The organism is Phenylobacterium ferrooxidans (assembly GCF_042714595.1).
Lineage (GTDB): Bacteria > Pseudomonadota > Alphaproteobacteria > Caulobacterales > Caulobacteraceae > Phenylobacterium > Phenylobacterium ferrooxidans.
The window spans coordinates 1-55,856 of record NZ_JAOTJD010000015.1; the positions used below are offsets into that span (position 1 = coordinate 1).

Annotated in this window: 54 protein-coding genes and 3 tRNA genes (1 of these 57 running past the window's edge); 33 read left to right on the forward strand and 24 right to left on the reverse strand. The window is 68.2% G+C overall.

What is annotated here, in order from left to right; genetic code table 11:
* Window positions 1-201: 201 nt before the first annotated feature.
* From OCL97_RS09340 to OCL97_RS09350, 3 genes are all read right to left on the reverse strand, one after another.
* On the reverse strand, window positions 202-987 hold the full coding sequence (locus OCL97_RS09340; protein ID WP_377369603.1) for an SDR family oxidoreductase: 786 nt from the start codon (window positions 985-987) through the stop codon (window positions 202-204).
* Window positions 988-1,246: 259 nt separating this feature from the next.
* Window positions 1,247-1,594 (reverse strand): DUF2239 family protein, encoded by a 348-nt coding sequence (locus OCL97_RS09345; RefSeq protein WP_377369605.1) that lies wholly within the window; start codon window positions 1,592-1,594, stop codon window positions 1,247-1,249.
* A gap of 184 nt (window positions 1,595-1,778) precedes the next feature.
* Window positions 1,779-1,853: transfer RNA gene (locus OCL97_RS09350), tRNA-Thr, on the reverse strand.
* A gap of 68 nt (window positions 1,854-1,921) precedes the next feature.
* Between OCL97_RS09350 and OCL97_RS09355 the strand changes: the two genes are divergently transcribed.
* The 6 genes from OCL97_RS09355 (at window position 1,922) to OCL97_RS09380 (ending at window position 5,804) form a co-directional block, all read left to right on the forward strand.
* Window positions 1,922-2,089, forward strand: coding sequence for a hypothetical protein (locus tag OCL97_RS09355; protein WP_304775750.1), 168 nt, complete (start codon window positions 1,922-1,924; stop codon window positions 2,087-2,089).
* Between the two features lie 86 nt (window positions 2,090-2,175).
* Window positions 2,176-2,595 (forward strand): DUF2948 family protein, encoded by a 420-nt coding sequence (locus tag OCL97_RS09360; RefSeq protein WP_304775748.1) that lies wholly within the window; start codon window positions 2,176-2,178, stop codon window positions 2,593-2,595.
* A gap of 42 nt (window positions 2,596-2,637) precedes the next feature.
* On the forward strand, window positions 2,638-3,921 hold the full coding sequence (gene hisD / locus OCL97_RS09365) for a histidinol dehydrogenase (RefSeq protein WP_377369607.1): 1,284 nt from the start codon (window positions 2,638-2,640) through the stop codon (window positions 3,919-3,921).
* A 140-nt stretch (window positions 3,922-4,061) separates the two neighbouring features.
* Window positions 4,062-4,724, forward strand: a complete 663-nt coding sequence (locus OCL97_RS09370) for an SH3 domain-containing protein (protein WP_377369609.1) — start codon at window positions 4,062-4,064, stop codon at window positions 4,722-4,724.
* A 141-nt stretch (window positions 4,725-4,865) separates the two neighbouring features.
* Window positions 4,866-5,345 (forward strand): UPF0262 family protein, encoded by a 480-nt coding sequence (locus OCL97_RS09375; RefSeq protein WP_305337080.1) that lies wholly within the window; start codon window positions 4,866-4,868, stop codon window positions 5,343-5,345.
* A 6-nt stretch (window positions 5,346-5,351) separates the two neighbouring features.
* Window positions 5,352-5,804 carry an arsenate-mycothiol transferase ArsC gene (locus OCL97_RS09380; RefSeq protein ID WP_304775740.1) on the forward strand — a complete coding sequence of 151 codons (453 nt, stop codon included), beginning with the start codon at window positions 5,352-5,354 and terminating at the stop codon, window positions 5,802-5,804.
* Here OCL97_RS09380 and OCL97_RS09385 read toward each other — a convergent pair.
* Entirely contained in the window at window positions 5,801-6,547 is a 747-nt protein-coding gene (locus OCL97_RS09385) for a hypothetical protein (protein WP_377369611.1), read from the reverse strand. The genes OCL97_RS09380 and OCL97_RS09385 overlap by 4 nt on opposite strands.
* Window positions 6,548-6,681: 134 nt before the next feature.
* Between OCL97_RS09385 and infA the strand changes: the two genes are divergently transcribed.
* From infA to OCL97_RS09455, 14 genes are all read left to right on the forward strand, one after another.
* Window positions 6,682-6,900, forward strand: a complete 219-nt coding sequence (infA, locus tag OCL97_RS09390) for a translation initiation factor IF-1 (RefSeq protein WP_215341158.1) — start codon at window positions 6,682-6,684, stop codon at window positions 6,898-6,900.
* Window positions 6,901-6,916: 16 nt separating this feature from the next.
* Window positions 6,917-7,498: a Maf family protein gene (locus OCL97_RS09395; RefSeq protein WP_304775734.1), complete on the forward strand. Its 582-nt coding sequence runs from the start codon at window positions 6,917-6,919 to the stop codon at window positions 7,496-7,498.
* Window positions 7,495-8,526, forward strand: a complete 1,032-nt coding sequence (locus OCL97_RS09400) for a ribonuclease E/G (RefSeq protein WP_377369613.1) — start codon at window positions 7,495-7,497, stop codon at window positions 8,524-8,526. The genes OCL97_RS09395 and OCL97_RS09400 overlap by 4 nt, the downstream gene beginning before the upstream one ends.
* The gene (gene yacG / locus OCL97_RS09405) at window positions 8,523-8,696 is read left to right on the forward strand and encodes a DNA gyrase inhibitor YacG (RefSeq protein WP_304699703.1); all 174 of its coding nucleotides are present in this window, start codon (window positions 8,523-8,525) and stop codon (window positions 8,694-8,696) included. The genes OCL97_RS09400 and yacG overlap by 4 nt, the downstream gene beginning before the upstream one ends.
* Window positions 8,697-8,850: 154 nt before the next feature.
* A tRNA-Phe gene (locus tag OCL97_RS09410) sits at window positions 8,851-8,926 on the forward strand.
* A 92-nt stretch (window positions 8,927-9,018) separates the two neighbouring features.
* Entirely contained in the window at window positions 9,019-11,298 is a 2,280-nt protein-coding gene (locus tag OCL97_RS09415) for an NADP-dependent malic enzyme (protein ID WP_377369616.1), read from the forward strand.
* Between the two features lie 135 nt (window positions 11,299-11,433).
* Window positions 11,434-13,368 carry a GTP-binding protein gene (locus OCL97_RS09420; RefSeq protein ID WP_377369618.1) on the forward strand — a complete coding sequence of 645 codons (1,935 nt, stop codon included), beginning with the start codon at window positions 11,434-11,436 and terminating at the stop codon, window positions 13,366-13,368.
* A gap of 169 nt (window positions 13,369-13,537) precedes the next feature.
* Window positions 13,538-15,640, forward strand: coding sequence for a TonB-dependent receptor (locus OCL97_RS09425; protein WP_377369620.1), 2,103 nt, complete (start codon window positions 13,538-13,540; stop codon window positions 15,638-15,640).
* 661 nt (window positions 15,641-16,301) lie between these two features.
* Window positions 16,302-17,213 carry a MotA/TolQ/ExbB proton channel family protein gene (locus tag OCL97_RS09430; protein ID WP_377369622.1) on the forward strand — a complete coding sequence of 304 codons (912 nt, stop codon included), beginning with the start codon at window positions 16,302-16,304 and terminating at the stop codon, window positions 17,211-17,213.
* Window positions 17,214-17,218: 5 nt separating this feature from the next.
* Window positions 17,219-17,650, forward strand: coding sequence for a biopolymer transporter ExbD (locus OCL97_RS09435; protein WP_304775719.1), 432 nt, complete (start codon window positions 17,219-17,221; stop codon window positions 17,648-17,650).
* A gap of 9 nt (window positions 17,651-17,659) precedes the next feature.
* The gene (locus OCL97_RS09440) at window positions 17,660-18,358 is read left to right on the forward strand and encodes an energy transducer TonB (protein ID WP_377369624.1); all 699 of its coding nucleotides are present in this window, start codon (window positions 17,660-17,662) and stop codon (window positions 18,356-18,358) included.
* 79 nt (window positions 18,359-18,437) lie between these two features.
* Window positions 18,438-19,259, forward strand: coding sequence for a LytTR family DNA-binding domain-containing protein (locus OCL97_RS09445; RefSeq protein WP_377369626.1), 822 nt, complete (start codon window positions 18,438-18,440; stop codon window positions 19,257-19,259).
* Between the two features lie 40 nt (window positions 19,260-19,299).
* Window positions 19,300-19,376, forward strand: a tRNA-His gene (locus OCL97_RS09450).
* 103 nt (window positions 19,377-19,479) lie between these two features.
* On the forward strand, window positions 19,480-20,160 hold the full coding sequence (locus tag OCL97_RS09455) for an isochorismatase family protein (RefSeq protein ID WP_377369628.1): 681 nt from the start codon (window positions 19,480-19,482) through the stop codon (window positions 20,158-20,160).
* Between the two features lie 136 nt (window positions 20,161-20,296).
* On the opposite strand, the gene OCL97_RS09460 is transcribed toward OCL97_RS09455, so the two are convergent.
* Entirely contained in the window at window positions 20,297-21,115 is an 819-nt protein-coding gene (locus OCL97_RS09460; protein WP_305338974.1) for a flagellin, read from the reverse strand.
* 448 nt (window positions 21,116-21,563) lie between these two features.
* Here OCL97_RS09460 and OCL97_RS09465 point away from each other — a divergent pair, with 448 nt between their 5' ends.
* Window positions 21,564-23,021: a carotenoid oxygenase family protein gene (locus OCL97_RS09465; protein ID WP_377369630.1), complete on the forward strand. Its 1,458-nt coding sequence runs from the start codon at window positions 21,564-21,566 to the stop codon at window positions 23,019-23,021.
* Window positions 23,022-23,131: 110 nt separating this feature from the next.
* Here OCL97_RS09465 and OCL97_RS09470 read toward each other — a convergent pair whose 3' ends face one another.
* From OCL97_RS09470 to OCL97_RS09515, 10 genes are all read right to left on the reverse strand, one after another.
* Window positions 23,132-23,935: a DUF1295 domain-containing protein gene (locus tag OCL97_RS09470; RefSeq protein WP_377369632.1), complete on the reverse strand. Its 804-nt coding sequence runs from the start codon at window positions 23,933-23,935 to the stop codon at window positions 23,132-23,134.
* 14 nt (window positions 23,936-23,949) lie between these two features.
* Window positions 23,950-24,357 (reverse strand): nuclear transport factor 2 family protein, encoded by a 408-nt coding sequence (locus OCL97_RS09475; RefSeq protein ID WP_304783251.1) that lies wholly within the window; start codon window positions 24,355-24,357, stop codon window positions 23,950-23,952.
* Window positions 24,358-24,374: 17 nt separating this feature from the next.
* A complete protein-coding gene (locus tag OCL97_RS09480; RefSeq protein ID WP_377369634.1) occupies window positions 24,375-25,595 on the reverse strand; it encodes an acetyl-CoA acetyltransferase in 1,221 nt (406 codons plus the stop codon).
* Window positions 25,596-25,665: 70 nt separating this feature from the next.
* Window positions 25,666-26,724 carry an SO2930 family diheme c-type cytochrome gene (locus tag OCL97_RS09485; RefSeq protein ID WP_377369636.1) on the reverse strand — a complete coding sequence of 353 codons (1,059 nt, stop codon included), beginning with the start codon at window positions 26,722-26,724 and terminating at the stop codon, window positions 25,666-25,668.
* The gene (locus tag OCL97_RS09490; protein ID WP_377369638.1) at window positions 26,721-27,947 is read right to left on the reverse strand and encodes a parallel beta-helix domain-containing protein; all 1,227 of its coding nucleotides are present in this window, start codon (window positions 27,945-27,947) and stop codon (window positions 26,721-26,723) included. The genes OCL97_RS09485 and OCL97_RS09490 overlap by 4 nt, the downstream gene beginning before the upstream one ends.
* Before the next feature lie 146 nt (window positions 27,948-28,093).
* Complete coding sequence (locus tag OCL97_RS09495; RefSeq protein WP_377369640.1) at window positions 28,094-28,837, reverse strand: aminoacyl--tRNA ligase-related protein; 744 nt, start codon at window positions 28,835-28,837, stop codon at window positions 28,094-28,096.
* 238 nt (window positions 28,838-29,075) lie between these two features.
* Window positions 29,076-30,287, reverse strand: a complete 1,212-nt coding sequence (locus OCL97_RS09500) for an acyl-CoA dehydrogenase family protein (protein WP_304783238.1) — start codon at window positions 30,285-30,287, stop codon at window positions 29,076-29,078.
* A 94-nt stretch (window positions 30,288-30,381) separates the two neighbouring features.
* Window positions 30,382-31,599 carry a glycolate oxidase subunit GlcF gene (gene glcF, locus OCL97_RS09505; protein ID WP_377369642.1) on the reverse strand — a complete coding sequence of 406 codons (1,218 nt, stop codon included), beginning with the start codon at window positions 31,597-31,599 and terminating at the stop codon, window positions 30,382-30,384.
* Window positions 31,600-32,649, reverse strand: a complete 1,050-nt coding sequence (gene glcE, locus OCL97_RS09510) for a glycolate oxidase subunit GlcE (RefSeq protein WP_377369644.1) — start codon at window positions 32,647-32,649, stop codon at window positions 31,600-31,602.
* Window positions 32,627-34,126: an FAD-linked oxidase C-terminal domain-containing protein gene (locus OCL97_RS09515; RefSeq protein ID WP_377369646.1), complete on the reverse strand. Its 1,500-nt coding sequence runs from the start codon at window positions 34,124-34,126 to the stop codon at window positions 32,627-32,629. The genes glcE and OCL97_RS09515 overlap by 23 nt, the downstream gene beginning before the upstream one ends.
* Window positions 34,127-34,248: 122 nt before the next feature.
* Between OCL97_RS09515 and OCL97_RS09520 the strand changes: the two genes are divergently transcribed.
* The 3 genes from OCL97_RS09520 to OCL97_RS09530 are packed head-to-tail and all read left to right on the forward strand — an operon-like array spanning window position 34,249 to window position 36,338.
* Complete coding sequence (locus tag OCL97_RS09520) at window positions 34,249-35,019, forward strand: SDR family NAD(P)-dependent oxidoreductase (RefSeq protein ID WP_377369648.1); 771 nt, start codon at window positions 34,249-34,251, stop codon at window positions 35,017-35,019.
* Window positions 35,020-35,029: 10 nt separating this feature from the next.
* On the forward strand, window positions 35,030-35,605 hold the full coding sequence (locus OCL97_RS09525; protein ID WP_377369650.1) for a hypothetical protein: 576 nt from the start codon (window positions 35,030-35,032) through the stop codon (window positions 35,603-35,605).
* Window positions 35,606-35,612: 7 nt separating this feature from the next.
* A complete protein-coding gene (locus tag OCL97_RS09530) occupies window positions 35,613-36,338 on the forward strand; it encodes a dienelactone hydrolase family protein (protein WP_377369651.1) in 726 nt (241 codons plus the stop codon).
* Window positions 36,339-36,398: 60 nt separating this feature from the next.
* Here the strand turns inward: OCL97_RS09530 and OCL97_RS09535 are convergent, their stop codons facing one another.
* From OCL97_RS09535 to OCL97_RS09550, 4 genes are all read right to left on the reverse strand, one after another.
* Window positions 36,399-38,948 (reverse strand): TonB-dependent receptor, encoded by a 2,550-nt coding sequence (locus OCL97_RS09535; protein ID WP_377369653.1) that lies wholly within the window; start codon window positions 38,946-38,948, stop codon window positions 36,399-36,401.
* 376 nt (window positions 38,949-39,324) lie between these two features.
* Window positions 39,325-40,581 (reverse strand): cytochrome P450, encoded by a 1,257-nt coding sequence (locus tag OCL97_RS09540; RefSeq protein WP_304783215.1) that lies wholly within the window; start codon window positions 40,579-40,581, stop codon window positions 39,325-39,327.
* Between the two features lie 111 nt (window positions 40,582-40,692).
* Window positions 40,693-41,979, reverse strand: coding sequence for an MFS transporter (locus OCL97_RS09545; RefSeq protein WP_305762834.1), 1,287 nt, complete (start codon window positions 41,977-41,979; stop codon window positions 40,693-40,695).
* Between the two features lie 82 nt (window positions 41,980-42,061).
* Entirely contained in the window at window positions 42,062-42,892 is an 831-nt protein-coding gene (locus OCL97_RS09550; protein ID WP_377369655.1) for a 2-keto-4-pentenoate hydratase, read from the reverse strand.
* A gap of 118 nt (window positions 42,893-43,010) precedes the next feature.
* Here OCL97_RS09550 and OCL97_RS09555 point away from each other — a divergent pair, with 118 nt between their 5' ends.
* On the forward strand, window positions 43,011-44,342 hold the full coding sequence (locus OCL97_RS09555) for a pectate lyase family protein (protein ID WP_377369657.1): 1,332 nt from the start codon (window positions 43,011-43,013) through the stop codon (window positions 44,340-44,342).
* A 136-nt stretch (window positions 44,343-44,478) separates the two neighbouring features.
* The gene (locus tag OCL97_RS09560; protein WP_304783206.1) at window positions 44,479-45,519 is read left to right on the forward strand and encodes a LacI family DNA-binding transcriptional regulator; all 1,041 of its coding nucleotides are present in this window, start codon (window positions 44,479-44,481) and stop codon (window positions 45,517-45,519) included.
* A 3-nt stretch (window positions 45,520-45,522) separates the two neighbouring features.
* Here the strand turns inward: OCL97_RS09560 and OCL97_RS09565 are convergent, their stop codons facing one another.
* Together OCL97_RS09565 and OCL97_RS09570 are read right to left on the reverse strand one after the other, a co-directional pair.
* Window positions 45,523-45,870: a HepT-like ribonuclease domain-containing protein gene (locus OCL97_RS09565; protein WP_377369659.1), complete on the reverse strand. Its 348-nt coding sequence runs from the start codon at window positions 45,868-45,870 to the stop codon at window positions 45,523-45,525.
* Window positions 45,863-46,165 (reverse strand): nucleotidyltransferase family protein, encoded by a 303-nt coding sequence (locus OCL97_RS09570; RefSeq protein WP_377369661.1) that lies wholly within the window; start codon window positions 46,163-46,165, stop codon window positions 45,863-45,865. Before OCL97_RS09570 ends, OCL97_RS09565 begins: the two co-directional genes overlap by 8 nt.
* A 314-nt stretch (window positions 46,166-46,479) precedes the next feature.
* Here OCL97_RS09570 and OCL97_RS09575 point away from each other — a divergent pair, with 314 nt between their 5' ends.
* The 5 genes from OCL97_RS09575 (at window position 46,480) to OCL97_RS09595 (ending at window position 50,820) form a co-directional block, all read left to right on the forward strand.
* On the forward strand, window positions 46,480-48,018 hold the full coding sequence (locus tag OCL97_RS09575) for a cryptochrome/photolyase family protein (protein WP_377369663.1): 1,539 nt from the start codon (window positions 46,480-46,482) through the stop codon (window positions 48,016-48,018).
* A 5-nt stretch (window positions 48,019-48,023) separates the two neighbouring features.
* Window positions 48,024-48,164 carry a DUF2256 domain-containing protein gene (locus OCL97_RS09580; protein ID WP_457852594.1) on the forward strand — a complete coding sequence of 47 codons (141 nt, stop codon included), beginning with the start codon at window positions 48,024-48,026 and terminating at the stop codon, window positions 48,162-48,164.
* Window positions 48,165-48,195: 31 nt separating this feature from the next.
* Complete coding sequence (locus OCL97_RS09585) at window positions 48,196-48,807, forward strand: CDP-alcohol phosphatidyltransferase family protein (protein WP_377369665.1); 612 nt, start codon at window positions 48,196-48,198, stop codon at window positions 48,805-48,807.
* An 80-nt stretch (window positions 48,808-48,887) separates the two neighbouring features.
* A complete protein-coding gene (locus OCL97_RS09590) occupies window positions 48,888-49,700 on the forward strand; it encodes a DUF1499 domain-containing protein (RefSeq protein WP_377369737.1) in 813 nt (270 codons plus the stop codon).
* A 13-nt stretch (window positions 49,701-49,713) separates the two neighbouring features.
* Window positions 49,714-50,820, forward strand: coding sequence for an NAD(P)/FAD-dependent oxidoreductase (locus tag OCL97_RS09595; protein ID WP_377369667.1), 1,107 nt, complete (start codon window positions 49,714-49,716; stop codon window positions 50,818-50,820).
* On the opposite strand, the gene OCL97_RS09600 is transcribed toward OCL97_RS09595, so the two are convergent.
* Window positions 50,804-52,228, reverse strand: a complete 1,425-nt coding sequence (locus OCL97_RS09600) for a dihydrolipoyl dehydrogenase family protein (protein ID WP_377369669.1) — start codon at window positions 52,226-52,228, stop codon at window positions 50,804-50,806. The two genes, OCL97_RS09595 and OCL97_RS09600, sit on opposite strands and share 17 nt — an antisense overlap.
* Window positions 52,225-52,941: a TVP38/TMEM64 family protein gene (locus OCL97_RS09605; RefSeq protein ID WP_304783179.1), complete on the reverse strand. Its 717-nt coding sequence runs from the start codon at window positions 52,939-52,941 to the stop codon at window positions 52,225-52,227. The genes OCL97_RS09600 and OCL97_RS09605 overlap by 4 nt, the downstream gene beginning before the upstream one ends.
* A gap of 220 nt (window positions 52,942-53,161) precedes the next feature.
* Between OCL97_RS09605 and OCL97_RS09610 the strand changes: the two genes are divergently transcribed.
* On the forward strand, window positions 53,162-54,826 hold the full coding sequence (locus OCL97_RS09610; protein ID WP_377369671.1) for a class I adenylate-forming enzyme family protein: 1,665 nt from the start codon (window positions 53,162-53,164) through the stop codon (window positions 54,824-54,826).
* 25 nt (window positions 54,827-54,851) lie between these two features.
* Window positions 54,852-55,295: a GFA family protein gene (locus tag OCL97_RS09615; protein WP_377369673.1), complete on the forward strand. Its 444-nt coding sequence runs from the start codon at window positions 54,852-54,854 to the stop codon at window positions 55,293-55,295.
* A gap of 102 nt (window positions 55,296-55,397) precedes the next feature.
* On the opposite strand, the gene OCL97_RS09620 is transcribed toward OCL97_RS09615, so the two are convergent.
* On the reverse strand, window positions 55,398-55,856 hold the 3' portion of the coding sequence (locus OCL97_RS09620) for a hypothetical protein (protein ID WP_377369675.1). The gene runs 222 nt beyond the window's last position; the window shows 459 of its 681 coding nt (coding positions 223-681); its start codon lies beyond the right edge, outside the window — the gene reads right to left on this strand; it ends in the stop codon at window positions 55,398-55,400.

A 55,856-nucleotide genomic window follows, 5' to 3' on the forward strand; every position in this document is an offset into this window, starting at 1 on the left:
TCAACAGCGGAACTCGATCAATCAACTCCGCCGGGCCAACCAAGCCGAGACCGGAACTCACGTTTTTCCACGGCCTCTGTCGAGAGCGGCCATTGAGCGGTTGACCGGAAGCGGACGGCGCCGCCCGGCTCTCATCACTTCTGATCGTCATGGCCGGGACAAGCCCGGGGATGACGGTTGGTGGGTGGATAGGGCTGCTCCCTACTTCCCCATCACCTTGGCCCGCAGGCGGCGCATGCCGCCGAGCCAGCGGTCGTAGTCGGCGGTCTTGCGCTGCATGTAGGTGAGCACCTCGGCGTGCGGCAGGATCAGGAAGCGTTCGGCGGCCAGGCCCTCGACCACGTGGCCGGCGACCTTCTCCGGGGTGAGCACGCCGTCCAGGCTCTGGGGCGAGCCGGAGCCGCCGGCGCGCAGCATGGCGGTGTCGACGCCCTGGGGACAGAGGATGGAGACCTTGATGCCCTGGTCGCCGTGGGTGATGGCGAGGCTTTCGGCCAGACCGACGGCGGCGTGCTTGGTGGTGGAATAGACCGCCCCGCCGATCTGCGACAGCAGGCCCGCCGCCGAGACGGTGTTGAGCAGGTAGCCCTCGCCGCGGGCGATCATGCCGGGCAGGACCGCGCGGGCGGCGTGGACGTGGGCCATGACATTGACCCCCCAGGCGCGGGCCCAGACGGCGTCGGGGGAGGAGACCGCGTTCTCGCGATCCGGGTCGCCGTCGCCGACGCCCGCATTGGCGCAGAAGAGGTCGATGCGGCCGTGGGCGGCCTCGACGCTGGCCACCATGGCGGCCACGGCGGCGCCGTCGGAGACATCGACGGTGTAGGCGGTTCCGCCGATCTCGGCGGCCACGGCCTGGGCGCCCTCTGCGTTGCGGTCGACGACGGCGACGTGGGCGGCGCCCTCGGCGGCGAAGCGGCGGGCCAGCGCCGCGCCGATCCCCTCGGCGGCGCCGGTCACGACAACGATCTTATCCTTCACGTCCATGTCTTGGTCTCCGTCCCGCGTGTCTTGTTGGAGGCAGGGGTAGGGCGGGGTGGGGGGCAAGGCAATGGGCGGGCGCTGGAGGCGCCGGATCTGTTGGCGTGGTTCGTGGGGTTCGTGGACAATCCTGTTCCGCCTCGCGGCGTCACGGCCGCAAGACTTGGAACCACGAACCACACGAACCCCACGAACGGGGGCCGCCTTCGAAGCTCCGGTTGGATACAGGCTCGGCGTGCGCCGGGATGACAGGCGGCGAATGTTCCTATTTTGTTCTTGACGACCTCGCGCAGTTTCGTGCGCCGCCTGGCTGACTGGCCAGCCATTCCCAATGCCGGGGCAGGAGGGTCACCTCACGCGCCGTGACTCCGAGCCTGGGCCGGCCCCGCCCGGGCTTTGGCGGCGGGTCGCTGGCCGGCAGGCGCGCCAGGACATCGTCAGGCGTACCCCGGAAGTCCAGTTCGACTGTCCGGCCCGTGGCGTCGTCGAAGACCAGGACCCGTTCGCGCCCGCTGTCGTGGGCGGCCTTGGCGGCGAGGGCGACGTCCCGGAGGGAGCCCGCAGCCAACCCCTCTTGCGCAGCGAAGGCGGTGTAGGTGGCGGCTTCGTCCATCAGCGCCTCGTCGAGGTCAGAGCGCCCTTGGCGCGAATATTGCCCGGGTATATATGCGGAGGATGATGGGCGGCAAGCAGGTTTGCGGTGCGCGCCAGGGATCCCGCCTGCGCAAAATGACAAAGGGACGGAGCGCTGGTGCGTTCCGTCCCCCTGAAATCCCTTGCACCGCAAGGGTTTGTAGTGGTGCCGTTGCAGGGATTCGAACCCTGGACCTCAGCCTTACCAAGGATGCGCTCTACCTCTGAGCTACAACGGCGAAAAGGCGAGGGCGGGCTATAGCCAACGTCGGGGGCCGCGTGAAGCCTAAAAGCGCCGGAAGACAACTTGACCTCCCGGACCGGTCGCCGCACCCCTGGGAATATGGACAAATCCGGCAAACCGAAGTCGGCCGAGCGCGAGGCCCAGCTCGCCCAGGCGCTGCGCGCCAATCTGCGTCGCCGCAAGGCGCCCGAGCCCAGGCCGGCGCCCGCCAAGGTCGATGACGAGAAATAGGACGCCACCTTCCGTAAGGCGGGCTCGAGGGCTAGACAACGAGCCTTGCCGTGGCGCGCCGCGTCAGGACAAACCGGGGATCTGAGATGAACGACCTGCTTCACCTGCTGGCGGAAGATGCGGAGGACCTCGCGGTCATCTCCGCGGCCCTGCAGGACGCGGTGGCCAAGATCGGTGACATCACGGTGGAGCAGCGGGGGCGCCGGGTGACGGTGGCCTTCAACCGCTATCGCTGGGAAGGCAAGGGCGGCGAGCGCGTGCGATCGGCCCTGCAGATCGGTTCGGTGCTGGGGGTGCAGGCGCGCAATCTGCGGCGCGGCGCCAAGTCGGCGGTGATCGAGCTGCTGACCCTGGAATTCGCGCCTGGCGAAGCGCCGGGCGGCACGATCACCCTGAGTTTCGCCGGCGATGGCGATCTGCGCATCGCAGTCGAATGCATCGACGCGGTGCTGGCCGACATCTCCGCGCCCTGGCCGACGCCCAGAACTCCCGCACACGACGCCTGACAAGCCGTAGCGCGAAGCCGCTTGCGTCGCTAAGTAGCGCCCATGCGCCGTTTCCGATTTTCCGAGCCCGGCTTCGAGGCCGCCTTCGCCGCCTTTGTCGAAGAACGGCGTGAGACCCCCGACGATGTCGACGCCCTGGTGCGTGACATCCTGGCGGCGGTCCGCGCGGAGGGGCTCGAGGCTGTCCTGCGGTTTGGCCACCAGTTCGACCGCGCCAATGTGAGCGCAGAAAACATCCGGGTCACCCCGGAAGAGATTGAAGCCGGCGCCGCGCAATGCGCGCCTGAAGTCCGCGAGGCCATCGCCTTCGCCGCCAAGCGCATCCGCACCTATCACGAGCGGCAGCGTCCCGCCGACCAGTGGTTCACCGACGAGGCCGGCGTCGAGCTGGGCTGGCGCTGGACCCCGCTGGAGGCGGTGGGGATCTATGTGCCCGGAGGCCGCGCGGCCTATCCCTCCACCGTGCTGATGAACGCGGTGCCCGCGGCGGCGGCCGGCGTTGAGCGCATCGCCATGGTGACCCCGCCGGGGCGGTTGCAGCCGGCGGTGCTGGCGGCCGCGAAGGAGGCCGGGGTGACCGAGATCTGGCGGGTGGGCGGAGCCCAGGCGGTCGGAGCCCTGGCCTATGGCGCCGGACCGATCCTGCCGGTGGACAAGATCGTGGGGCCGGGCAACGCCTTCGTCACCGCCGCCAAGCGGCGGGTCTATGGCACGGTGGGCATCGACGCCCTGGCCGGCCCCTCTGAGATCGTGGTGGTGTCGGACGCCGCCAGCCGGCCCGACTGGATCGCCGCCGACCTGCTGTCCCAGGCCGAACACGACCCGGCGGCGCAATCGATCCTGATCACCGACGACGAGGCCTTCGCCGACGCCGTCGAGGCGCAGATCGCCCTGCAGCTCGGGAGCCTGGAGACCCGCGATGACGCGACGGTTTCGCTGCGCAACCACGGAGCGGTGATCATCGCGCCGCTAAGCGAGGCGCCGCGCCTGGTGAACATGATCGCGCCCGAACATGTGGAGTTCGCCCTGGACGAGCCCGAGCGCCTGGCCGACCAGGTGCGGCACGCTGGCGCAATCTTCCTGGGACGGCACGCGCCCGAAGCCGTCGGCGACTATGTGGCCGGCTCCAACCACGTCCTGCCCACCAGCCGCGCGGCGCGGTTCTCCTCGGGACTGTCGCTGTACGACTTCATCAAGCGCACCTCGATCGTGAAGTGCGACGAGGCGGCGTTCGCGATCCTGGGGCCGCCGACGGTGGCCCTGGCGGACGCCGAGGGGCTACCCGCCCACGCGCGCTCCGCCGCCATTCGCCTGGGCCAAGGCTAGGATCGAAGGGCTTGGGTGAGCCCCCGCAAGCTGAACGGTAACTAACAGCGCCGTCCAGGCGCCCGTTCAGGATGGGTCCCCTAGTGTGGGGTCATCGGAGCCGACGAGGCTTCGGACCCATTCAAGACGGAGACCAAGCCATGCAAACCTCTTCCAAGCTGATCCGCAGCGCGGCCGTTGCGACAATGGCCGCCGCCCTTTCCGTCGGCGCCGTCTCGGGCGCGTCGGCCCAGACCAACCTCAGCCCGGTGGTCGGCTGCGACGCCCCCGGCAACAAGCAGGTCGGCGGCGCCCTGATCGGCGCCCTGTTGGGTGCGGCGGCCGGCTCGAACCTGGCCAAGAACGACCGCGGCACGGGCACGGCCATCGGCGCCGTGGTCGGCGGGGCCACCGGCTCCTATGTCGGCTGCAGGATGCAGCGCTCCGACCAGGGCCAGAACGCCTACGGCTATGGCCAGACCTACCAGCCTGCATATCAGCAGCCTGCATATCAGCAGCCTGCATATCAGCAGCCGGCGACCTACAGCCATTCGGGCTATCGCCTGTCGGGGGACATCTCGCCGGCCAGGTATGTCCGGGACGGTGGGACCTTCGCGGCCAGCAGCAAGCTGAACCTGCGGGGCGCCCCGTCCACCTCGGCCCACAAGGTCGGCTCGCTCAGGGCCGGTGAGCGCTTCCAGGCCCTGGCCCGCGTGCGCGGGACCGACTGGATCCTGGTGGGTCAGGACGGCGTCGGCGTTGGCTATGTCAGCGGCCGCTACGCCCAGCCCGTCGGCCACCAGTATGCGTCCTACGGCTACTAAGCCCCTCTAGGTTCCTCCCCCGAACCGACTTCGCCCGGCGCTCCCCAGCGTCGGGCGATTTTTTGTGCCGCGATCGGGAGGATGACGTTAGGGGTTGGTTTGCAATAAAGCTCGCTGACCTGTTCCTCCCTTTCGACCGCCATGGCCGACGAAGACCGCACCAAGCACCGCCTGCAGACCGTGGAGATCGACGAGGAGTCCCTCGCCGCGGTCTCGCGCGACCAGGAGCAGGAGCGGCAGATCGCCATCTTCGATCTGCTGGAGGAGAACTATTTCCATCCTGAGGGCGCCGAGGGCGGTCCCTATGACCTGAAGATGGGCCTCGTGGAGAACCGCCTGGTCCTGGATGTGCGTGGTCCCAACTACGAGCGCCGGCACATCCTGTCGCTGTCGCCCTTCCGGCCGCTGATCAAGGACTACTTCCTGATCTGCGAGAGCTACTACCAGGCGATCCGCAACTCGACCCCGTCACAGATCGAGGCCTTGGACATGGGCCGGCGCGGCCTGCACAACGAGGCCTCGACCCTGCTGCGCACCCGGCTGGCGGGCAAGATCGACACCGATCTCGACACTGCGCGGCGGCTGTTCACCCTGATGTGCGCCCTTCACTGGCGGGGCTAGGGTTCGATGGCCGCTGACCCGTCCGCCCCGCCGCTGCCCGGCGCGGTGCTCTTCGCCTGCAATTTCAACCGCGTGCGCTCACCCATGGCCGAGGCGCTGATGAAGCGCGCCCTGGGCGACCGGGTCTATGTGGACAGCTGCGGCCTGAAGCGGGACGCGGCCGACGGCGCCGATCCCTTCGTCGAGGCCGTGATGGCCGAGCTCAGCGTCGACCTGGCCGATCATCGGCCCAAGACCTTCGACGACCTGGAGGATTCGTCCTTCGACCTGGTGGTCTCCCTGACACCTGAGGCCCAGCACCGGGCCGTCGAGATGACCCGGGGCCGGGCGGCCGAGATCGAGTACTGGCCGACCTTCGACCCCACCCTGGTGGAAGGCTCGCGGGAGGCCCGGCTGGCGGCCTATCGCGAGGTGCGCGACACGCTCGCCGCCCACATCGCCCAGCGGTTTCCGCGCTAACCGCGCATCCAGGCGAGATCACCGGCCCAACCGTCGAAGACCGAGTCGTGACCGGCGTCTCGACACCGGGCCTCAGTGTCGCGAAGAAGGCGCCGGAGGGTCGCTGGGTCAGGGTCCAGCAGGGCAGGGGTCTGGAGGGCCAAGGCCTGGCCTGAGCTGAGCGGGTGCTCCGCCAATTCCCAGGCTAGATACTTGTAGAACGGCCGCAGGCGACCGCGATCGAGGGCGAAAAGGGCGTCCAGCAGGGGCGCGATCGCTTCCGCAGCTTCCAGGCGCGCGGCGAGGGGCTGGCTGTCGCGCAGGCACTTCAGGGCGCGATAGGTCTGGTTGAGATAGTGATCCAACGACCGATCGACGAACCCCGCGACCTCCGGATCGGGGACGCGCGCCTTTTCATCGATAACTTGCTGGCACAGGCCCTCTGTCCGATCCACCAGCACTCGTACATGGGCGTAACTGTAGCGGTCCCAGGCGTCGGGCCCGCCCCATGCGGCGTGGGCGCGAAGGCCCTCGAGGGTCATCACGGAGCAGTCGGTCCGCCCGTAGGCCCGCCTGGCGTAGCGCCCGCGCCAGGCCTCGAAAGCCTCATCGCGGACGATCAGCACACAATCGTAGTCCGACGCCGCAGTTTCCCGGCCCTTGCCGCGCGACCCTGTCAACCAGAAGGCCAGGACCTCTGAATGGGTCTCGGCTAGCTCCAGAAGTTCGAAGTATCGGGGGCGTTCGGTGGCGTGATCGCTCAATTCTCTCACTTTCCAGCCGTGGCATTCGACCGTGCGGCGGGCTCCGCGTTATGATAGAGGCCTCTCCCACGGCTCGCGCCCCTCGATTCAGGCGTGGGCCGTTCGACTTTTATCGGCGTCTATTTGGAGCCTGCATGGCTAAAGAAGAACTTTTGGAGTTTCCGGGCACGGTGAGTGAAGTCCTGCCCAACGCGACCTTCCGCGTGAAGCTCGAGAACGATCACGAGATCATCGCCCACACCGCCGGCAAGATGCGCAAGAACCGCATCCGGGTCTCGGCTGGCGACAAGGTCCTGGTGGAGATGACCCCCTACGACCTGTCCAAGGGCCGCATCACCTTCCGCGTCCGCTAGCGGGCGTTCGCCCCCGATGACGACGCCGCGCCTGGTGCTGGCCTCCGCGAGCCCCAGGCGGCTCGATCTCCTGGCCCAGATCGATCTCAAGCCGGACGCCGTGGTGGCCGCCGAGATCGACGAAACCCCCCTTTCCAACGAGACGCCGCGCCTGCTGGCGCTGCGGCTGGCTGTGGCCAAGGCGGCCAAGGTCGCCGCCGAGCAGCCGGGCGTCTATGTCCTGGCCGCCGACACGGTGGTGGCGGTGGGCCGCCGTGTCCTGCCCAAGGTGGAGACGCAAGCCGAGGGCCGCACCTGCCTGGAGCTGCTGTCGGGCCGCGCCCACAAGGTGCTGACCGCTGTCGCCGTGCGCGGTCCCGACGGTCGCGAGGCCAGCCGGCTGGTGGAGAGCCGTCTGCATTTCAAGCGGCTGACGCCGGCCGAGATCACCGCCTATCTCGCCAGCGGCGAGGGTGTCGGCAAGGCGGGCGGCTACGCCATCCAGGGCCGGGCCGGCGCCTTCGTGATGTCGCTGCAGGGCTCCTATCCCGCCGTGGTCGGCCTGCCGCTCTACGAAACCCTGAACCTGCTGACCGGCCTGGGGTATTCAAGGCCATGAGCGTGCGGAAACTCTATCTGGACCGGGGGATCGGCGAGACCCGTGGTGTTGTCACGCTCGACGGCGCGCCGGAGCGCCTGCTGATCGCCCGCGATGGGGACGGTCCCCTGACCCAGCTGGGCGCGCGGCTGGTGGGCCGGGTGCGCAAGGTGGAGCCGGCCTTCGCCTCGGCCTTCATCGACCTGGGCGGCGTCGAGGCCCTGATGTCCTTCAAGCCGGACGCCCGCCCCGTCGAGGGCCAGGCCATCGAGGTGGAGATTCGCAGCGAGCCACGCGACGGCAAGCTGGCCACCGTGCGCCTGATCGGCCCGGCCGAGGGTAAGCCGCGCCTGTTGACCGCCGCGCCGGACATCGCCGAACAGCTCACCTTCTTCGCCCGCGACACTCCGATCATCGAGGGGCGTCAGGCCCGCGCCATGGCCGACGCCGCCGAGGCCGAGGCCCTGGAGACCCTTCACCCGCTGCCCGGCGGTGGCGATCTGGCGATCGAGCCCACGCGGGCCCTGGTGGCCATCGACGTCGATGTGGGCGAGCGCAAGGGCCAGGACGTCAAGCGCGTCACCCGCCAGGCCAACCACACGGCTCTCGCCGAATCCGCCCGCCTGCTGCGCCTGAAGGGCCTGGGCGGCATCGTGGTCATCGATCTCGTGGGGCGCGGCCACGACGGCAACGCCCTGCTGACGGCCGCGCGCACCGCCTTCGCCCCGGACAATCCCGGCGTCGCCATCGGCCCCGTGGGCCGCTTCGGCACCATGGAGATGACCGTGCCCCGGCGCGGCCGCGCCATCCGCGACATCCTGGGCGATGGGGCAGGGGGGCTTTCGGACCTGACCCTGGCCCTGCGCCTGATCCGCCGCCTGGAGGCCGCCGCCGCCAGCGATCCCGGCGGACGCCTGGTGGCCACCTGCGCGCCCTCAGTGGCCCAGGCGGCCAAGCCCTATGCCGAAACCCTCGCGTCACGGATCGGCGCGCGGTTCGTCATCGAGACCAATACCGACTGGCCCCGAGACCGGCTGGACGTCCGATGACCGCCGCCCCCTGTCCCATCTGCAAGAAGCCCGGCTCCACGGAATATCGGCCCTTCTGCTCGCGCCGCTGTTCCGACGTGGACCTGCAGCGCTGGCTGGTGGGGAGCTATGCGATTCCAGTGGAGGAAGACGAGGCCGACAGCCTCCACGACGAGGATGACGGGAATTGATGCTCCTCGCTGGACACCGCCCCGACCCTCTTTTATAGACGCGGCTCCCGCGAAGGCGGGGCACGGAGCGTGACAGCCTGAAGTGGATACCGGTTCAGGCGACCGTCGCGCTCCAACTAAGAATTCCGAGCCTTTTTCTTCGAAAAGGCTCCGGGCCTGGGTAGCTCAGTTGGTAGAGCAGTGGATTGAAAATCCACGTGTCGGTGGTTCGAATCCGCCCCCAGGCACCACTTCTCCCGAACATCATGACGCGCCCTTCGGCCCTAGGCCTTGAAGATGACGCCGCATCGTCGCAGAGGTCGCCTCAGGAGACCTGACGATCATGGACGACGACTTCCGCAAGGCCGCGCTTGACTATCACCGGCTTCCCCGACCCGGGAAGCTGTCGGTGGAGCCCACCAAGCGCATGGACACCCAGCGTGACCTGGCGCTCGCCTATTCCCCCGGCGTGGCCGCGGCCTGCGAGGCGATCGTCGAGGATCCGGCGGCGGCCGACCAGTTCACCGCCCGCGCCAACCTGGTGGCGGTGATCTCCAACGGCACGGCGGTGCTGGGCCTGGGCAATATCGGGCCGCTCGCCAGCAAGCCGGTGATGGAGGGCAAGGCGGTGCTCTTCAAGAAGTTCGCCGGCATCGACGTCTTCGACCTGGAGATCGACGCCCTCGACCCCGACCGCTTCGTCGACATCGTCGCCTCCCTGGAGCCGACCTTCGGCGGGATCAACCTGGAGGACATCAAGGCGCCGGAGTGCTTCGCCATCGAGCGGGCCCTGCGCCAGCGGATGAACATCCCGGTCTTCCACGACGACCAGCACGGCACGGCCATTGTCTGCGCCGCCGCCGTCCGCAACGCGCTCGTTCTACAGGGCAAGACCCTGGCCGAGATCAAGCTGGTGACCTCCGGCGCCGGGGCCGCCGCCCTCGCCTGCGTCGACCTGCTGGTGGCGATGGGGCTGAAGCCCGAGAACATCACCCTGACCGACATCAAGGGCGTGGTCTATCAGGGCCGCGAGCCCGACATGCCGCCCAACATGGCCGCCTATGCGCGTCAGACCGACGCCCGCACCCTGCCGGAGGTGCTGTCGGGCGCCGACGTGTTCCTGGGGCTGTCGGCGCCGCGGGTGCTGAAGGCCGAGTGGCTGCCCCTGCTGGCGCCCAATCCGCTGATCCTGGCCATGGCCAATCCCGAGCCGGAGATCCTGCCCGAGCTGGTGGCCGCCGCCCGGCCCGACGCCATCGTCGCCACCGGCCGCAGCGACTATCCCAACCAGGTCAACAACGTCCTCTGCTTCCCCTTCGTGTTCCGGGGCGCCCTGGACGTGGGGGCCAGCGAGATCAACGAGGCCATGAAGCTGGCCGCCGTCGAGGCCATCGCCTCCCTGGCGCGGGCCGAGGCCTCCGAGGTGGTGGCCGCCGCCTATGGCGGGGCCGCGCCGCTGTTTGGGCGCGAGTACATCATCCCCAAGCCCTTCGACCCGCGCCTGATCCTGCAGATCGCGCCGGCCGTGGCCAAGGCGGCCATGGAGACCGGGGTGGCGCGGCGGCCGATCGCCGACTTCGCCGCCTATCGCACCGAGCTGGAGCGGTTCGTCTACCGGTCGGGCCAGCTGATGCGGCCGATCTTCGAAGGCGCCCGCAAGGCCATGAAGAAGGTCGCCTATGCCGAGGGCGAGGACGATCGTGTGCTGCGTGCGGTTCAGACGGTGGTGGACGAGGGCCTGGCCCGGCCCGTCCTGGTGGGGCGCCGCGAGGTGATCCTGGCCCGCATCGCCACCCTGGGCCTGCGCATGAGGCTCGACACCCACATCGAGATCCTCGACCCCAACCAGGACGATGAGCTCCTGGCGCCGTTGATCACCCGCTACCAGTCCCTGGTCAGCCGCCGGGGCGCGCCGCCCGCGGCCGCCGCCCGCCGGGTCGAACGCCGGCCTTCCGTTACCGCGGCCATGCTGCTGGAGAGCGGCCTTGTGGACGCCGCCCTGGTCGGCGGATCCGGCGACTGGTGGCAGCACATGACCTATGTCATGCCCATCATCCCGCGCCGCCCCGGCATCGACCGCATCCACGCCCTGTCGGCCCTGATCACGCGGGAGGGGGTGCTGTTCATCTGCGACACGCACATGAACCCCGATCCGACCGCCGAGCAGATCGCCGAGATGACCCGCCTGGCGGCCGATACGGTGCGCGGCTTCGGCATCGAGCCGAAGGCGGCGCTGCTTTCCCACTCCAGCTTCGGGGCCTCCAATTCCCCCAGCGCGCGGAAGATGCGTCAGGCCCTGGCCCTGCTGCGCGCCCAGGCGCCGGAACTGGAGGTGGACGGCGAGATGCACGCCGACGCCGCCCTGCTGGAGTACCAGCGCAACCGGCTGGTCAGCGATTCCCGCCTGAAGGGCGCGGCCAACCTGCTGATCATGCCCAACCTGGACGCGGCCAATATCAGCCTGACCCTGCTGCAGGCCTCCACCAACGCGCTGCTGGTGGGGCCCATGCTGCTGGGCATGTCCAAGCCAGTCCACGTCCTGACCCCCAGCGTGACGGCGAGGGGAATCGTCAACCTGACGGCCCTGGCCGCCGTCGAGGCCAGTACTGGACGCATGTTGTAGACGATATTTCGATTGCTCCGGAGAACGGGGTGATCTGTACTGAGAGACGAGGCATCCGCCCCAAGGAGAGACCCATGCGCCGACCCTTCATGACCATCGAGACGGGACTGACCCTTCAAGAGGACATGAGGCGGAATGCGTACGTTGAACTTGGGAATCCTGGCGCATGTCGACGCCGGTAAGACGAGTCTGACAGAACGGCTGCTCTTTGGCGCCGGCGTCATCGACGAGATCGGCAGCGTCGACGGCGGAAACACCCAGACCGACTTCCTGGATCAGGAGCGGCGGCGCGGCATCACCATCAAGGCGGCCGTGGCGTCCTTCGTCGTGGGCGATGTGGCGGTCAATCTGATCGACACGCCTGGCCACCCGGACTTCATCGCCGAGGTGGAGCGCGTGCTGAACGTGCTGGACGGCGCGGTTCTGGTGGTCTCGGCGGTGGAGGGGGTGCAGGCGCAGACCCGGGTCCTGATGCGGACGCTGCAGAGGCTGCGCATCCCCACGCTGATCTTCATCAACAAGATCGACCGGCGCGGCGCCGATCCCGAGCGGGTGCTGCGGTCGATCGCCGAGCGCCTGACCCCGGCCGTCGCGCCCATGGGCGTCGCCCGCACCGCCGGCGAGCGGGAGGCGGCCTTCGTTCCCTTCGGCCCCGGCGACGCCGAACGGCTCACTGAGCGTCTGGCCGAGCAGGACGAGGCGCTCATGGCCGCCTATGTCGGCGGCGAGGCGATCTCCCCTGGGCGTCTGCGCAAGGCGTTGCGGCGCCAGACTCGGCAAGGGCGGTGTCACCCCGTCTTCCTGGGCTCGGCCATCACCGGGGCGGGGACCGAGGCGCTGATGGCGGGGATCACCACCCTGCTGCCGGCCGCGCAGGGCGACGGCGAGGCGCCGGTCTCCGGCACGGTCTTCAAGGTGGAGCGTGGGCCGGCCGGGGAGAAGATCGCCTATGCGCGGCTGTTCTCAGGAACGATCCACGTGCGCGATCGGCTGAGCTTCGGCCAGGACCGAACGGCCAAGATCACGGCCCTGAGCGTCTTTGATCGCGGCCCGGCGCTCGCCACGGACAGCGCGGCGGCCGGACAGATCGCCAAGCTCTGGGGCCTCGCCGACATCCAGATCGGCGACAACCTCGGCGTCCCGCGAACGGGCGGCCCGGCCCACCACTTCGCGCCCCCGACCCTGGAGACGGTGATCTATCCGCGCCAACCCGGGGAGGGCCGGGCGCTGCACGCCGCGCTCGCCCAACTGGCCGAGCAGGATCCGCTGATCAACCTGCGCCAGGATGACGTGCGCCAGGAGATCTCCGTCTCCCTCTATGGCGAGGTGCAGAAGGAGGTGATCCGCGAGACCCTGGCCAACGACTACGGCGTCGAGGCGGAGTTCCGCGAGACCCGGGTGATCTGCATTGAACGGCCGACGGGAGTCGGGACCGCCATCGAGCACGCGCCCTATCCCTTCATCGCCACCATCGGCCTACGGGTCGAGCCCGGTCCCGTCGACAGCGGCGTGGATTTCCAGCTGGAAGTCGAGTTCGGCTCCCTGCCGCTGGCCTTCCACAAGGCGGTGGAGGAAAGCGTGCGCGAAACCCTGGGCCAGGGCCTGCATGGATGGCGGGTCGCCGACTGCCGGGTCACCATGACCCACGGCATCCGCTATCGGGACTGGGCCACCAGCACCCCGTCGGAACACCGCAACCTCGCGCCCCTTGTGTTGATGACCGCCCTGCAGCGGGCTGGCGTCCAGGTCTGCGAGCCGGTCCACCGCTTCGGCCTGGAGATCCCCGCCGATGTGCTGGGGCCCATGCTTCCCGTGCTGGCCAGGCTGGGCACCGCGCCGGGCGTTCCGGCGATGCGCGGCGCGGCCTGCTGGCTGGAGGGGGACATCCCCGCGGCCAGGGTCCACGACCTGCAGCAGCAACTGCCGGGCCTGACGCGCGGGGAGGGGGTGCTGGAGGCGGCCTTTGATCACTACCGACCGGTTCGCGGCGACATTCCCATGCGCCCGCGCACCGACAACAATCCTCTCAACCGCAAGGACTACCTCACGCGGTTGGCGCGCCGGGCATAACTCCCTTTGTTCGTCATGGCCGGGACAAGCCCGGAGATGACGATCGCTGAGGCGAGAATTGCTCAAAACGATCTCGAAGGCGCCGCGTTTGGACTTCAGATCGAAAACCACTTGAGTGGTGTTATGATATAACATAGTGGACTCCAGAATTGCTTCCTGGGGTTCCCACATGCGCGCCAAAACACTCCTTCTCGCCGCTGTCGGCGTGTCTGCCCTCTGCGCCGGCCAGGCGATGGCCGAGGACGTCGGCGGCCCCACCGTCTCGGAACTGGTGGTCACTGGCGCGCCCTATGCGGTGTCCCTCGACAGCGCCACCACCCACATCAACATCATCACCCAGGAGCAGTTGGCCACGGCGCCGCCGGTGGGTATCGGCGACCTGCTGAACGGCATGCCCGGGATAAGGTCCACCTCCTACAGCCCCGGCGCCAGCCGGCCGATCATCCGGGGCCTGTCGGGTCCGCGCGTCCTGATCCTGCAGAACGGCGTCGGCCTGGTGGACGCCAGCTCGCTGTCGCCGGACCACGCCGTGGCCTCCGATCCCGGTGACGCCTCGCGCATCGAGATTCTGCGCGGCCCCTCGACCCTCGCCTATGGCGGCTCGGCCATCGGCGGCGTGGTCAATATCCTCGACGAGCGCGTGCCCTCGGCGGCGGCCCAGGGTGGCGCGGATGGCCATGTGTCGGCCTCCTATGGTTCGGGCGATGACTCCTATGCGGTTTCGGCCGGCCTGAAGGCGGGGCAGGGGCCCTGGGTCGTGGCTCTGGACGCCGTCCGACGCGAAAGCGGCGACTACGACACCCCGGTCAATCCGGTCTCCACTCATTATGAAGCCGCCAACGGCGTCACCGCCTTGCCGGACCGCGCCGTCCGCAACACCGACGTGGATCTTACCGCCTATGGGGCAGGGGTCTCCTATGTCGGCGAGGCCGGCTTCATCGGCGCCTCCATCAAGCGCACCGAGACCCGCTATGGCGTCCCGTTCCCGCAGATCGTTCAGGTCGGCCCGCCGCCGGAAGAGGGGCCGGTCTTCATCGACCTGAAGCAGACGCGCTACGACCTGCGTGGCGAGACGGCCCTGGACCAGGGGCCCTTCGAGACGGTCCGCGCCTCCGTGGGCTATGCCGACTACGAGCACCAGGAGATCGAGGTCGACACCGGCGCGGTTGGGACAACCTTCCTGTCAAAGGGCGCCGAGGGCCGAATCGAGCTGGTCCAGCGCGAGCGGGACGGCTGGAAGGGGGCCTTCGGCCTCCAGGTCCTGGGCCGTGACTTCCAGGCTCTCGGCGGCGAGGCCTTCATCCCAGCCGTGGAGATCGGCGAGCTGGGCGCCTTCATGCTGCAGCGCCTGGACCGTGACGCCTGGGGCGTGGAGGGCGGGCTGCGGGTCGACACCCGCACCCTCGAAGCCGATCTCCGGGGCCGTCCCACCAGCGACGCGGCGGCGGGCGACGGGATCAACTGGGCCACGGCGTCGGGGAAGCAGGACTTCACCAACGCCTCGGCCTCCGTCGCCGTTTTCTGGCGGCCGGCCTCCGCCTGGTTCCTGGGTCTCAGCCTGGCGCACAACGCCCGGGCTCCCACCGAATTCGAACTCTTCGCCGACGGCCCGCACGGCGGCACGGGATCCTACGAGATCGGCGACCCCACCCTTGACGCCGAGCAGGTCACTTCCCTGGAGGCGACGCTTCGGTGGACCGGGGAAAACGGCAAGGTCGAGGCTCATCTCTACCGCGCCGCCTACCAGGGCTTCATCGACGAGGCGCGCACCGGTGACATGGTGGACGACGCCGGGGCGCTTGATCCGGCCGGGGAACTCCCGGTGGTGCGCTTTATCCAGTCCGACGCCACTTTCTATGGCGGCGAGGTGGAGGGGACCTATGACGTCTGGCGCCATGGTGACGGCGTGCTCGCCCTGCAGGGCGCCTATGACTACGTCCACGGTCGGACCGACAGCTGGCCGCCCGCGCGGATCCCGCCCTATTCGGTGACGGGGCGCATGGTGTGGACCGCGCCGCGCCTGGATGCTCAGGTGGAGGTGCGCTACGTCGGCAAGCAGGATCGCGTCAGCACCTTCGAGCCGCCGACCGAGGCCTACACCCTGCTGAGCGCCCGACTGTCCTACCGGCCCCTGGCCGATCAGGACTTCAGGGTCTTCCTGGACGGGCGCAACCTGACCAACGAGGAGGCCCGCGAGCACGCCTCCTTCCTGAAGGACATCGCCCCTCTGCCGGGCCGCACCCTTCGTGCGGGCGTCACATACAGCTTCTAGGCTGGGGCTGCCCCCTCCCCTGGGCGGGGGTGTGACGCGGTCCAGCGACGTCGCCCCTGGCGGCGTCATCAACTGTGGCCGCCAGGCCATGGCGGGCGACTTCCGCCGACGACTCGGGCGGACCGGTCTTGACGCCCGCGCCCCAGACTCCCATTTCCCGATCGTACCGCGGCCTGACCGAAAATCAGGCGTGAAGGCCTCCGGGCTGTTCAGCGACCGTGTTATTTCAAGACCCACGTTCCGCCGAATATGCTGCAGTGCAGCGCAGAAATTCCCCCGCTAGTAGAAAAACGATCAGGATTACTTGCGGATCACGTTGTGCGGTGCAGCAATACCGTATCCTCCATTGCACCCGTATGGTTACGCTTGGCGGTAAGCCCCCTTGACGCTTGGAAAAGGGGTTGCCAAAGCACCCCTGCCGCACGTCTAACATAGCGGTAAGACTTCAACTTCCCCTCGGGGCAGGCGAGGTCGCTCCCGCCCTCGGAACGCGAGGTCGCCAAATGGCGACGCGGGTTACGGGTCGGGCGCAGCGATAGCGGCTCCGTCGTTCCTCTCGTGGTTACGAGCGGGACTGCGGGCAATTTCAATTGGGGTGGACACGCTCTCGCGCGACGACCCTCGGTCCAAACGTGCTAGACCAATCAGGAACTGGCGACAGATGCTCGACAACAAACGAACGACTCCTTTCATCGCTCTCTTCGGCGCCTTGGTGCTGATGACGAGCGCGCCGGCGTTCGCGCAGGATGCCGCCGCACCGGCCGCCCCTGCTGCTGACGCCGCCGCTGCGGCTCCCGCCGCTGCTCCGGCTGACGCCGCCGCCGCCGCCCCTGCTGCTGAGGCCGCTCCGGCCGAAGAAGCTGCTCCGCCCCAAATGGAAAGCGCTGGCAAGCTCAGCGTCATCCAGATGGCCATGGACGCCGGCGCCGTCGTCAAGGTGGTCATGATCGGCCTGGTGCTCTGCTCCATCTTCTCGTGGACTCTGCTGGTCACCAAGCTGCTCGAGTATGGCGCTCTTAACCGCCAGACGGACCGCTTCCTCGAAGCCTTCCGCACCGCCAAGACCATCAACGACATGGGCCGCATCGGCATGTCAGACGAATTCGAAGGCAATCCGCTGGCCGATATGGCCGCCGCGGCCGCCCAAGAAGTCGAACTGTCCCGCCAGGCCGGCCTTGCCGTTTCCGGTACTCACCGTGACGCGGTCATCCACCGCGCCGAGAACGCCGTCGCCGCCGTCCAGGCGTCGCTCGGTGGTCGTCTCTCCAGCGGCATGCAGTTCCTGGCCTCGGTCGGTTCGTCCGGTCCGTTCATCGGTCTGTTCGGCACCGTCTACGGGATCATGACCTCGTTCATCGGGATCGCGAACACCAACACGACCAACCTGGCCGTCGTCGCCCCCGGTATCGCCGAGGCGCTGCTGGCCACCGGTATCGGCCTGTTCGCCGCCATCCCGTCGGTTATCTTCTACAACTACTTCCAGACCCGCATCTCCGCTTACGGTGCGCGTACGGAAGGGTTCGTGGCTGAGCTGATGAACGGCATCTCCCGGCAGCTCGACAAAGGGGCCTAAGCACCATGGGCGCCAAACTCTCAGGTTCTGGGGGTGGCAGGTACGCCGTGGAAGCGAACAGCGAGATCAATGTGACGCCCTTCGTGGACGTCATGCTGGTCCTCCTGATCATCTTCATGGTGGCGGCACCCATGGCCGCCGTAACGGTGAAGGTCGCACTTCCCAACGCGGTGGCTCCGCCGTCTACCAACCCTCCCAAGCCGGTCTACATTTCCATCCAGGAATCCGGTCGCCTGTTCATTGGGGACATTCCCACTGAGATCGCGACCCTGGGTGACGACCTGCGGAAGAACATCGGCAACAAGCGCAACCCGGAGAAAGAGCGGATCTTCATTCGCGCCGATAAAGGGGTCCTCTACGGGGACTTCATGGGCGTGATGAACCAGCTCCAGGACAATGGGTTTTATAGCGTGGCGCTGATCGGCGAAGATAAGTAGGGGTGGAGCATGGCTGAAGACATCACCCACCCCGGGCACAACCCCTTTGATGCGCCACGCAAGAAGCGCAACAACGGGGTGACTGCCGCCATCATCGGCTCTGTCGTTGTCCACGGCGTGGTCGGCGTCTACCTCTGGAAAGCCAAATTCCAGTCGGAGTTCAAGGAATACTCGGACGAAGTGACGGACGTGGCGCTCATCAAGCCCGCCCCGCCGCCGCCTCCGCCGCCTCCGCCTCCGCCGCCGAACACCCCGCCGCCGCCGCCGCCCAAGCTGCAGCCGCGGCCTCCGGTGAACGTGCCGTCTGATATGCCGACGATCCCCCCTCTGCCGGTTCCGCCGGTAGAGAAGCGGATCGAGGAACCGAAGCCCCCGGCTCCGGCTCCGGTGGCGCCTCCGCGCCCCTCGGTCATCAGCAACCCTGACTGGTCGCGCCGTCCAAACGCCGAAGACCTGGCCCGGTACTTCCCGGACCGGGCTCAGCGGATGAACGTCGAAGGCCGCGCGACGATCAGTTGCACGGTCACCGCCAGGGGCACGCTGGAAGGCTGCTCGGTGGTTTCGGAAGATCCGGCGGACTACGGCTTCGGTGAATCCACCTTGCGGGCTTCCAAGCTCTTCAAGATGAAGCCGAAGACCCTCGACGGCGCCCCGATCGAAGGCGGTACGGTTCGTATCCCCCTTCGTTGGGTCCTGCCGAAGGGCTGAGCCTCCGGGCTCCCCTGTAAGAACGAATTGGCCCCGGAGGTTCGCCTCCGGGGCTTTTTCTTTGCGCTATGCTGGACCCATGACGACGCAGGATCCGATCGGTGGGAAAGGGGGCGACCGGCAGGGCGACCGCCTGTTCATCGCGCTCTTCGCCCTGGGCGCCAGCAGCGTGATCGTGGTCGACATCTTCAGCACCCTGCACGACCGCGCGCGGTTCGGTCATCCCGTACCCTGGTGGGAGCCCGCGGTCTGGGAGGTTTCCAGCGGCCTGGTCCTCACCGCCTTGGCGCCCGGGGTCCTGTGGCTGGTGCGGCGGATCCCGCCGCGCCTGACGTCGCCCTTCCGCTGGCTCGCGGTCCACCTGGCCTGCGGCCTGGCCTTCTCCCTGGTTCACGTTGTGGCCATGGGCGTGCTGCGCAGCGCGGCCTATCGTTTGGTCGGGGATGTCTATCACCCGCTGGGGCCGCTTGGAGAGTGGCCCTATGAGTTGCGCAAAGACCTGCTGATCTATGCCGGCCTTCTCGCCGCCTATCCCCTGTGGACCGCGTTCCGCGCCCGGCGCGCGCCACCGGACGCTCCGGCCGACATTCTGGAGGTGCGCGACGGCGCCCGCCGGGTCTTCCTGCCGGTCAGCGAAATCCTCTGGGTGGAGGCGGCGGGCAACTATGTGGAGCTGCACACCGCCCAGGGCGCAGCCGTCCTGCACCGCGCGTCCCTGGCCCAGATGGAGAAGAGTCTGGCGGGCTTCGTCCGCATCCACCGCTCACGCCTGGTCAATCGCGCCGCCGTGGGCGAGGTGGAGACCAAATCCTCTGGGGATTTCGCCGTGCGTCTCGGCTCAGGGCAGACCTTGCTGGGAAGCCGGCGATTTAGGGCCGCGCTGCTGTCGCCCGCCGCTTGATCCCGCCGCCACGCCCGACTAGAACACGCCTTCGCGATGCGCCGCCTTAGCTCAGTTGGTTAGAGCGCCGGTTTGTGGAACCGGAGGTCCTCAGTTCAAGCCTGAGAGGCGGTACCATCGCTATCCCGTCGTCCTGACGGCTTCCCCACACAACCCCAGGCGATGTTCGCGCTCTGTTCGCGCGGTCGAGAATCGTGTCTGTTCCTTACGGGAGGACGCCATGGAAGCCTTGCTGCACAACTGGCACATCGAGGCGCGCGAGTACGCCCGCCAGGAAGACCGGCGCGGCCGCCGCCACGCCTATGGGCGCATCGACCCTGTCGCGACAGCCCTGCTGGTCATCGACATGGTGCCGTTCTTCCTGAACGAGCTCCCCTATACCCGAGGCATCGTTCCGAACATCAGCCGCCTGGCCGACGCCTTGCGCGCGGCCGGCGGGACTGTGGCCTGGGTTGTGCCCACCAACGGCGCCCCCACGGCCGCCTCCACCGAGTTCTACGGTGAGAAGGTCGCCACCATGTACGCGGCCAGCGGCGGTGAGGGGAGCCTGGCCGAACGGCTCTGGCCCGAGTTCCGGGTGCATGAGGGGGATGTCCTGGCGGAGAAGTCGGCCACCAGCGCCTTCTTCCCAGGTCGCTCAACCCTGCCGCCGATGTTGGAGGCGCGCGGGATCGACACCGTGCTGGTGACCGGGACCCTGAGCAATATCTGCTGTGAATCCACCGCTCGCGACGCCAGCACGTTGGGCCTGCGGGTGATCATGGTGGCCGACGGCAATGCCGCGCGTCGCGACCAGGACCACAACGCCGCGCTCTACAACGTCTACCGCAGCTTCGGCGACGTCCGGCCCACCGACGAAGTCCTGGACCTTATCAGGGCCGGAGCAACCGTTCCGGCTTGAAGGCGCCGAAGGGCGCGCGCGACAGGTGGGTCCAGGCGCGGGTCGCGATCCGCGCGGGGGGGCGCCACGCGCAGCAAAAAGGGGAGGCCTCTTGCGAGACCTCCCCTCCTTACACGTACTGGAGTTCTTGTCGGGCTTAGCGGAAGAGGCTGAGCAGGCCCGACGAGGAGCTGTTGGCGATCGACAGCGCCTGCACGCCAAGCTGTTGCTTGGTCTGCAGCGAGGTCAGTCGCGCGCTTTCCTTGGCCAGGTCGGCGTCGACGAGGTTACCCACCCCGGCGTCGATGGAGTCCTGGAGCTTGCTGACGAAGGTCAGGTGAGCGCCGAGCGACTTGGAGCCCGTACCCATCTTCGACAGAGCGGTCGAGACCGTGGAGATCGCTGTACCGACGGTGGCGATCATGGCCGCGGCTGTCGTCTGGGTCGAGATCGAGCCCGTGCTCAGGCTGATGCCGGCCAGGGACAGGTCCTGGGCCTGGACCGTGATCTTCGAGCTGCCGTCGTCATTGGCCAGGGCGGCGATGGAGGTGCCGGTGGCGCTGATCATGTTCACGCCGTTGAACGTGGCGTTCGAAACCGACTTCCCGATCTGGTCGCGCAGAGCGTTGAAGTCGTCGTTCAGGGCGGTCCGCGACGCTGTATCCAGGCTGGAGTCGGAGGCCGCCAAGGCCTTTTCCTTCATCTGCAGAAGCAGATCGGAGACGGCTTCGCCACCGGCGATGGCGACGTCCACGGTCGATTGCGAGCGCTGCAGGGAGTCCTTGACGGCGTTCAGAGAGCCGGAGGTGGCGCGTTGGTTCTGGGCGATGGCCCAGATGGCGCCGTTGTCTTTCGCCGAAGCGATCTTCTTGCCGGTGTTGATGCGGTTTTGGACCGTCATCAGCTCGGAGCTGGTCTGGTTCAGGTTCTGAAGGGCGACCATGGCCCCGACGTTGGTATTGACGCTATTCGGCATCTTGGAAAACCCCACTTTTAGGTTTCGTTCACCGTTTTGGTGACCGCAAGCATTTTTGCTCTGTCACCGTTGTAGTGGGGCAGGGTTTTTGAATCGTTACGCGAAGATGTGTGAGTTATGAATCCCGGGAATACTCTGGCCGTTCCTTAAGTTTGATTCACCAAGAGTCATAACGAACGGCGACGAGAGTCTAAGGGGCGGCGGGCCCCGACCCATGACTCTCGGGCGATTCAGCGGGACTCCACATCAGCGAGAGGGCCCGCGCTGTTAAGGACGTCGGGCGTGGAGCCCCCTCAATTTTGTTTCAAGGATCGCTGAGATTCTTTCCTCGCGCGGCTCTAAAGGCCCGAAATTGCCCTAAGGGCGCCCTCGCTCCGGCGTCGCGGCGCGGCTAGAGTCGCCCGATGGCCCCGCCTCAGAAGGGCCCGCAACCGAGGACGCGCAATCCATGAAGGTCGAACGGCTTCCGCCGGTGGTCACCAGTCTGCTGCCCAGCAACCATCCCTATCTCAACGGGGCCTGGACGCCGCTGCACGAGGAGGTCAACGCCACCGACCTGGAGGTGACCCACGGCGCGATCCCCGCCGACCTCGACGGCGTCTACCTGCGCAACACCGAGAACCAGGTGCAGCAACCGCTGGGCCGCTTCCATCCCTTCGATGGCGACGGGATGATCCACCAGATCGAGTTCCGGAACGGCCAGGCCAGCTACCGCAACCGTTTCGTCCGCACCCGTGGCTTCGAGGCCGAGCAGGAGGCGGCCGGTTCGCTCTGGGGCGGCCTGGCCGATCCCGTCCAGCTGGCCAAGCGTCCGGGCTGGGGCGCGCACGGCTTCCTGAAGGACTCATCCTCCACCGACGTCGTGGTCCACGCCGGCAAGGCGCTGTCGACCTTCTATCAGTGCGGGGAGGGCTACCGCCTCGATCCCCTGACCCTGGAGCAGGAGGGGCTGGAGAGCTGGGTGCCCATCGACGGCGTGAGCGCCCATCCCAAGGTGGACGAGGCCACCGGCGAGCTGATGTTCTTCAACTACTCCAAGCACGCCCCCTACATGCACTATGGCGTGGTCGGACCCGACAACCGGCTGAAGACCTATATCCCCATCCCGCTGCCGGGCCCGCGCCTGCCGCACGACATGGCCTTCACCACCCACTATTCGATCCTCAACGATCTGCCGGTGTTCTGGGACGCCAAGCTGCTGGAGCGGAACATCCACGCGGTGCGGCTGCACGAGGGCATCCCCTCGCGCTTCGCTATCGTCCCGCGCCACGGCGGCGAGATCCGCTGGTTCGAGGCCGCGCCGACCTACGTCCTGCACTGGCTGAACGCCTATGAGGAGGGCGATGAGATCGTGCTGGACGGCTATTTCCAGGAAGACCCGACCCCGGAGCCGAACAAGGACGCGCCTCCCGGCTTCGAGCACATGATGGCCTATCTCGACGAATACCGGTTCAAGCCCAAGCTGCACCGCTGGCGCTTCAACCTGAAGACCGGCGAGACCACCGAGGGCCACCTGGACGATCGCATCCTGGAATTCGGCATGATCAACGCCCGCTACGCCGGACGGAAGTACCGCTACGCCTATTCCACCGTGGCCGAGGTGGGCTGGTTCCTGTTCCGCGGCTTCGTGAAGCACGACCTGGAAACCGGCGAGAGCAGCGAGTTCATCCTGCCCGAGGGCGTCTATGCCAGCGAGGCGCCCTTCTGCCCGCGGGTGGGCGCGGTGGACGAGGACGACGGCTACCTGGTGAGCTTCCTCACCGACGAGAACGCCGGCACGTCGGAGTGCATCCTGCTGGACGCCAAGGACATCGCCGCCGGTCCGGTCTGCCGGATCAGGCTGCCGCACAAGCTGTGCAGCGGCACCCACGCGGTCTGGGCGCCACGGGATATGCTCGGCGCCTAGACCCTTTCCGGATCAGGTTGAATCAACCTGATCGGACAAAATGGGTCTATCTTCTTCAATCTAGAGCATGTCCGGGCGGCGAACCGGCGTCCACTTGCGCCTGACATGCTCTAGGAGACAACCTTCTTCGGCGGCATCGGCACGAAGCCCGAGGTCCGGGCCACATAAGCCTCGTAGTCCGGGCGCTTGCGGCGCATGCGGCCCTCGACCGTCGGCACACCGCTCCACTTGGTGAGCAGGAAGGTGATCAGCACCGGGCCGACGATGGAGGCGGCCCCCACCAGGCCGGTATCGGCGGCGATCAGCCACAGGCCCCACCAGGCGCAGGCGTCGCCGAAATAGTTGGGGTGGCGGGTGTAGCGCCAGAGGCCGGTGTCCAGCACCTTGCCGTTGTTGGCGGGGTCGGCCTTGAACCGGACGAGCTGCCAGTCGCCGAGGCTCTCGAAGGCTATGCCCACCACGGCGAGGGCGACGCCAGCCCAGGCGAGGGCGCCCAGGTCGGTGGTGGCTTGGATCTGGCCCAGTTGCACGGGCAGGCAGACGATGAACTGCAACGGCATCTGCAGGGCGAAGACCAGCAGGAGGGAGGCCTTCGGATAGTCCCAGCCGCGCTCCAGCTTGGCCTTGCCCATCATGGTGGCATAGCGGCGGTCAGCGCCATGCTTGCGCCAGCGCCAGAGCAGATAGACGCCCAGTCTCATGCCCCAGATGGCGCAGAGCCCGGTCAGCAGGGCCGCGTGCGGCCCGCGTCCGCCGGTGATCAGGTAGCTGGTCCAGGCCATGACCACCATGCCGAGCGGCCACCAGCTGTCGATGAAGCTCGGGTCCTGGATGCGGATCGAATAGAGCCACAGCGCGATGAACAGGGCGACGGAGACCCCGGCGTTCAGCAGCAGCAGTTGAGCGATTTCCATGGGTGTCCTCTAACTCACAGGGCCGGGCGGTCGATGAGGGCGGTGAGCCAGGCGCTGCGCGGCTCCCCGGCCTTCTGGGCCTCTATGACGCCGATATCGACATAGTCGCGCCAGCCGCAGATCAGATCGCCACGGAATTCGATCACGGCGGCGTAGGGCGCGGCCACGACGGCGCCGTCCTTGGCCACATACTCGTCGACGCCTTCCGCAAACAGGCGGTCGCCGCTCTCGGCGTGGTCGAACATCCGCCAGCGCACCTGCGCGATCTCGCCCTTGAAGCGCTCCAGGAACCTGCGCGCCTTGACCTTGCCGATGAGGGGCGGGGCGACGGCGGCGGCGTAGTGCCAGACCACGTCGTCGGTCATGCGCGCCAACACGGCGTCGATGTCGCCCCGGGTCCAGTCCGCGATCAGGGCCTTCATCAGCGCGAGCTTTGGGCTCACAGGCCGACGACCAGGCTGACCGTGGTGGTGGTGGAGCCACCGATGTTCAGGGTCTGGACCGTCCGGGCGCCCTCCACCTGATAGTCGCCGGCCTTGCCGGTCACCTGCTTGTAGGCGTCCAGCGTCATGCGGACACCGGTGGCGCCCACCGGATGGCCGCCGCCGATCAGACCGCCGGAGGGATTGATCGGCAGGCGGCCGCCCATCTCGATGGAGCCGTCCTCCACCGCCTTCCAGGCCTCGCCCGGCGCGGTCAGGCCGAGGTGCTCGATGGCCATGTATTCGGTGGTGGTGAAGCAGTCGTGGGTCTCGACGGCATGGACCTGGCTCAAGTCGTCGATCCCGGCCCGGGCGCGCGCCTCGTCGATGGCCCGCTTCACCTGCGGGAAGACATAAGGTTCGCCGGCGCTGGCGCGCACCTTGCGGTCATAGCTGATGGGTGCGGAGCGGTGCCCCCAGCCCTTGATCTGCGGCAGGCTCTCCAGAGGCAGGCCGCGCTTGTCGGCATAGGCCTTGGCCGCCTTTTCCGAGGCCAGGAACACCACGGCTGAGCCGTCGGTCACCTGGCCGCAGTCGTTCTTGCGGATCATCCCCTCGACGACCGGATTGGCCTCGTCGTCGTCGGTGAAGCTCTTGTCGTTGAAGGCCCAGGCCCGCGTCTGAGCGTTGGGGTTCTTCTTCCCGTTGGCGAAGTTGATCTCCGCGATCCGCATCAGGTGCTCGTACTTGAGGCCCCAGCGTCGGTCATATTCCTCGCCCAGGTCGGAGAAGGCCTTGGGCCACAGATAGGTGGCGTCCTGGAACTCGTGCCCGGCCCAGGCCGCGGCGCCCAGGTTCTGGGCGGCCTGCTGGCCCGAGACATTGCGCATCATCTCCAGTCCGACGACGCAGGCGGTATCGTAACGGCCGGCCTCGATCTCGGCGGTGGCCGCCAGGATCGCCACGCTGCCCGAGGCGCAGGCCGCCTCGTGGCGTGAGGTGGGCATGCCGTCGAAGTCGGGGTGGACCAGGCCGAAGAACCCGCCCAGCAGGCCCTGGCCGGCGAACAGGTCGCCGACGAAGTTGCCGACGTGGCCGGTGTCGATGTCCTTGGGCTCCAGGTCCACGGCGGCCAGGCCCTGGCCCACCACCTCGGCGAAGGCGTCGGCGAAGTCCATCTGCTCGCGCGCCCAGTTCTTCGAGAAGTCGCTCTGCCAGCCGCCCAGGATGTAGACCATGACCTTCGTTTCCTCTTGGGGCGCTCTTGCCGTCGCCCTGTGGCGACAAGAGGCGTCCCCTGGTTGGGTGTCAACGCGAAGCCGGAAGGCTCCGCAGATAGTCGGCGATCAGGGCCACGCCTTGCTCATCCACCAGGGACCGGCCCAGCTCCGGCATCATCACGCCCGGTTCGCGGGACTTCATGCGGTGCAGCAGGATGGAGGTTTCAGGACGGCCCGGATCGATATCGAATTCGAGGCCGCCGGACCCGCGCCCCGCCGCCACAGGCCGGCGGCGGACGCCCAGGTTGGCGGGGTCGGTCTCCTCCAGGTGCAGGAAGAGCCCGGAGTTGCTCGCCATGCCCTCGGGGTTGTGACAATGGCCGCAATTGGCGTCGAGATAGGCGCGCGCCCGGTCGGCCAGGGGCTCGGCCGGGTCGTTCCAGACCGCCGTGCGGGGCGTCGCGCGCGGAGCGGGTGCTCCGGCCAGCAGGCCCGTCTTCGTCCAATGGGACAGCTGGTTCTCGCGCCGCGACCCATAGGCCAGATCGCCATTCAGGTTGCGCGCCTTGGGACCGATGGGCGCCAGCACGCCGGAGAGGGAATGGCACTCCTTGCACTGGTTGGTGTTGGGAACCGCATAGTCGATGGTCAGCGGCCTGCCGGCGTGGTCCATCACCGAGACCGGCAGCCGCGCCCCGGCGCGCTTCAGCACCGCCTGGGTCTGCTCGGGGTTCCAAACATAGGTCAGGGCCACCCAGCCCTGGGCCTTGTGGATCAGCAGGCGGGTCTCGATGAACCGAACCTGGTCCCCCGGTTTCCGCAGGTCGGCGGGATAGGCGAAGGTCTTCACCAGGGTCGCCCCCACCGGGAAGGCGAAGGCGCCCGTGGCGGCATAGGTCGCCTGGGTCCCCGGCGGCAGAAACAGGAAGCGGGACTTTTCCGAGTGGTCGCTGAACAGCGGGGTGTTCAGGGCATAGGGCGTCAGGCCGGCGTTCGGAGCCCGCGCGCCCTGGTCGGTGAATAGCCGGTAGGCGTCGAGGGTCGGCGCCGGCGCCTCGGCCAGCAGCGCGTCCAGCGCCACGGGCGCGGGCTGGGGCGCCGCCCCAAGCGACAGGACCGCCGCCAGCAGAGCGGCGAGACGCATCATGAGGCGGGCTTGTCCTGACCGACCGGCAGCACCACGGCGGCGCGCTCCGGGAGGCCTGGCGATCCGAGGGTCGCGGTGACCGTCGGCTTGGCGGCTTCCACCTCGCCCGCCTTGGGAAGGTTCAGGTTCAGCACCGGGCCGTCCTTCAGGTACAGGCGCGGGGCGGGTCCGTCGTAGCCGGGATAGGTGGTGACGCCGTCCCAGAGGATCGGAGGCAGAGACCCGCCGGTCGCCGCGGCGAGCATCTTGCCGCCGGGCAGGCCGGGCAGCCAGCCGTTGCGCCCCAGCCGGTTGTCCCGCACCACGATGTCCCGGGGCAGGGGATTGTAGCTCTTGTCGTCGAAGCTGCGGCTGAAGCTCACCAGCATCACCGCGCTGGTCTGATTGCCGGAGATGTCGTTGTCGAACACGTGGACGTCGCGGTTGGCCATCAGCATGATCCCGACCCCCACCGGCACACTGGCCACGATATTGCCCTTGGGCGCGAAGTTCGGCGTGTCGTTATCCACCACCTTGTTGCGGAAGATGCGGGTGGAGTGGCCGCCCATCACCGGCAGGCCCGGCAGGTCGAACACCAGGATGCCGCCGGTGTTGTGGGTGGCGACATTGTCGAACACATCGGCGTCGGTGGAGTTCTCGATCTCGATCCCGGCGACGTTGAACTCCGCCAAGCTGTTGCGGACGATGATGTTCTTCGACTGGCCGACATAGATGCCGGCGTCCGAGGCGCCGCGCACCGTGACCTTGTCGATCAGCACATTGGTGGAGGAAACCGGATAGACGCCGTAGGCGCCGTTGGTCTCCTTGGGGCCGCCGGTCCACTGCACGGTCAGGCTGACGAAGCTGATGCGGTCGGCGCCCTTGGACTTGATGCCGTCGCCCTTGCTGTCCTGCAGGGTCAGGTCGCGCACCGTGACACCGTCCGAGGTGATCAGCAGGCCCTCGCCCGCGCCCTTCTGGCCGGCAAAGGAGAGCACGGTCTTTCCCTGACCCGCGCCGGTCACGGTGACGTTGTCGACGTCGAGGGAGAGGCCGTCGGTGAAGTCGAAGCGGCCGGCGGCGAGGGACACCACGTCGCCCGGCTTGGCGTCGAGCAGGGCGGTCTGCAGCCGCTCCTGGGCGTCGGGCCCGGGGTTGACGGTCAGGGTTGCCGCCTGGGCCGTCGAGGCCAGCAGCACGGCGGCCAGGGTTGCGCCCCAGAGCGCCGGTTTCGGTGTGGCCATGACGTCGTCCTCCGTATGGGCGGCGCTCTCGCGGGCGCCGCTCTCTGGATACGGAGAATGGGCCAAGACGGACGCCTTGTCAGGGCTGACCCAAGGGAAGTGGGGCGAGGTTTTCCCCGGCCGGCGGACCGGCCGGGGCAGGGCGCCTACCGGGCGTCGGCGACGCTCCAGTTGTAGACGCAGCGGTCCAGGCCGATGGCGATCTCCAGCACCAGGACCGCCACCTCGCGCACCTCGCCGCCCTTGGTGGGGAAGCGGGCGACTTGCGGGAAATCGGTGCGCCGGGAGATGGAGCAGACCTCCATCCACTTGTCGCCGTTGTCGACCTCCACATCCATGGTCACCTGGGAATAGGCGGGCAGGCGGTCGGAGGGCACGATGCGCGTGGGCAGGCGCACCATGGCCTCGATCATCGCGCGCACCGGCTCCAGGCTGGCGGCGTGATAGTCGTTGGCGGTGTCGGCGGTGTAGGCGCACTGGAACTCCATCTGCCAGAACTCCTTGAGCCGCATGTGCTTGCTCACCTGGTCCTGCTCGCGCCGGAACGACTTTCCGGACTGCCAGACACACAGGGGCATGCGCACCTTGGCGTGACTGTTCAGCAGGTGCTGCATGTAGGCGTAGGTCGAGGGCGTGGTCTCCGGCCGCAGGACCAGCTGGGCGTCACCCAGGCGCTCGATGAAGAAGATGTCCTCGGGCCCATAGGCCTCCGACACCAACTCGCGCGGCGTCAGCTGCGGCGCCTCCACCCGGCGGATGTCCCAGGCGGGGTTGGCGGTCGTCAGGAAGGCGGAAACCTCGGCGGCGAAGTGGGCGGCCATCATGTCGCGCAGGCGAATCTCACGGTCGGTCCAGTGGACCAACCCATTGGATTGGTAGAGGGAAAGCACGGCGGCTCCTCCAGATAGAATTGGGAATGTCAGGCGGTGGTTTCACGTCCCCGGAGCGCCCGGGAACGGCTCACGCCTGGTCCCGCGGTCTATCCGAAGACGCGCAGACCTCGGCCGCCGCGGGCGTTCAGCACGCTCCGCAGGTCGGTCATCGCAGCACTGGCGGTCGAGGTGGCCATGGCGGCGCTTTAGGCGTCGGGCGCGCGCGGGTCAACCGCACGCGCCGGAAAGCCCAATCCTAGTAGGTGTGGATATTGGTGTCGGGCAGACCCAGGATCCGCTTGGAGATGATGTTGTTCTGGATCTCGTAGGACCCGCCGGCGATCGTCCCGGACTTCACTCGCAGGAAGGCCCGCGCGGCGGCCAGCTCCTCGGCGCTGAACTCGTCGCCGGCCCAGGCCAGGCCGTTATAACCCATGGCCTCCACCACCATCTCGGCGTGGTTCACATTGATGCTTGAGGAGGCGTTCTTCATGATCGAGGTCGCCGCACTGGGGCCGCTCTGGTTGCGCGCCTCCAGGGCCACCCGGGCGTTGGTGAGCTGGTAGGCGCGGGCGTTCATGTCCTGCTCGATCAGCCGGGTGCGGAAGTCGCGGTCGGCCAGCCGGCCGGTCGCATCGACGCCGATGTACTTCTTGGCGATCTCGCGGAGCGCCCCCGGATTGCTCCGCGCCGGCGCCCCGCCGCCGCCTGACAGGCCGTTGCGCTCGTGCTGCAGCAGCCGCTTGCCGACCGTCCAGCCGCCGTTCAGCGGCCCCACCAGGTTCTCCTTGGGCACCTTCACATCGGTGAAGAAGGTCTCGCAGAAGGGCGATGACCCGGAGATCAGCAGGATCGGCCGCGGCTCGACGCCCGGCGTCTTCATGTCGATCAGCAGGAAGCTGATCCCCTCATGCTTCTTGGAGGGATCAGTGCGGGTCAGGCAGAAGCACCAGTCGGCATACTGAGCGCCAGAAGTCCATATTTTTGAACCATTTACGAGGAAATGATCACCCATGTCCTGAGCTTTAGTCTGCAGGGACGCGAGGTCCGATCCCGAGCCCGGCTCGGAATAGCCCTGGCACCAGCGCAGCTCGCCGCGCACGATGGGCGGGATGTGGCGCTGCTTCTGTTCCTCGGTGCCGTATTCCAGCAGGGTGGGACCAAACATCATCACCCCCATGCCGCCGATGGGGTTCCAGGCGCCGACCGCAGCCATCTCCTCGCGCAGCACGCGGGCCTCGGCGCTGTTCAGGCCGCCGCCGCCGTATTCCGACGGCCAGGTGGGAACGCCCCAGCCCTTGGCGCCCATGCGCTCCTTCCAGAGCTTGTAGTCGCCTTCGACGGGGACCGGCGCCTCAGCGGCGGCGATGTCGCTGCGGCTCTTCAGGGACGGGGGGAAGTTCTCCGCCAGCCAGGTCTTGGCCTGGGCGCGGAAGGCGTCGAGATCGGCGCCGCCAAAATCAGCCATGGTCGTTTCCCTAAATGTCTTTGCGCCGACGTGGTCGAGCCCGCCCGCTTATCGCGACATGAGACTGCCGCGGCGGCAGGCTGTCAACGGCGAGTCAGGGCCGGGTGACCTCGTCCACCGCCTCCAGCCAGTGGCGGACGGGCGCGGGGGAGTCGGGCGCCAGGTGCATCCAGCAGCCGATGTTGGCGGTGTAGATGGCCGCCGGCTGGTGGGCGTTGAGATTGGCCAGCTTGGCGTCCTTGAGCTTGCCCGACATCTCCGGCTGCAGCAGCGAATAGGCGCCGGCCGAGCCGCAGCAGATGTGGGCGTCGGCCACGGGCTGGGGGTCGTAGCCCAGGCTGCGCAACAGGGTCCCGATGGCGCCGGTCAGGCGCAGGCCGTGCTGCAGGGTGCAGGGCTCGTGGACCGCGATGCGCGGTTGCGCGGGGGCTCGGCGCGCGGCGAGGTCAGCCACCGACAGCAGCTGGACGGGGTCGCGCACCAGGGACGCCACCACGCGGGCCTTCTCGGCATAGGCGGGGTCGTCGCGCAGGACGTCGGGATAGTCCTTGATGAAGGCCGCGCAGCCGCTGGAATTGACCACCACCGCCTCCGCGCCCGCCTCGATGTCGGGCCACCAGGCGTCAATATTGGCGCGCGCGGCGGCCGCGCCCTCGTGCGGCGCGTCCAGATGGAAGCTGACGGCGCCGCAGCAACCGGCGCGGGGGGCTTCAACCAGGCTGACCCCCAGGCGGTCGAAGACGCGGGCGGTGACGGCGTTGAAGTGCGGGGCCGCCGCCGACTGGGCGCAGCCGGTCAGCATCAGCATCCGCCGGAGGTGATGCGGGGCCGGCCGCGGGCCTGGTGCGACTCGCGGGGTGATCTTCGCCTGCAGGGTCCGGGGCAGGATCGGGCGGACGAGCCGGCCCACGATAAGCGCCGCGCCCAGCAGGGCCGCCGAGCGGGTCACTCTGCGGATCACCGTCCGCGCCAGCCGTTCGGTCCAGGGCCGGCCGACCTGATCGAGCACCGCCTCGCGGCCGATATCGTAGAGCCGGTGGTACTGGACGCCGGAGGGGCAGGTGGTCTCGCAGGCCCGGCAGCTAAGACAGCGGTCGAGGTGCTTCAGCGTGGTCTGGCTGACCGGCTGGCCCTCGAGCGCCTGTTTCAGCAGATAGATGCGGCCGCGCGGTCCGTCGAGCTCGTCGCCGGTGATCTGGTAGGTGGGGCAGGTGGCGTTGCACATGCCGCAGTGGACGCAGGCGCGCAGGGCCCGGGCCGCGATCTCGCCCCCGGTCGTGTCGGCCAGGGGCCCCTGGATGACGGTCTTCATCTAGAGGCCCTCATACATCCGGCCGGGATTGAAGATCCCCGCCGGGTCCAACGCCGCCTTCACACGGCGGTGCAGGTTGAAGGCGCCTGGCGCAAGCGGCTGGAAAACCTCGCCGTTCTCGGCTTGGCCTCTGTACAGGGTCGCGTGCCCGCCGAGCTGCGCGGCGCGCGCCCAGACGTCGGGATCGACCGTGTCGGCGGTAAGCCAGCGCTGGCCGCCGTCCCAGTCCCAGGCCGTGGCCTCGAAGCCTTCGGCGGGACCCGTCGGCGGCAGGGACACCCGCCACAGGACTGGCGCCTCGAACACGGGGTGGGTCATGTGGCGGAAGGCGTCCCAGGTCTCCAGCGGCTCTTCCTCGCCTCCCAGTTCGGCCCGGGTCGCCGCGACACCCGCCTCGCCGCCGGAGAGCCGCAGGTGCAGGTGTCGCCCGTCATGGAAGGCGCCCGACAGGGGCAGGGGGCGGCCCATCAGGCCGGTCACCCAGGTCCGCGCGGCCTCTCCCGCCATCTCGAAGACCAGGGCCTGCTCGGCGCGCGGTCGGGGCGTCACGCGCAGGGAGATGTCCAGGATCGGACCGAAACAGCCCAGGGACCCGGCCATCAGCCGGAAGGCGTCGAAGCCGGCCACGTTCTTGAACACCGTGCCGCCGAACCGCAGGACCTCGCCCTGGGGGTTCATGATCCGGGCGCCCAGCACATAGTCGCGCAGCGGACCCACGAAGGGTCGGCGCGGCCCCGACAGTCCCGTCGCCACCGCCCCGCCGAGTGTGCCGGCAGGCCCAAACACCGGCGGTTCGAAGGCCAGCATCTGGTTCTCGCCGGCCAGCAGGGTCTCGACCTCTGACACCGGCGTCCCGGCCCGCGCGGTGATCACCAGTTCGCTGGGGTCGTAGTCCACGACGCCCCGATGCCTGGCCAACGACAGCAGCTCACCTTCGACGGGACGGCCATAGAAGGCGCGCGTCCCGCCGCCCTCCAGGCGCAGAGGACCCCCGGCGCGGACGCGCTCGGCCAGGCTCTCGGTAAGGTCAGAACCGGGGGAGGTGCGCAAACGGCAGTTCCCCATGGTGGATGTGCATGCCGCCGAACTCCGCGCAGCGGGCGAGCGTCGGGATGGCCTTGCCGGGATTGAGCAGGCCCTTGGGATCAAAGGCGGCCTTCAGGGCGTGGAAGGCGTCGATCTCGGCGCTGCTGAACTGGACGCACATCTGGTTGATCTTCTCGCGGCCAACCCCGTGCTCCCCGGTGATGGTGCCGCCGACGGAGACGCAGAGCTCCAGGATCGCGCCGCCCAGGGCCTCGGCGGCGTCCTGGTCGCCGTCCTTGGCCGCGTCGTAGAGGATCAGCGGGTGCAGGTTGCCGTCGCCGGCGTGGAAGACATTGGCCACCGCCAGGCCATGGACGTCCGACAGCCGGCTGATCTCGGTCAACACCTGAGGCAGGGCCCGGCGAGGAATAGTGCCGTCCATGCAGTAATAGTCCGGCGCGATGCGGCCTACGGCGGGGAAGGCGCCCTTGCGGCCGGCCCAGAACCGCCGGCGCTCGTTCTCGTCGCGGGCCTGGCGGACTTCCGTGGCGCCGCAGGACGACAGCAGGGCCGAGACTCTGGCGATTTCCTCGGCCACATCGGGCCCCGCGCCGTCCAGCTCGCACAGCAGGATGGCGGCGGCGTCCTTGGGGTAGCCCGCGAGCGCGAAGTCCTCGGCGGCGCGCAGGGCCGGGCCGTCCATCATCTCCAGCCCCGCCGGAATGACCCCCTCGGCGATGATCTCGGCGACAGCCTGGGCCGCGACCGCCACATCGTCGAAGGCGGCCAGCAGTACCTGGGTGGTCTCGGGCAAGGGCGTCAGCTTGACGGTGATTTCGGTCACGACGCCCAGCAGCCCCTCGGACCCGGTCATCAGGGCCATCAGGTCAAAGCCCGGCGCGTCATAGGCGTCGGAGCCCAGGTGCAGGACCTCGCCCTCCAGGGTCACGATCTCCAGCTTGAGCAGATTGTGCACCGTCAGGCCGTACTTCAGGCAGTGCACCCCGCCGGCGTTCTCGGCGACATTGCCGCCGATGGAGCAGGCGATCTGGGAGGAGGGATCAGGGGCGTAGAAGAGGCCGAGGTGTGCGACGGCCTCGGAGATCGCCAGGTTGCGCACGCCGGGCTGTACCCGCGCGGTCCGCGCCTGGGCGTCCACCTCCAGTATGCGGCTGAACTTGGCCAGGCTCAGCAGCACGCAACCGGGGTAAGGCAGGGCCCCGCCCGACAGGCCGGTGCCCGCCCCGCGCGCCACCACCGGGACGCCGAGCGCCGAGCAGACCCGCAGGATCGCCTGCACCTGCTCCACGCTCTCGGGCAGGGCGACGACGGCCGGCAGGGAGCGGTAGGCGGCCAGGCCGTCGGTCTCGTAGGGCCGCAGGGCCTCCACAGTCGTCTTCAGCCCCTCGGCTGGCAGCAGGGGCTTCAGCGCCGCGATCAGGCGCGCCGGGTCGACCGGCGGGAAATCGGCGTCGAGGCGGGCGTCGAACTGATCGAGCATCACCCTTCTTGGTCCGGGCGCCGCAGGGGCGTCAATCACTTGGAACGCCGAGCTCAGAAAGACCTCGCAGCCGCCCCCGCCCGCGCTAGAAAGGTCGCAACAAACAAAACGGGAGTTAGGCCATGGATCTGCAACTCAAGGGCAAGACGGTGGTGGTCACCGGCGCGACGCGGGGCATCGGCCGGGCGATCGCCGACCTGTTCGCCGAGGAGGGCGCCAATGTCGCCATCTGCGCCCGCAACGCCGAACAGGTGGCCGAGACCGTCGCGGCCCTAAAGGCCAAGGGCGTCGAGGCCTGGGGCGACGTGGTGGACATCGCCGACGGCGCGGCCCTGAGGGCCTTCGTCACCACGGCCGGCACGACCCTGGGCGGTATCGACATCCTGGTCTCCAACGCCAGCGCCCTGGTCCAGGGCGCGCGGGAGTCCGACTGGAAGGCGATGTTCGACATCGACCTTATGGGGGCGGTCAACGCCTATGAGGCGGCCAAGTCCTTCCTGGAAAAGGCCGGCGAGGAAAAGGGCGACGCCTGCATGATCATCACCTCCTCGGTCTCCGCCGCCGAGGCCACGAGCGCCTCGGCCTATGGCGCCATGAAGGCGGCCCAGATCCACTACGCCAAGGGCCTGGCCAAGGAGGGCGCCGCCAAGCACGTCCGCTGCAACGTGGTCTCGCCCGGCACGGTGTTCTTCGAGGGTGGGGTCTGGGGCAATGTGAAGGCCGGCATGCCGGCCTTCTTCGAGCAGATGATCAAGCGCAACCCGACCGGCCGCATGGCGATCCCGGAGGAGGTGGCCGCGGCCGCCGTCTTCCTGGCCAGCCCGCGCTCGGCCTTCACCACCGGCATCAACATGCTGGTGGACGGCGCCATCAGCGCCCGTGTGAACTACTAGGACCAAGGCCATGGCCTACGACTATTATTCCCTGACCCTGGGCCGTGAGCGCACGGCCCAGAAGGCGCTCTCCGATCACCTGCGCGGGGCCATGGGCGCAGAACTGGCGGCGGTGTTCGCGCCGGTCCTGGGCTTCGCCTCTGACACAGCCCTGGTGCTGGTGAAGGATGCTGGCGGCGCCGCCGCTATCGCCTCGGCGCCGGGAGTGGTCGCCTCCGAACACCACAGCCTGACGCCCACCCTGCGGCCGGCGGACGATGTCCCACCCATGGCCGGCGGCATCTATGTCCACAACTGGTTCACGATCGACGGCGACGCGGTGGACGAGTTCGTGCGCCTGTCGGGCGAGGCCTGGCCCGACTTCGAGGCCCGCTTCGAGACGAAAATCTTCGGCCTGTTCCTGGCCGCCGAGAGCGACGCCGACCGGGTCAGCGGCGCGCGCCGTCTGCTGCTGATGACCCGCTACCGGGACCTCGGAGAGTGGCAGACCTCCCGCGACCCGACCTCGGCGGCGATGCAGGTCTTCGCCCGACGCCGCCAATTGACCCGGGTGTCGCTCGCCCGCGCCTGCCAGCTCATCTCCTGAGGACGCCATGATCGAACAGACCGTCGATATCGCCACGCCACACGGGGCGACCACCACCTTCATCGTCCACCCGGAGCGGGACGGGCCGCACCCGGTGATCCTGTTCTACATGGACGCCCCGGCGATCCGCGAGGAGCTGCGCGACATGGCCCGGCGGCTGGCGACCGCCGGCTACTACATCGTCCTGCCCAACCTCTACTACCGGGCCGGGGTGCTGGAGCTGGGGGGCTTCGCCACCGAGGCCGACCGGGCCCGCATGTTCGAGCTGATGGCGTCGATCAACATCCCACTGGTGATGTCCGACACCGCCGCCCTGCTGACCTATATCGACAGCGATCCCGCGGCCCGGAAGGGCCCCATGGGGGCGGTGGGCTACTGCATGAGCGGCCAGTACGCCATCAACGCGGCGGCCTACTACCCCGACAAGGTCAAGGCCGCGGCCTCCATCTATGGGGTCTCCCTCGTCACCGACGACCATGACAGTCCCCACCTGGCCGCCCAGAAGGTCCAGGGCGAGGTCTATTTCGCCTGCGCCGAGATCGACGCCTATGCGCCGCTGGAGATGGTGGAGGCCCTGGCGCAGTCGGTGACCGCCAACGGGGTCAATGGTGAGGTCGAGCTCTATGCCGGCGTCCACCACGGCTTCGCCTTCCCCCAGCGGCCCGCCTACGACAAGACCGCCGCCGAGCGCCATTGGGAACGCCTGCTGGCGCTGTTCAAGCGCAACCTCTAGCCACGAAAAAGGGCGGCGCCGAAATCGGCGCCGCCCCAGTTGTCGTTCTCAGTCCGCGGCTTAGAAGCGGTATTGCACTTCCACGCCGTAGGTGCGCGGGAAGTTCAGCTTCTGCGTCTGGCGTTGGTTGCCGCTGGAGGACGGCGAGCCGATGGTCGAGCTCTGGATCGCCACCTCGTCGGTCACGTTCTTGACATAGCCGATGATGGTGAAGCGATCCGCGGTGTCCTTCCACAGGGCCCGCACATCCGCCACCGTGTTGGAAGGCGAAGTGTAGCCGTCCTGGGCGAAGATCGTGACCTGCTGGTCGCCGGTATAGGTGGCCGTGGCGCCGAGCGTCAGGCTGCCCGCGTCGAAGTCGAAGGTGTAGTTGGCGCCCAGGTTGAACTTATTCTCAGGCGTCAGGGGCAGGTGATTGCCCACCAGGGTCTGCGGACGGCTGCCATTGGGCAAGACCACGCCGGTGGGACGTGCGCCGGCCTTCAGGGCCTTCGCATCGGCCGTATCGACGAAGCAGCAGCCGGTTTGCAGTTCGGTGTTCAGATAGGCGTAGCTGCCGAAGATCGAGAGGTTTTCGATCGGCGCCCACTGCGCTTCAAGTTCCAGGCCCCAGTTGATGGAGTCGAGGTTCAGGAACTGCGTGCCCGTAGAGCCGGTCGTCGAGTTCAGCACCACGGTGAGCGGAGCCTGGAAGCCCTTGTAGTCGGCGTAGAAGATCGACGAGTTCACCTGAACGCGACCACCGAAGGTCTTTTTCAGTCCGATCTCGTAGTTGTCCACGTATTCCGGATCGGCATAGGGGGACGGCGAGAGACCATTCGACGCGATCCAGCCCCCGGACTTGTAGCCGCGGCTGTAGCGAGCGTAGCCGTTGGTGTCAGAGTCCGGCTGCCACTGCAGACCGATCGTCCCGGACCAGGCCTGGTAGTCGGCCGCCATCTTGCGGCTCAGGCCGCCGGTCGCGACTTGGGTCAGGTTCGAATAGAGGGGATTGGCCGCGCAGCTGGCGATGGTCGGGCCGCCGCAGACCACGAAGGTGGTGAAGTCGACGGCGAGGTCGCCGGCGGCGACGAGCGGCACGCCGCCGGACCGCAGCACGGTCGTGGTGGTCGGGCTGCGCGAGACATAGCGCGCGAAGTCCGTGCCAGTCTTGTCGTCGGTGGTGTAGCGCAGGCCGGCCTGGAGGGTGAGGCTCTCCGTCAGCTTGTATTCGATCTGGGCGAAGGCGGCGTAGGAGTCGACCTGCAGGGTGCCGTCAACCAACAGGTAGTTGCCGTTCGGGTTGGGCGCTGCTGCGCCGCCGGTCGCCAGGTTGATCGGGTTCTGAACCGTCGGATCTCCGAGGACGCGCAGGCCCTGCGGCTGAGAGTATTCCTGATGATACTGATAGATGCCGCCGATCCAGGACAGCGGGCCATCGCTGTTGGAGGACAGGTTGATCTCGTTCGACCACCACTTCTGCTTCTCCTGGTAGAAGAAGCGCTCGCGCGGCGAGACGTTGCTGGCGGTGTAGGCGCCGAACGGCGTCACCGAGGAGACGTTGAACAGGCCCGACCTCGAGGAGCGGTCCTCGTCGCCATTGGTGTTGTAAACGTAGGCTTGATAGCCCGCGATGTACTTCAGGGTCGCCCCGCCCAGATCCCAGGTCATGTCGAAGTTCAGGCGGTGGTGATCGGAGAGTTTGCCCTCCATGGTGTCGTTCATCGCGATGGTGTAGCGGTCGGCGGTCGAGGGATTGACGCCGGCGAAGCCCAGGGTCGGGTTGTAGTAGAGGGCCGAGTTGCCCAGACCGACGACCGAAGTGGTGTCGTAGGGGCTGACCACGGCTTCGTGGATGTTGCCCACGCCGTAGCTGTCGTCCCAGTCGATCTTCCGGTAGCTGAGGCGGGCGGTGATGTTCTCACCGAGGTCAGCTTCGATCTGAGCGTCGATCAAGTAGCGCTTTACGGCGCTAGTGTCCCCGCCCGGCCCATTGTTGTGAATATAGCCTTCATCGCGGCGTTCCAGCGAGCCGCCGATCGAGTAGCGCAGGCCGTCGGTGATCGGGCCGCGCAGCAGGGCCTGGGTCGTCCAGGTCCCGTAATTGCCGACCGAGGCGCGAACTTCGCCGTTGAAGATGTCCGTGGGGCGCTTGGAAATGATGTTCATGGCGCCGCCGATGGAGTTCCGGCCGTAAAGCGTACCCTGCGGACCGCGCAGGATTTCCGTCCGCTCGATGAACAGCGACGGAGTCGAGGCGTCCGACATCGAGTTGGAGAAGATACCGTCCGAATACAGGGCCACCGACGGGTCGGTGCCGATGGAGTTGGTCAGGCGTCCGAAACCGCGGATCGAGATCCGGTCATTGTTGGTGTAGGCCATGCTGGGGCTGACGCGCGCCAGGTCCTCGACAGTGGCGACGCCCAGAAGGTCGCGCTTTTCACTGGTGTAGGCGGTGATCGCCACCGGCACGTCCTGCAGGCTGGCTTCACGCTTTTCAGCGGTGACCACCAGTTCCTCGATCATGAACGGAGCGGCGCCCGCTTGCGCCATGGCCGAACCGGCCGAAGCCAGAGCGACGGCGGAGACGCCGGCGACCAGCGCGCTCCGCATAAGCAGAGAATTCTTCATCCTAGTACCTCCCAACGCGTCCGGAGCTCTTGTACGGCTCTCGGCGGCAATACTTCGAGATAGCAGACTCGAACGGCGTTCGGATAGAGGTGAATTTGTGTGTAAAATCAATGCGGCGCTTGACCTTGGGTAACCGTCTCACCCGTTGTCAGTTGAAAATTGACCATACTCTTGCGCGCGCATGTCAATAAAACAACGTTCTACCAACATTCACCTCCCTAAAGCCGGGAATTGACGAAGCGACGTTATCTGAACCTGACCACGGGAAGGCCCGACCGCGAAAAGAATTTGCGCCGGCGGGCGGGACAGCAAAACGCCGCCCCCAGATTGGGGGGCGGCGTGATTATTGCGCGATACTGTCAGAATTTGGCAGTGATCAATAACGGGTAGGAATGATCACCTTCATGCTCTCGTAGCCCTTCACGAAGCTGGAATAGACCCGCTTCGGCTCGGCGACGACCTGGATGTCGGGGAAACGCGCCAGGATTTCTTCCCAGATGATCTTCAGCTGAAGTTCGGCCAGGCGGTTGCCCACGCAACGGTGGATGCCGAAGCCGAAGGAGATGTGCTGGCGGGGACGTTCGCGGTCGATGATGTAGGCGTTCGGGTTCTCGATCACCTCGTCGTCGCGGTTGCCCGAGACGTACCACATGACGACCTTGTCGCCCTTTTTGATGGTCTTGCCGCCGATGTCGAAGTCGCGGGTGGCGATGCGGCGCATGTGGGCCAGCGGGGTCTGCCAGCGGATGGTCTCGGAGACCATCGACGGGATCAGGCCCGGGTTTTCCCGCAGCTTCCTGTACTGGTCGGGGTTCTGATTCAGCGCCAGCACCGAGCCGGTGATGGTGTTGCGGGTGGTGTCGTTGCCGCCGACGGTCAGCAGCACGACGTTCCCGAAGTACTCGCGCGGCTCCATGTTCCGGGTGGCCTCGCCATGGGCAAGCATGGAGATCAGGTCACCGGCCGGGGGCGCGTTGACCCGCTCGTTCCACAGCTTGGTGAAATAGGCGTGGTACTCGACGAAGATCTCCATCTTCTGCTCGATGGTGTCGATCAGGCCCTGGCCCGGCGCCGCGGTGACCACGTCGGACCAGTAGGTCAGCTTGCGGCGGTCTTCCTGCGGCATGTCGAACAGGGTCGCCAGGGTCATGGCGGTCAGTTCCATGGAGACCTTGTCGACCCAGTCGAACTCCTCGCCGATCGGCAGGCTGTCGAGGATCTTGCTGGCGCGTTCGCGGATCAGCGGCTCCAGGATGGCCAGGTTCATCGGCGAGACCGCCGGGCTGACCGTCTTGCGCTGCACGTCGTGCTTGGGCGGGTCCATGGCGATGAACATCGGCAGGGGGCCTTCGCCGGCCGTCTGATTGGCGATGGTGATGCCGCCCTCGGAGGAGAAGGCCTCGTGGTTGGTGTCCACGGTCATGATGTCGTTGTACTTGGTGATCGACCAGTACGGGCCGAACTCGTGCTCGGCGGTGTAGTGGACCGGGTCTTCCTTGCGCAGGCGCTCGAAGATCGCCCAGTGCGCGTCCTGGCGGAACAGTTCGGGCTGGGCCGGATCCAGCAGTTCCAGAGGCGTGGCGTAGACTTTCGCGCGCACGTCGCTGTTCAGGTCGATCGATCCGTCGCTCATGTCCGTTCCTCCGGTTGACCTGCCATTGGCGGAAAATGACGCCTGCGTCAACTTGAGACGGCGCCGGCGGATCACAAGGCCTCGTGATAGGCCCCCAGAAGCGGCCTCCGCCTAAACCTTCGCCGGGGCCATCCTCGGGGAGAGCAGGTGCACAGACAGCAGGGCCAGGAAGTAGATGCAGCCGCAGACCGCGAAGATCGGGCCATAGCCGCCAGCGGACTCCAGCACCTGGCCCACCGACTTGGCCATCACCATGCCGCCGATCCCGCCCAGCATGCCGCCGATGCCGATGACCGAACCCACGGCGCTTCGGGGGAAGACGTCGCCGGGCAGGGTGTAGAGATTGGCCGAGAACGCCTGGTGCGCGGCGGCCACGAGGCCGACCACGGCGGTCGCCGTCCACAGGTCGTCGATCTGGGTGATGAAGAAGTAGGGCAGGGTGGCGAAGGCGCAGACCAGCATGGTCATCTTGCGCGAGAAGTTCAGGCTGCGCCCGGCCTTCATCAGCCGCGAGGACATCCAGCCACCGCCGACGCTGCCGACGTCGGAGATGAGATAGACCGCCGCCAGCACCAGGCCGAACGTGGTGACGTTCAGGTCGAAGGTCTTCTTGAAGTAGTCCGGGAGCCAGAACAGTAGCATCCACCAGACCGGATCGATCAGGAACTTGCCCAGCGCGTAGGCCCAGGTCTCCCGCTTGGTGGCCACCTTCAGCCAGCTGACCTTCTGGTCGGAATCCTCGGGGTCGGAGCGGATGTGGGCGAGCTCGGCGGCGTTGACCTTGGGCTCCTTTTCCGGCGACCGGTACATGACCAGCCAGGCCACGATCCACAGCATGCCGATCACGCCGGTGATGATGAAGGCCGCGCGCCAGCCGTAGGCCAGCATGATCATCGGGGCGACCAGGGGGGTGATCACCGCCCCGATATTGGCGCCGGCGTTGAAGATCCCGGTGGCGAAGGCGCGCTCCTTCTTGGGGAACCACTCGGTGACGGCCTTGACCCCGCCGGGGAAGTTGCCGCCTTCACCGATCCCCAGCAGGACGCGGACCAGGAAGAACTGGTTCAGGGTGCTGGCGCCGGCGTGGGCGATATGGGCCAGCTGCCAGATGATGAAGGCCGTGGCGTAGCCGATCTTGGCGCCCACCCGGTCCACGAAGGCCCCGAACAGCAGGTAGGAGGCGGCGTATGCCGCCTGAAAATAGAAGACGATGTCGGCGTAGTCGGTCTCGCTCCAGCCCATCTCGTCGGACATGAAGGGCTTGAGCACCCCCAGCATCTGCCGGTCGACATAGTTGATCACCACGGCGGTGAAGAGCAGGGCGCAGATCACCCAGCGGCGGCGGGTCATCTTGCCGTCCGCCGTGGCGGCGGGCCCGGTGTCGGTGGTGGTGGTCATGGACAGAACGCCCTTTTGTTTCTTCGCCTTGGCGACATCTCTTGAACCCCCGCGCCGTCGCCGAGCGCGGGAGATTGTCTCGTCAGGTCGCGGGCTTGGCCGGGTAGGCCACGCACGCGATCTCGCCGTAGCCCTCGAAGCGCACGGCGCCCTTCTCGCCCGCGGCGATGTCATGGATGCCGGCCGCCGCGCCGGTGCAGATGTACATGCCGGCCTTCAGCGGACGGCCGCGCCGGGCGGTGTGCTCGGCCAGGAAGCGGATGGATTCCACCGGCCCGCCCGGCAGGATGAAGGCGCCGCCCTGGCCCACGACCTTGCCCTCGATCACGGTCTCGCAGCGCAGATCGTCCAGCCGGCGTTCGCGCCAGTCGGCGATCTCCGCCCCCACCATCAGGCCGGCGTTGTTGCCGAAGTCGGAGACCACCACGGTGGGGCCCAGGAGGTTGATGCTGGCCAGCGGGCTGCCCGCCGGCTCCATGCCCATGTGCAGGGCGGCGATCAGGTCGGAGGCCTCCTGCGCGGTCCAGGTCAGCTTGTCGGCCGGGGCGTCGAAGGCGATGCGCGCCACATACTCGGCCTCCACGGCCGCGAACCCGCCTTCGAAGACCGGGAAGGGGGTCACCTCGCCGGGCTTAACGTGCCACAGCGACTTGGCGAAGATCGGGCCGCAGATGCGGTTGCTGTTCAGGCGCGCCTCGTGTTCGGGCGGCACCCGCCCGACTTTCCAGCCGACCACCTCGTCAGGCCACAGCGCAAGCGCCGCGTCCTGCACGCGATAACCGGTGGCGAGGTCGCTGGGCACGGGGCCGGGAAAGTCTGGAAGGGCGGCGGCCGACAGGCGCGCGCGGACGAACCGCGCCGCCACGTCGTCCGTGGGAAAGCCATCGGCCGTGCTTGCCGCCGGAACGCTCACGCGGAATCGCCTCCCCACTCCCTCGCCCCCGAAAGGCGCTGTTGTCTCTAGAGGAAACCGGTGTCATTTTCAAATCAAGTCCCAAATTCGCAATTTTGGGGACATCAGGGAGAACCTCATGGGCATCCGTCTCGCCATCGCCGCGGCGCTTTCCATCCTGCTGGCCGCCGGCGCCGGCCAAGCCGCAGAGCCCCTGGCCTTTCCGGGCGCGCAGGGCTGGGCGGCGACGACCCCCGGTGGGCGCGGTGGCCGGATCATCAAGGTCACGACGCTTGCCGGCGACGGCCCTGGCTCCCTCCGCGAGGCCGTGGAGGCCAAGGGGCCGCGCATCGTGGTCTTCGAGGTGGGCGGTGTGATCGACCTGGATCGCAAGACCATCAAGGTCACCGAGCCTTTCCTGACCATCGCGGGCCAGACGGCGCCCTCGCCGGGCGTCACCCTGATCCGCGGCGGCATGGATATCGGCGGCCACGACGTGGTGATCCAGCACATCCGCGTGCGCCCCGGCGAGGCCGGTCAGGCCAAGAAGAGCGGCTGGAACGAGGACGCCATCTCCACCGCCGGCGCGGCCTGGAACATCATCGTCGACCACTGCACCCTGACCTGGGCCAGCGACGAGAACCTCTCGGTCTCAGGCCCCCGATTCACCGGGAACACGCCGGAGGAATGGCGTGCGGGCACCAGCCGCCGCATCACCTTCTCCAACAACATCATCGCCGAGAGCCTGGCCCACTCGACCCACGACAAGATCGAGCATTCCAAGGGCACCCTGGTCCATGACAACGTCACCGACCTGCTGATCGTGGGCAATCTGTACGCCCACAATTACGAGCGCAGCGCGCTGTTCAAGGGCGGGGTCCACGCGGTGATGGCCAACAACCTGATCTACGATCCAGGCCAGCGCGCGGTGCACTACAACCTGCAGGCCGAAGAGTGGGGCAGCCGTCCCTTCCAGGTCGGCAAGATCGTGGCGGTGGGCAACGCCCTGCGGGCCGGGATCGACACCCCGGTCGACCAGATCGCCTTCTTCCAGCTCGGCGGCTATGGCGACGTGGAGTACCACGCCCGCGACAACATCGCCGTGGACAGCATCGGTCGGCCCCTGCCCATGCTCGGGCGCTACACCACCTCGCCGGCCAGGATCATCGAGGTGAAGACCCCGCCGGTCTGGCCGCAGGGCCTGGAGCCCATGCCCGCCACCGCCGTGCAGCAGAGCGTGCTGATGACCGCCGGCGCCCGTCCCTGGGACCGCGACTATGACGACGTCCGCCTGATCGCCGACGTGGCCGAGGGGCGTGGCCGGATCATCGATTCCGAGAACGACCTGCACGGTTATCCTACCCAGACCCCCACCCGGCGGCCCTTCAACGAGGCCGATTGGAGCCTGGACGACATGACCCCCAGGCGGCCCGAGGTGCTGGACTCCGGGACCAAGGCGCGGGGCACCTAGAGGCGGGCCCCGGATCGTTGTCGAAGCTCGGGGCCAGGAGTAACTCGTCGGCCTGATCGGACCCCCGACAGGTCCGCTTGGCGCGACGCCGCGGCGCGGGTTATGACACCGGGACAAGAATGAGGACATTTCCCCCGTGGCGGCACGCGATCCAGGCTCCGACAAGACCAAGCGGCACACCATCAACGACGTCGCCCGCCTGGCCGGGGTGTCGAAGAAGACGGTCAGCCGGGTCATCAACGAGAGCCCCTTCGTCAAGGAGGAGACCCGCAAGGCGGTCCTGGAGATCATGCGCGAGACGGGCTACGTCCCCGATCCGCAGGCCCGCGGCCTGGCCTTCCGCCGCTCCTTCCTGGTGGGGCTGATCTACGACAACCCCAACCCCCAGCACACCATCAGCCACCAGCAGGGCCTGCTGGACGCCATGGCCGGCTCCGGATTCGAGCTGGTGGTTCGCCCGGTGGACCGCAACTCGCCCCGCCTGCTGGCCGACATGCGCGACTTCGTGGAGCGCCAGAAACTGTTCGCCGTGGTCCTGCCCTCGCCGGTGTCGGAGGACGAGAAACTGGCCGCCCTGCTGCGCGAGCTGGACGTCCCCTATGTGCGGATCGGCTCCGTCGCCCTCGACGAACCCGACCGCATGCTGGTCAGCCACGACGGCCGCGGCGCGGCCCAGGCCGCCCGCCACCTGGCCGACCTCGGCCATACCCGCATCGCCCTGATCTCCGGGCCCCCCACCTTCCGCTCCTCGATCGAGCGCAAGAAGGGCTTCGAGGAAGGCCTGGCCGAAGCCGGCCTGACGCTGTCCCCCGATCTCGCCAAGATCGGCGCCTACACCTATGAGAGCGGCGTCAACGCCGCCCTGGAGCTGTTCGCCCTGGAGGCCCGCCCCACGGCCATCTTCTGCCTCAACGACGAGATGGCCACCGGCGTCTACACCGCCGCCCGCGAAGCCGGCCTGCGCATCCCCGAGGACGTCTCGGTGGTGGGCTACGACGACGCCCCCATCGCCGTGCGCCTCTGGCCGCCGATGACATCGGTGCGCCTGCCCCTGCGCGACATGGGCCGGATGGCCGGCGAGATGCTGGTGCCCAACGCCCTGCGCGAGAAGCGGGCGGACGCCCACGAGGTGCAGCCGCAGCTGGTGGTGCGGGGGTCTACGGGGAAGGTGGGGTAGGGGTTACTCGGCCTCGGGCGCCAAGGGTTCCAGCGCCGCGATCAGGGGTTCCAGATGGTCCCTCGCCACTGCCCAGACCACGTCGAGACGCACCTCGGCGTAGCCGTGGATCAGCCGATGACGCATACCGGTGATCTCGCGCCAGGCGACCTCGGGATGGGCCGCCCGCAAGTCCTCTGAAACCTTGCCCGCCGCCTCGCCGATCACCTCCAGCGACCGGATCACTGCATTCTGATGCAGGCGGCTGACCATGAAACCAGCCTCGTCGAGGTCCCCCAGGAACGCGCCGACGTCGCGGGCGGCGATCAGGATGTCGAGCACAAGGGCGGCGTCACGATCGGCCTCAACCATAGACCGCCTGGGCCTCGGTCAGGATGCGGCGGCGGCGGATGAAATTGCGGCTGGCCTCTACGGCCTCGCGCTCCACCAGATCCACGGGGCGGCCAAGCAGGGCTTCCAGATCGGCCTTCAGGTCGCTGAACGCCGCCAGCTTGAAGCCGGGCGCGAAGGTCACCAGAAAATCGGCGTCGCTGCGGGCTGGATCAAAGTCGTGGCCCCGCGCGGCCGACCCGAACACCTCCAGCCGCGCCACCCCGTGGCGTCGGCAGAGCGACGCAAAATCCTGACGGGCGATGTCGGCGTGCATGGCGCGCCTCCGGGTGAAGGTCGAGGTTGCAGTGTAGCACAGGTGCGCGGATGCGTCTCAGAGGGCCGGACGCTCGGGGAGCGGTTCGGTGTCCCGGCCTTGTCCTGGGTCGCAGCAGCGCCGACAGAGGGGTCCTAGGCGCAAGCCTCGGATGACGGTGTTGGGAGCGGGCGAGACGGGGAAGACACCGCGACGGGAGCACGGTTCACCGGTACGTAGGCCTTCGGTCTTCCAACCGCGCGAGGCGCCATGATCCCTGACTGCACCCATGAGTCGGCGCCGCACACCTCAACCCGCAAGGCAGGTTAGCGCCTTTGACGGTCCTCCGCGTCATCCTCGCCGACCAGCTCTCCACCCGGCTGGCGGTCGTAGCGGCCGCCGACAAGGAACACGACGTCTTCCTGATGGCCGAGGTGATGGCCGAGGCGTCGTACGTGAACCACCACGTCAAGAAGATCGCCTTCCTGTTTTCCGCCATGCGCCACTACGCCCAGGCCCTGCGGGCGGCGGGGTATCAGGTGCGCTATGTGGCGCTGGAGGATGCGGGGAACAGCCAGAGCCTGCAGGGCGAGATCCTGCGGGCGGTGGCGGACCTGGCGCCTGACCGGGTGGTGGTCACCGAGCCGGGGGAGTGGCGGCTGCGGGAGGGGTTCGAGGCGCTGAAGCTGGCCCTGCCGGTCGAACTCGACATCCTGCCCGACACGCGGTTCCTGTGCTCGCACGACGCGTTCAACGCCTGGGCTGGCGACCGGCGCGAGCTGCGGATGGAGTACTTCTACCGCGAGATGCGCAAGCGCCACGAGGTGCTGATGGAGCCGGACGGCAAGCCGGCCGGGGGCCGCTGGAACTTTGATACGGAGAACCGCAAGCCGCCCAAAGCGGGGCTCAAGTCTCCGCCGCGCCTGAGCTTCAAGAAGGATGCGATCACCTGCGAGGTGCTGGAGCTGGTGCGGCGGCGGTTCCCGGACGGCTATGGGCGGCTGGAGCCTTTCCACTTCGCGGTGACGCGGCGCCAGGCCCTGCGCGAGCTGGACCACTTCATCGCCCATGTGCTGCCGGGGTTCGGCGACTATCAGGACGCCATGGTGGCGGGCGAGCCCTGGCTGCGCCACTCCCTGCTGGCGGCCTATATCAATGCGGGCCTGCTCTATCCGCTTGAGGTCTGCCGCAGGGCCGAGGCGGCCTACCGGGAGGGCCAGGCGCCGCTGAACGCCGCCGAGGGCTTCATCCGCCAGATCCTCGGCTGGCGGGAGTTCGTGCGCGGGGTCTACTGGCGGTTCATGCCGGGCTATCTGGAACAGAACGCGCTCGAAGCCCACGAGCCGCTGCCCTGGTTCTACTGGAGCGGCGAGACGCGCATGGCCTGCGTGCGCGAGGCCCTGGCCCACACCTATGACCACGCCTATTCGCATCACATCCAGCGGCTGATGATCACCGGAAACTTCGCTTTGCTGGCGGGCCTGGCGCCCAAGGCGGTGCACGAGTGGTACCTGGCGGTCTATGCCGACGCCTATGAGTGGGTCGAGGCGCCCAACACGCTCGGTATGGCCCTGCACGCCGATGGCGGGGTGCTGGCCTCCAAGCCCTATGCGGCCAGCGGCGCCTATATCCGCAAGATGAGCAACTACTGCCAGGGCTGCGCCTATGACCCCACCGTGGCGGTCGGGGACCGGGCGTGCCCGTTCAACGCCCTCTACTGGGACTTCATGGCCCGCCACCGCGAGCGGTTCAGCCACAACGCCCGCATGCCCTTCGTCTATGCCACCTGGGATAGGATGGGGGTCGAGCGGCAGGCCGGTCTGCGGGATCAGGCGCAGCACCACCTGACCGCCATGCGCGAGGGACGACTGTGAAGGGCGTGGCCAAGGCCGACCTGCCCACCAAGCTGTGCGCGGTGTGCGGGCGGCCTTTCACCTGGCGCAAGAAGTGGGCGAAGGTGTGGGACGAGGTTCGCTACTGCTCGGACGCCTGCCGCGGGCGGCGAAGCGGGGAAACCTGACGGGCGCACCTCTCAGGATAGGGCCTCTGCGATGTTCGATTCAAAGCTGCGACCGTGGATCGATCCGCCGCTGAACCGCTTGGGGCTGGCCCTGGCGCGGCGGGGGATCACGGCCGACCAGGTGACCGTGGCGGGCGCGGTGGCGGGCGGCGTGGCGGGGTTGGCCATCGGGTTGCAGCAGCCGCTGGCGGGGCTGGCGCTGATCGCGCTGAGCCGGCTGCTGGACGGCCTGGACGGGGCGATCGCGCGGGCCACCCGGCCCACGGACTTCGGCGGCTATCTCGACATCCTGTGCGACTACGTCTTCTACCTGGCCGTACCCCTGGGGTTCGGGCTCGCCGAGCCGGCGCATCTGCCCTACGCCCTGGCCCTGGTGGCCAGCTTCACCCTGACCGCCGTGAGCTTCCTGGCCTATGCGACCCTGGCGGCCAAGCGCGGGCTGGAGAGCGTGAGCCACGGCGCCAAGAGCTTCTTCTATAGCACCGGCCTGGCCGAGGGCGCCGAGACCATCGCGGCCTTCGTGCTGATGTGCCTGTTTCCCGCCGCGTTCCCGGTGATCGCCAGCCTGTTCACGGTCCTGTGCCTGCTGACCGTGGTTCAGAGGAGTCTGATCGCCCGGGCCGAGTTCCGCCAAGACCGCTAGATCGTACCGACGCGCCTGCCTGGTTGACGGCAGACCCCGTCGCCCTTCCAACTGCACTATGGAAACCCGGGGCCGAGATCATGAGATTTAACCTTGCGCGGCTGTCGCTGGCCGTTTCCCTGCTGATCCCCGTCTATTTCATGGCCGCGGCCCTGGGGGTGAAGTTCGGCCTGTGGCCCTGGCAGTTCGGACTGGGGGTGCTGATCGCGAAGTTCGCCCTGCCGGTTTTGGGGATCGGCCTGGCCCTGGCCCTGATCGCCCTGATCGCCTGCCTGGTCCGCGCGCCCCGGCGGGGCTGGGCCATCGCCCTGGCGGCGCTGCTGATCCCGGCGCTGGGGGGCGGCTACCTGGCCACGGTGCGGGCGCGGGGCGCGGCCATTCCGCCGATCCACGACATCGCCACCAACGTGGTCGACCCGCCGATCCACTCGGCGAGGGTGCTGGCGGACCGCCAGGCGCAGGGGGCCAATCCGGTCAACGCGCTGAGTGCGAAGATGTCGACGCTGAAGCCCTATCAGGCGCCGCAGTTCGCGGCCCTGGGCCCACGGACCCTGGGCGAGGTCGGGCAGGCTGCCTATCCGGCCGTCAAGACGCTGGCGGTGTCGGCGACCCCCGCTGCGACCTATGACGCCGCGCAGGCGCAGGCCCGCGCCGAGGGCTGGACGCTCGCGGCCGGTGCGCCGAGCTCGGGGGTGATCGAGGCGACGGCGGAGACCTTCTGGTTCGGCTTCAAGGACGACGTGGCCGTGCGTGTCCGGCGCGCCCCCGACGGCGAGGGTTCGCTCGTTGATGTGCGCTCCACCTCGCGGGTGGGGCTGAGCGATCTGGGGGCCAACGCCGCCCGTATCGAGGCCTATCTGGCGGGGCTGTCGAAGCGGTTGGCGAAGGGGTGAGGTCCGACCGGCAGTGACGGGGGTCCGCAGGCTGGCCCTGGTGGGCGCGGGCCATGCGCATCTGCACATCATCCACCACCTCGATCGCCTGCGGGCGGCCGGTGTCGAGCCGACCCTGATCGCGCCGCGTCAGTTCCACTATTCGGGCCTGGCCACCGGCGTGCTCTCGGGCGCCCTCGAGGTGGCGGCGGCGCGCGTCGACGTGGGCGCGCTGGCGGCGCGACTGGGGGTGGCTTACCTTGCCTGCGAGGCGTCGGACATCGACCTGGCCCGGCGGCGCCTGATCCTGGACGACGGGACAGAACACGAATTTGACCGGCTCTCCCTCAATGTGGGGAGCGTCACCCGAGACCGCCGGGGCCTGGCGGCGGATCCCGGCGTCTGGACCGCCAAGCCCCTGGACAGGCTGCTTGACCTCCGGAGCGCGATCGAAAGGTTCCTGCGGGCCAGGGGCCGCTCTCCCAGCGTTGTCGTGGCCGGGGGCGGACCGTCGGGATTTGAGATCGCCGCCGCGCTGGCCGGGCTTCTGGAGCGTCACCGCGTGGTTCCAGATGTGAGCCTGGTGGGCGCGGCGTTCGGCTGGGCGCCGGCGGCGCCGATCACCCGGCTGACGCGCTCCCTGGCTCGGCGCGGCGTGGTGGTCCTGCCGGGCGAGGTCCTGGTGCGGGCGGGTGACCACTGTGTGCTGTCAGAGGGCGCGCAGCGGCCCTGCGACATGCTGGTGCTGGCCACCGGCCTGGAGGCTGCGCCGATCATCGCGGCCCTGGGATTGCCGGTGGACGGCCGCGGACGCCTGCGGGTCACGCCCGAATTGCGGTCGATCAACGACGAGGGTGTCTTCGCCGCCGGCGACTGCGGCGTGATCGACCTTGAGCCTAGGCCGATGGCCGGCGTCTTCGGCGTGCGGGCCGCGCCGACCCTTTTGTGCAACCTCACGGCGACAGCGGCCGGCGGCCTCGAGCCCTATCTTCCGCAGCGGCGGTGGCTTTCGATCATGGACCTTGGCGACGGCTCGGGCCTGGCGCTGCGCGGACGGTTCTGGTGGCAGGGGCGCAGCGCCCTGTGGCTCAAGCGCCGCCTGGACGTCGGGTTTGTCGCGCGGGTCAGGCGAACCGCTTGAGGATCGACACCAGCATCCGTGTCCGGTCGGAAAACAGGGCCGGTGTGTACCACTGGCCGGCCAGCCGCTTGCCGATCTCGCTGCGGACCGGATAGGGCGCGATGGCGCTGGTCATCTGACTGAGTTTCAGCCGCGACGACAACATCAGCGCCCAGATGTGAATGTGATCGCCGGCATGTCGCCCCACGATGGTGACGCCCAGCACCTTGCCCTTGCTGGTGGTGACCAGCTTGCCGAAGCCGCGGGTGTCGCCCTCCGCCTGGGCCCGGTCGTTGTCGGTGAATTCGAACGTCTCGACCCGAATGCTGTCGCCGTGGGCCTTGCGCGCCTCGTCCTCATTGATCCCGATGGCCGCGAGTTCAGGGTCCGCATAGGTCACCCTTGGGACCTGTAGGTCGTCGGCGTCGACGGGCAGGGCGAAGATCGCGCGGCGGACCACCAGGCCCGCATGAGCGCCGGCCAAGTGGGTGAACTGTCCGCGGCCGGCAGCGTCCCCGACGGCGTAGACCCGACGGTTGCTGCTGCGCAGGGACTTGTCGGTTCGAATGCCGTTGCGGTCGTAGGCCACCCCCGCACGATCGAGGTCGAGCGTTTCCAAGGCCGGCTGGCGGCCCACCGCCACCAGCAGGTGGGAGCCTGTAATGGCGCGTTCGCCCGCCTCGGACTGCACGATGACCGTCGGCCCCGCCTCCACCCGCACGGCCTTGTGTCCGCCCAGCAGCTCGATCCCGTCGGCCTCGAGCTGGTCGATGACGGCCTGGGCCGCGCCGCGGTCCTCGCGGCCGAGGACTTCGCCGGCCTCGATGATGACCACCTCGGCGCCCAGCCTGCGGAAGGCCTGGCCCAGCTCGATCCCGATAGGCCCGCCGCCAAGCACGATCAGCCGTTCCGGCAGCGCCTTCAGGTCGAACACCGTCTCGTTGGTGAGATAAGGGACCTGATCGAGTCCCGGGATCGGCGGAACCGCGGCCCGCGACCCGGTGGCCACGACGATCTTGCGACCCACGACCCGGACGCTTTCGCTGGCCACGGTGCGGGCGTCCACGAACCGGGCGGATTCGCGCACCACGGTGACCCCCAAGCCTTCAAACCGAGACTGGCTGTCGACCGGGGCGATGGTGGCGATGGTGGCGTGAACGTGGGCCATCACGCGGGTGAAATCGACCGTCACGCCTTCGGTCGTCACACCAAGCCGGCCACCTGGGCGGGCGTCGTGGGCGGCGGTGGCGGCGGCGATCAGGGCCTTGGAGGGGACGCAGCCATAGTTGAGGCAGTCCCCACCCATCTCGCCCTTTTCGAACAGTACGACCTTCAGGCCGAGCTGGGCCGCGCCGGCGGCGACGGAAAGCCCGCCAGAGCCGGCGCCGATGACCACGATATCGGCCCGCATCTTTGCGATCTTGCTCATAGCGCCGGGCCCGATCTGGCGCGATGCCGCTGGAACAGGGTCGTCCCGAGGGAGAGGAGGCCGAGGGCGACCAGCGGCAGCAGGATCTTCGGCTCGAAGATCACGCCCAGATCGGGGGTCTCTCCCCGGGACAACAGTTCTCCGATGCCGGCGCCTATGCCGCTGTAGATGAAGGTGGCGGGCATGATGCCGAAGAACGTCGCCAGGGCGTAGGCTCGCAACGGCGCATGGGCCAGGGCGGCGGCCACGTTGACCAGCCAGAACGGGGCAAGAGGGATCAGACGCAGGGTGAGGATGTAGCCGAAGGCGCCCGCCTGAACACCGTCGATCACCGCCTTCAGGCGGCCCCCGGAAGCTTCCGCGCGATCCCGAAGCGTCTGGCCGAGGGAGGTCCTCACCGCATAGAAGACCAGCACCGCACCGATGGTGGCGCCTATAACCGTGGCGGCTCCGCCCAGCCAGGTTCCGAACAGGTATCCGCCCGTCAGGGTCAGGATGGTGGCGCCCGGCAGGCTGACCGCCGTGGCCACGGCATAGATCACCACGAAGGCCGCCAGGGCGAGGGGTAACCGCTCCGTCACCAGCTGACGCAGGGCGGCCTCATTGGCCTGGAGCGCTTCGAGGCTGATGTAGCGCGTGACCCCGCTGGCCAACATGGCGCCGACGGCGACCAGCAGCAGCAACAGGGGGAGATACCGTTTGACGTGGCCCATTGGATCTCCGGTGGCGCGTTGAACACCCCGTCATAGGGTAAGCTGACGCTGTGATCGACTCATCGCAGCGCTTCGCCGCCCATAGGGCCCGCTATCGCGGCCTCACGGTCACCTGGCGGGCGCCCAAGGGCTACGCCGACTGGACATCGCTCTCGAACTCTGGCGCCTAGCGCGCACTTGGCTCGGCGCCAGTTCGGGCGACTTCAGGGATGTGAGACACGTGAACAGGATTGAGGCGCTGGCGCAGCTGACTGGCCAGGGGCTGCCCTATGAGCTGACCGAGATCGAGGCGTTGGGCCGCCGGGTGCGGGCCTTCGCCAATGCGCCGGTCAACCTGCGAGCCCTGTTCGAAGCCGGGCGGAGCGACCTGCCGTTCATCGTCTATGAGGACGAGCGGCTGACATTCGAACAGGCGTGGGCGCAGTCGCAGCGGCTGGCGGCGGCGATGGTGGCCGACTATGGCGTGGGCAAGGGCGACCGGGTCGCCATCTCCATGCGCAACTATCCGGAATGGATCCTCGGCTTCATGGCGGCGACCTCGATCGGGGCGATCGCGGTGGCGATGAACGCCCTGTGGCAGCCGCACGAGATGGAATACGGGCTGAAGGACTCCGGCGCCAAGCTGCTGCTGGCCGACCAGGAGCGGCTGGACCGGCTGGCGGCCTGCGAGGCGCAGCCCGAGGGCCTGTCGGTGATCGCGGTGCGGGCGACCTCGCCCCTGGCGGCGGGCGTGCGCAGCTATGGCGAGGTGATGGCCGGCGCGGGTGAGGCGCCGCCGGCGCGCGAGGTCGGCCCCGACGACGACGCCATCATGCTCTATACCTCAGGCTCGACCGGGCATCCCAAGGGGGCGGTCTCCACCCACCGCAACATCATGTCGGCCCTGCTGTCCTGGGAGCTGGACGCCCAGGCGGGCATGCTGGCCGGGTTCGCGCCCGTGGTGGGCGGACCGCAGCCGGCGGCGCTGCTCTCGATCCCGCTGTTCCACGTCTCGGGCCTGCATGTCAGCCTGCTGCAGAGCTTCCGCGCCCAGCGCCGCCTGGTCTGCATGTACAAGTGGGACCCGGCCCGCGCCGTCGAGATCATTGAGCGCGAGCGCATCACCGGCTTCAACGGCCCGCCGGCGGTGACCGGAGACCTGGTGGAGATCGCGAGGCGCGAGGGCCGTGACCTGAGCTCGCTGATGGCCGTCGGCGGGGGCGGGGCGAGCCGCGCGCCGGAACAGGTCCGCGCCATCGACAAGGCCTTCCCCAACGCCGCCCCCAACACCGGCTGGGGCATGACCGAGACCAACGCCATCGGCACCAGCATCGCCGGCGCCGACTACCTGGCCCATCCGGCCAGCTCGGGGCGGGTGTCAGGCGTGCTGGACATCCGCATCGTCGATGAGGCGGGCGTTGAGCAACCCCGCATGGCGCGGGGCGAGCTGCAGATCCGCGGCGCCTCGATCATGCGCGGCTACTGGAACCGGCCCGACGCCAACGCCGAGACCTTTGTCGACGGCTGGATGCGCACCGGCGACGTGGCCTATGTGGACGAGGACGGCTTCGTCTACATCGTCGACCGCATCAAGGACCTGGTGATCCGCGGCGGGGAGAACATCGGCTGCGGGGCGGTGGAGGCTGCGATCCTGGAGCATCCCGAGGTGCTGGAGGCCAGCGTCTACGGCGTGCCGGACGAACGGTTGGGCGAGGAGGTGGGGGCGACGATCCATGCCCGTTCGCCCATCGACGAGGCCGAGCTGCGGGCCTTCCTCGAGCCGCGTCTGGCCCGGTTCGAAATCCCCCGATACTTCCATTTCGCCACCGAACCCTTGCCACGCATCGCCTCTGGCAAGATCCTCAAGCGGCAACTGCGGGACGAGGCGGCCGCGCGCTGGGGCTGAGCCTCGTCGAGAGAAGGAGCTGCCGATGGTCAGGGCCGCCTGTCACTGTGGCGCCGTGCGTATCATCCTGGAGCCGGCGCCGGCCTGGGTGCTGGATTGCAACTGTTCGATCTGCCGCCGCTACGGCGTGCTCTGGGCCTACCGCTCCGATCCCATCGGCAAGACCGAGCTCAGCGTGGAGCTCGTCCAGGGCGAGGACGCGGTTGAGGCCTATATCTGGGGCGACCGGTGGATCGGTTTCTGGCGCTGCAAGGCCTGCGGCTGCGTCACCCACCACACCGCCCTGGACCAACCCTCGACGATCCGCGCGGTCAACGCCCGCATGTTCGTGAACTTCGATCCCGCCAGCGTGATCCTCCACCGGAGCGACAACGCCCACACCGGCGCCTTCTGGACCCGGCCGGACGCCCCGATCCGGCAGGGCGGCCAGCCGCCGATGGACCCGCCCGGGCCTGACGACTGGCGCTAGGGAGGCAGGAGGGCTGTGGCGGGCGACTGATCCTCCTGAAGACGCCCCGGCGCCGGCCGCGACCTGGGTGACGTTCAACGCCTAGCGTGGCGGTCCAGGCGGTCACATTCCCTTGGCGATCGGCATGCCGCCCGGAGGCGGCCCGACGCCGCCAAGCCCCTGCAGCATCTGCTGGGCCTTCTGGGCGACCGGTTGCGGCGCCTTTTCCGGAGTGTTCTCGGAGAGCTGGTAGACCCAGTTCACGAAGATGCCGAAGAAGGCGAGGGAGACCACCAGGATCAGCAGGCCGGTGACCGAGGAGCGCAGGGAAATCTTCCCACGCTCCAGGCTGAGCACCCCATCGGAGGCCAGGCTGGCCTGGCCGGTGGCGGCCAGGCGCGAGGCGGCCAGCAGCTGGAGGCCGGCCAGGGCCACCCCGGAAAGGGTGATGGCGACCACCATCCACAGCATGACGTTGCCCTGGAACTGCTGTTGCACATAGGCGGTGCGGCGGATGCGGAAGTCATCCAGCAGCAGGGCGCGGTAGGCGTGGTTGTAGCAGACCGACGAGACCCGATCGAC

Coding starts and splice junctions, on each gene's coding strand:
- OCL97_RS09340 (WP_377369603.1), bottom strand. CDS start 987: ATGGACGTGAAGGATAAGATCGTTGTCGTGACCGGCGCCGCCGAGGGG.
- OCL97_RS09345 (WP_377369605.1), bottom strand. CDS start 1,594: ATGGACGAAGCCGCCACCTACACCGCCTTCGCTGCGCAAGAGGGGTTG.
- OCL97_RS09360 (WP_304775748.1), top strand. CDS start 2,176: ATGAACGACCTGCTTCACCTGCTGGCGGAAGATGCGGAGGACCTCGCG.
- hisD (WP_377369607.1), top strand. CDS start 2,638: ATGCGCCGTTTCCGATTTTCCGAGCCCGGCTTCGAGGCCGCCTTCGCC.
- OCL97_RS09370 (WP_377369609.1), top strand. CDS start 4,062: ATGCAAACCTCTTCCAAGCTGATCCGCAGCGCGGCCGTTGCGACAATG.
- OCL97_RS09375 (WP_305337080.1), top strand. CDS start 4,866: ATGGCCGACGAAGACCGCACCAAGCACCGCCTGCAGACCGTGGAGATC.
- OCL97_RS09380 (WP_304775740.1), top strand. CDS start 5,352: ATGGCCGCTGACCCGTCCGCCCCGCCGCTGCCCGGCGCGGTGCTCTTC.
- infA (WP_215341158.1), top strand. CDS start 6,682: ATGGCTAAAGAAGAACTTTTGGAGTTTCCGGGCACGGTGAGTGAAGTC.
- OCL97_RS09395 (WP_304775734.1), top strand. CDS start 6,917: ATGACGACGCCGCGCCTGGTGCTGGCCTCCGCGAGCCCCAGGCGGCTC.
- OCL97_RS09400 (WP_377369613.1), top strand. CDS start 7,495: ATGAGCGTGCGGAAACTCTATCTGGACCGGGGGATCGGCGAGACCCGT.
- yacG (WP_304699703.1), top strand. CDS start 8,523: ATGACCGCCGCCCCCTGTCCCATCTGCAAGAAGCCCGGCTCCACGGAA.
- OCL97_RS09415 (WP_377369616.1), top strand. CDS start 9,019: ATGGACGACGACTTCCGCAAGGCCGCGCTTGACTATCACCGGCTTCCC.
- OCL97_RS09420 (WP_377369618.1), top strand. CDS start 11,434: ATGCGTACGTTGAACTTGGGAATCCTGGCGCATGTCGACGCCGGTAAG.
- OCL97_RS09425 (WP_377369620.1), top strand. CDS start 13,538: ATGCGCGCCAAAACACTCCTTCTCGCCGCTGTCGGCGTGTCTGCCCTC.
- OCL97_RS09430 (WP_377369622.1), top strand. CDS start 16,302: ATGCTCGACAACAAACGAACGACTCCTTTCATCGCTCTCTTCGGCGCC.
- OCL97_RS09435 (WP_304775719.1), top strand. CDS start 17,219: ATGGGCGCCAAACTCTCAGGTTCTGGGGGTGGCAGGTACGCCGTGGAA.
- OCL97_RS09440 (WP_377369624.1), top strand. CDS start 17,660: ATGGCTGAAGACATCACCCACCCCGGGCACAACCCCTTTGATGCGCCA.
- OCL97_RS09445 (WP_377369626.1), top strand. CDS start 18,438: ATGACGACGCAGGATCCGATCGGTGGGAAAGGGGGCGACCGGCAGGGC.
- OCL97_RS09455 (WP_377369628.1), top strand. CDS start 19,480: ATGGAAGCCTTGCTGCACAACTGGCACATCGAGGCGCGCGAGTACGCC.
- OCL97_RS09460 (WP_305338974.1), bottom strand. CDS start 21,115: ATGCCGAATAGCGTCAATACCAACGTCGGGGCCATGGTCGCCCTTCAG.
- OCL97_RS09465 (WP_377369630.1), top strand. CDS start 21,564: ATGAAGGTCGAACGGCTTCCGCCGGTGGTCACCAGTCTGCTGCCCAGC.
- OCL97_RS09470 (WP_377369632.1), bottom strand. CDS start 23,935: ATGGAAATCGCTCAACTGCTGCTGCTGAACGCCGGGGTCTCCGTCGCC.
- OCL97_RS09475 (WP_304783251.1), bottom strand. CDS start 24,357: ATGAAGGCCCTGATCGCGGACTGGACCCGGGGCGACATCGACGCCGTG.
- OCL97_RS09480 (WP_377369634.1), bottom strand. CDS start 25,595: ATGGTCTACATCCTGGGCGGCTGGCAGAGCGACTTCTCGAAGAACTGG.
- OCL97_RS09485 (WP_377369636.1), bottom strand. CDS start 26,724: ATGATGCGTCTCGCCGCTCTGCTGGCGGCGGTCCTGTCGCTTGGGGCG.
- OCL97_RS09490 (WP_377369638.1), bottom strand. CDS start 27,947: ATGGCCACACCGAAACCGGCGCTCTGGGGCGCAACCCTGGCCGCCGTG.
- OCL97_RS09500 (WP_304783238.1), bottom strand. CDS start 30,287: ATGGCTGATTTTGGCGGCGCCGATCTCGACGCCTTCCGCGCCCAGGCC.
- glcF (WP_377369642.1), bottom strand. CDS start 31,599: ATGAAGACCGTCATCCAGGGGCCCCTGGCCGACACGACCGGGGGCGAG.
- OCL97_RS09515 (WP_377369646.1), bottom strand. CDS start 34,126: ATGCTCGATCAGTTCGACGCCCGCCTCGACGCCGATTTCCCGCCGGTC.
- OCL97_RS09520 (WP_377369648.1), top strand. CDS start 34,249: ATGGATCTGCAACTCAAGGGCAAGACGGTGGTGGTCACCGGCGCGACG.
- OCL97_RS09525 (WP_377369650.1), top strand. CDS start 35,030: ATGGCCTACGACTATTATTCCCTGACCCTGGGCCGTGAGCGCACGGCC.
- OCL97_RS09530 (WP_377369651.1), top strand. CDS start 35,613: ATGATCGAACAGACCGTCGATATCGCCACGCCACACGGGGCGACCACC.
- OCL97_RS09535 (WP_377369653.1), bottom strand. CDS start 38,948: ATGAAGAATTCTCTGCTTATGCGGAGCGCGCTGGTCGCCGGCGTCTCC.
- OCL97_RS09540 (WP_304783215.1), bottom strand. CDS start 40,581: ATGAGCGACGGATCGATCGACCTGAACAGCGACGTGCGCGCGAAAGTC.
- OCL97_RS09545 (WP_305762834.1), bottom strand. CDS start 41,979: ATGACCACCACCACCGACACCGGGCCCGCCGCCACGGCGGACGGCAAG.
- OCL97_RS09555 (WP_377369657.1), top strand. CDS start 43,011: ATGGGCATCCGTCTCGCCATCGCCGCGGCGCTTTCCATCCTGCTGGCC.
- OCL97_RS09565 (WP_377369659.1), bottom strand. CDS start 45,870: ATGGTTGAGGCCGATCGTGACGCCGCCCTTGTGCTCGACATCCTGATC.
- OCL97_RS09570 (WP_377369661.1), bottom strand. CDS start 46,165: ATGCACGCCGACATCGCCCGTCAGGATTTTGCGTCGCTCTGCCGACGC.
- OCL97_RS09585 (WP_377369665.1), top strand. CDS start 48,196: ATGTTCGATTCAAAGCTGCGACCGTGGATCGATCCGCCGCTGAACCGC.
- OCL97_RS09590 (WP_377369737.1), top strand. CDS start 48,888: ATGAGATTTAACCTTGCGCGGCTGTCGCTGGCCGTTTCCCTGCTGATC.
- OCL97_RS09600 (WP_377369669.1), bottom strand. CDS start 52,228: ATGAGCAAGATCGCAAAGATGCGGGCCGATATCGTGGTCATCGGCGCC.
- OCL97_RS09605 (WP_304783179.1), bottom strand. CDS start 52,941: ATGGGCCACGTCAAACGGTATCTCCCCCTGTTGCTGCTGCTGGTCGCC.
- OCL97_RS09615 (WP_377369673.1), top strand. CDS start 54,852: ATGGTCAGGGCCGCCTGTCACTGTGGCGCCGTGCGTATCATCCTGGAG.